General features: G+C 72.0%; 51 protein-coding genes and 3 pseudogenes (1 of these 54 running past the window's edge). 24 read left to right on the forward strand and 30 right to left on the reverse strand.

Annotated elements, in window-relative coordinates:
• Positions 1-188: 188 nt before the first annotated feature.
• Positions 189-3,215 (reverse strand): excinuclease ABC subunit UvrA, encoded by a 3,027-nt coding sequence (gene uvrA, locus AB0N17_RS22755; RefSeq protein WP_366013249.1) that lies wholly within the window; start codon positions 3,213-3,215, stop codon positions 189-191.
• Positions 3,216-3,439: 224 nt separating this feature from the next.
• Between uvrA and AB0N17_RS22760 the strand changes: the two genes are divergently transcribed.
• The 5 genes from AB0N17_RS22760 to AB0N17_RS22780 all read left to right on the forward strand — a co-directional run bounded on the left by AB0N17_RS22760 (position 3,440) and on the right by AB0N17_RS22780 (position 7,715).
• A complete protein-coding gene (locus AB0N17_RS22760; protein WP_366013250.1) occupies positions 3,440-4,126 on the forward strand; it encodes a maleylpyruvate isomerase family mycothiol-dependent enzyme in 687 nt (228 codons plus the stop codon).
• 46 nt (positions 4,127-4,172) lie between these two features.
• Complete coding sequence (locus tag AB0N17_RS22765; RefSeq protein ID WP_366013251.1) at positions 4,173-4,829, forward strand: MBL fold metallo-hydrolase; 657 nt, start codon at positions 4,173-4,175, stop codon at positions 4,827-4,829.
• Between the two features lie 308 nt (positions 4,830-5,137).
• Entirely contained in the window at positions 5,138-6,019 is an 882-nt protein-coding gene (locus tag AB0N17_RS22770; protein WP_366013252.1) for an ABC transporter substrate-binding protein, read from the forward strand.
• Positions 6,016-6,951 (forward strand): amino acid ABC transporter permease, encoded by a 936-nt coding sequence (locus tag AB0N17_RS22775; protein ID WP_366013253.1) that lies wholly within the window; start codon positions 6,016-6,018, stop codon positions 6,949-6,951. Before AB0N17_RS22770 ends, AB0N17_RS22775 begins: the two co-directional genes overlap by 4 nt.
• The gene (locus AB0N17_RS22780; RefSeq protein ID WP_366013254.1) at positions 6,948-7,715 is read left to right on the forward strand and encodes an amino acid ABC transporter ATP-binding protein; all 768 of its coding nucleotides are present in this window, start codon (positions 6,948-6,950) and stop codon (positions 7,713-7,715) included. Before AB0N17_RS22775 ends, AB0N17_RS22780 begins: the two co-directional genes overlap by 4 nt.
• Before the next feature lie 10 nt (positions 7,716-7,725).
• Here the strand turns inward: AB0N17_RS22780 and aroQ are convergent, their stop codons facing one another.
• Entirely contained in the window at positions 7,726-8,199 is a 474-nt protein-coding gene (gene aroQ, locus AB0N17_RS22785) for a type II 3-dehydroquinate dehydratase (protein ID WP_366013255.1), read from the reverse strand.
• A 212-nt stretch (positions 8,200-8,411) separates the two neighbouring features.
• Between aroQ and AB0N17_RS22790 the strand changes: the two genes are divergently transcribed.
• Positions 8,412-9,683, forward strand: coding sequence for an MFS transporter (locus AB0N17_RS22790; protein WP_366013371.1), 1,272 nt, complete (start codon positions 8,412-8,414; stop codon positions 9,681-9,683).
• 29 nt (positions 9,684-9,712) lie between these two features.
• Here AB0N17_RS22790 and AB0N17_RS22795 read toward each other — a convergent pair whose 3' ends face one another.
• The 6 genes from AB0N17_RS22795 to AB0N17_RS22820 form a co-directional block, all read right to left on the reverse strand.
• Entirely contained in the window at positions 9,713-10,813 is a 1,101-nt protein-coding gene (locus AB0N17_RS22795) for an ionic transporter y4hA (protein WP_366013256.1), read from the reverse strand.
• 148 nt (positions 10,814-10,961) lie between these two features.
• Positions 10,962-11,960: a TerC/Alx family metal homeostasis membrane protein gene (locus AB0N17_RS22800; protein WP_366013257.1), complete on the reverse strand. Its 999-nt coding sequence runs from the start codon at positions 11,958-11,960 to the stop codon at positions 10,962-10,964.
• Positions 11,961-12,181: 221 nt separating this feature from the next.
• Positions 12,182-14,188 (reverse strand): TerD family protein, encoded by a 2,007-nt coding sequence (locus AB0N17_RS22805; RefSeq protein ID WP_366013258.1) that lies wholly within the window; start codon positions 14,186-14,188, stop codon positions 12,182-12,184.
• A 56-nt stretch (positions 14,189-14,244) separates the two neighbouring features.
• A complete protein-coding gene (locus AB0N17_RS22810; protein WP_366013259.1) occupies positions 14,245-14,823 on the reverse strand; it encodes a TerD family protein in 579 nt (192 codons plus the stop codon).
• Positions 14,824-14,980: 157 nt separating this feature from the next.
• Entirely contained in the window at positions 14,981-17,122 is a 2,142-nt protein-coding gene (gene uvrB, locus AB0N17_RS22815; protein WP_366013260.1) for an excinuclease ABC subunit UvrB, read from the reverse strand.
• 40 nt (positions 17,123-17,162) lie between these two features.
• Entirely contained in the window at positions 17,163-18,041 is an 879-nt protein-coding gene (locus AB0N17_RS22820; protein WP_366013261.1) for an MHYT domain-containing protein, read from the reverse strand.
• A 281-nt stretch (positions 18,042-18,322) separates the two neighbouring features.
• Between AB0N17_RS22820 and AB0N17_RS22825 the strand changes: the two genes are divergently transcribed.
• Together AB0N17_RS22825 and AB0N17_RS22830 are read left to right on the forward strand one after the other, a co-directional pair.
• A complete protein-coding gene (locus tag AB0N17_RS22825; RefSeq protein WP_366013262.1) occupies positions 18,323-19,195 on the forward strand; it encodes a glycerophosphodiester phosphodiesterase family protein in 873 nt (290 codons plus the stop codon).
• 41 nt (positions 19,196-19,236) lie between these two features.
• Positions 19,237-19,791, forward strand: a complete 555-nt coding sequence (locus AB0N17_RS22830; RefSeq protein ID WP_366013263.1) for a methylated-DNA--[protein]-cysteine S-methyltransferase — start codon at positions 19,237-19,239, stop codon at positions 19,789-19,791.
• Positions 19,792-19,803: 12 nt separating this feature from the next.
• Here AB0N17_RS22830 and AB0N17_RS22835 read toward each other — a convergent pair whose 3' ends face one another.
• Positions 19,804-20,235, reverse strand: a complete 432-nt coding sequence (locus AB0N17_RS22835; protein ID WP_366013264.1) for a VOC family protein — start codon at positions 20,233-20,235, stop codon at positions 19,804-19,806.
• Positions 20,236-20,336: 101 nt separating this feature from the next.
• Here AB0N17_RS22835 and AB0N17_RS22840 point away from each other — a divergent pair, with 101 nt between their 5' ends.
• The gene (locus AB0N17_RS22840) at positions 20,337-21,245 is read left to right on the forward strand and encodes a pseudouridine-5'-phosphate glycosidase (protein ID WP_366013265.1); all 909 of its coding nucleotides are present in this window, start codon (positions 20,337-20,339) and stop codon (positions 21,243-21,245) included.
• The gene (locus AB0N17_RS22845) at positions 21,242-22,306 is read left to right on the forward strand and encodes a PfkB family carbohydrate kinase (protein WP_366013266.1); all 1,065 of its coding nucleotides are present in this window, start codon (positions 21,242-21,244) and stop codon (positions 22,304-22,306) included. Before AB0N17_RS22840 ends, AB0N17_RS22845 begins: the two co-directional genes overlap by 4 nt.
• Before the next feature lie 77 nt (positions 22,307-22,383).
• On the opposite strand, the gene AB0N17_RS22850 is transcribed toward AB0N17_RS22845, so the two are convergent.
• Positions 22,384-23,178 (reverse strand): methyltransferase, encoded by a 795-nt coding sequence (locus AB0N17_RS22850; protein WP_366013267.1) that lies wholly within the window; start codon positions 23,176-23,178, stop codon positions 22,384-22,386.
• Between the two features lie 177 nt (positions 23,179-23,355).
• Here AB0N17_RS22850 and corA point away from each other — a divergent pair, with 177 nt between their 5' ends.
• Positions 23,356-24,483: a magnesium/cobalt transporter CorA gene (gene corA / locus AB0N17_RS22855; protein ID WP_366013269.1), complete on the forward strand. Its 1,128-nt coding sequence runs from the start codon at positions 23,356-23,358 to the stop codon at positions 24,481-24,483.
• A gap of 98 nt (positions 24,484-24,581) precedes the next feature.
• Here corA and AB0N17_RS22860 read toward each other — a convergent pair whose 3' ends face one another.
• Positions 24,582-25,214: a uridine kinase gene (locus AB0N17_RS22860; RefSeq protein WP_366013271.1), complete on the reverse strand. Its 633-nt coding sequence runs from the start codon at positions 25,212-25,214 to the stop codon at positions 24,582-24,584.
• A 404-nt stretch (positions 25,215-25,618) separates the two neighbouring features.
• On the opposite strand from AB0N17_RS22860, the gene AB0N17_RS22865 reads away from it, so the two are divergent.
• From AB0N17_RS22865 to AB0N17_RS22875, 3 genes are all read left to right on the forward strand, one after another.
• Entirely contained in the window at positions 25,619-26,314 is a 696-nt protein-coding gene (locus AB0N17_RS22865; RefSeq protein WP_366013272.1) for a DUF2293 domain-containing protein, read from the forward strand.
• Positions 26,315-26,473: 159 nt separating this feature from the next.
• Complete coding sequence (locus AB0N17_RS22870) at positions 26,474-26,953, forward strand: anthrone oxygenase family protein (RefSeq protein ID WP_366013372.1); 480 nt, start codon at positions 26,474-26,476, stop codon at positions 26,951-26,953.
• A 234-nt stretch (positions 26,954-27,187) separates the two neighbouring features.
• A complete protein-coding gene (locus tag AB0N17_RS22875) occupies positions 27,188-28,675 on the forward strand; it encodes a glutamate synthase subunit beta (protein WP_366013273.1) in 1,488 nt (495 codons plus the stop codon).
• 187 nt (positions 28,676-28,862) lie between these two features.
• Here the strand turns inward: AB0N17_RS22875 and AB0N17_RS22880 are convergent, their stop codons facing one another.
• Positions 28,863-29,378 (reverse strand): carboxymuconolactone decarboxylase family protein, encoded by a 516-nt coding sequence (locus AB0N17_RS22880; RefSeq protein ID WP_366013274.1) that lies wholly within the window; start codon positions 29,376-29,378, stop codon positions 28,863-28,865.
• 46 nt (positions 29,379-29,424) lie between these two features.
• Here AB0N17_RS22880 and AB0N17_RS22885 point away from each other — a divergent pair, with 46 nt between their 5' ends.
• Positions 29,425-30,855: a PLP-dependent aminotransferase family protein gene (locus tag AB0N17_RS22885; RefSeq protein WP_366013275.1), complete on the forward strand. Its 1,431-nt coding sequence runs from the start codon at positions 29,425-29,427 to the stop codon at positions 30,853-30,855.
• Positions 30,856-30,940: 85 nt separating this feature from the next.
• Here AB0N17_RS22885 and AB0N17_RS22890 read toward each other — a convergent pair.
• The 3 genes and pseudogenes from AB0N17_RS22890 to AB0N17_RS22900 form a co-directional block, all read right to left on the reverse strand.
• Positions 30,941-31,639, reverse strand: a pseudogene (locus tag AB0N17_RS22890) (SAM-dependent methyltransferase).
• A gap of 65 nt (positions 31,640-31,704) precedes the next feature.
• Entirely contained in the window at positions 31,705-31,959 is a 255-nt protein-coding gene (locus AB0N17_RS22895) for a DUF397 domain-containing protein (RefSeq protein ID WP_366013276.1), read from the reverse strand.
• Positions 31,960-32,820, reverse strand: a complete 861-nt coding sequence (locus AB0N17_RS22900) for a helix-turn-helix transcriptional regulator (RefSeq protein ID WP_366013277.1) — start codon at positions 32,818-32,820, stop codon at positions 31,960-31,962.
• 199 nt (positions 32,821-33,019) lie between these two features.
• Here AB0N17_RS22900 and AB0N17_RS22905 point away from each other — a divergent pair.
• The 3 genes and pseudogenes from AB0N17_RS22905 to AB0N17_RS22915 all read left to right on the forward strand — a co-directional run.
• Positions 33,020-33,574, forward strand: a pseudogene (locus tag AB0N17_RS22905) (ATP-binding protein); the annotation flags it as partial.
• A gap of 560 nt (positions 33,575-34,134) precedes the next feature.
• Positions 34,135-34,539: a hypothetical protein gene (locus AB0N17_RS22910; protein WP_366013373.1), complete on the forward strand. Its 405-nt coding sequence runs from the start codon at positions 34,135-34,137 to the stop codon at positions 34,537-34,539.
• Between the two features lie 186 nt (positions 34,540-34,725).
• Positions 34,726-36,672, forward strand: a complete 1,947-nt coding sequence (locus AB0N17_RS22915; protein WP_366013278.1) for an ABC transporter ATP-binding protein — start codon at positions 34,726-34,728, stop codon at positions 36,670-36,672.
• A gap of 47 nt (positions 36,673-36,719) precedes the next feature.
• Here AB0N17_RS22915 and AB0N17_RS22920 read toward each other — a convergent pair whose 3' ends face one another.
• From AB0N17_RS22920 to AB0N17_RS22935, 4 genes are all read right to left on the reverse strand, one after another.
• Positions 36,720-36,896 carry a hypothetical protein gene (locus AB0N17_RS22920; RefSeq protein ID WP_366013279.1) on the reverse strand — a complete coding sequence of 59 codons (177 nt, stop codon included), beginning with the start codon at positions 36,894-36,896 and terminating at the stop codon, positions 36,720-36,722.
• A 209-nt stretch (positions 36,897-37,105) separates the two neighbouring features.
• A complete protein-coding gene (locus AB0N17_RS22925; RefSeq protein WP_366013280.1) occupies positions 37,106-37,750 on the reverse strand; it encodes a DUF899 domain-containing protein in 645 nt (214 codons plus the stop codon).
• A 143-nt stretch (positions 37,751-37,893) separates the two neighbouring features.
• On the reverse strand, positions 37,894-39,747 hold the full coding sequence (locus AB0N17_RS22930; RefSeq protein ID WP_366013281.1) for an FUSC family protein: 1,854 nt from the start codon (positions 39,745-39,747) through the stop codon (positions 37,894-37,896).
• A 143-nt stretch (positions 39,748-39,890) separates the two neighbouring features.
• The gene (locus AB0N17_RS22935; RefSeq protein ID WP_366013374.1) at positions 39,891-40,655 is read right to left on the reverse strand and encodes a nucleotidyltransferase domain-containing protein; all 765 of its coding nucleotides are present in this window, start codon (positions 40,653-40,655) and stop codon (positions 39,891-39,893) included.
• 246 nt (positions 40,656-40,901) lie between these two features.
• Here AB0N17_RS22935 and AB0N17_RS22940 point away from each other — a divergent pair, with 246 nt between their 5' ends.
• Entirely contained in the window at positions 40,902-41,357 is a 456-nt protein-coding gene (locus AB0N17_RS22940; RefSeq protein WP_366013283.1) for a GNAT family N-acetyltransferase, read from the forward strand.
• A gap of 13 nt (positions 41,358-41,370) precedes the next feature.
• Here the strand turns inward: AB0N17_RS22940 and AB0N17_RS22945 are convergent, their stop codons facing one another.
• Together AB0N17_RS22945 and AB0N17_RS22950 are read right to left on the reverse strand one after the other, a co-directional pair.
• Positions 41,371-42,096, reverse strand: a complete 726-nt coding sequence (locus tag AB0N17_RS22945; RefSeq protein WP_366013284.1) for an aspartate/glutamate racemase family protein — start codon at positions 42,094-42,096, stop codon at positions 41,371-41,373.
• A 5-nt stretch (positions 42,097-42,101) separates the two neighbouring features.
• Entirely contained in the window at positions 42,102-43,553 is a 1,452-nt protein-coding gene (locus tag AB0N17_RS22950; RefSeq protein ID WP_366013285.1) for an NCS1 family nucleobase:cation symporter-1, read from the reverse strand.
• A 192-nt stretch (positions 43,554-43,745) separates the two neighbouring features.
• Here AB0N17_RS22950 and AB0N17_RS22955 point away from each other — a divergent pair, with 192 nt between their 5' ends.
• Positions 43,746-44,408, forward strand: a complete 663-nt coding sequence (locus AB0N17_RS22955) for a GntR family transcriptional regulator (RefSeq protein WP_366013286.1) — start codon at positions 43,746-43,748, stop codon at positions 44,406-44,408.
• A gap of 52 nt (positions 44,409-44,460) precedes the next feature.
• Here the strand turns inward: AB0N17_RS22955 and AB0N17_RS22960 are convergent, their stop codons facing one another.
• The 5 genes from AB0N17_RS22960 to AB0N17_RS22980 form a co-directional block, all read right to left on the reverse strand.
• A complete protein-coding gene (locus AB0N17_RS22960) occupies positions 44,461-45,156 on the reverse strand; it encodes a uracil-DNA glycosylase (protein ID WP_366013287.1) in 696 nt (231 codons plus the stop codon).
• A 222-nt stretch (positions 45,157-45,378) separates the two neighbouring features.
• Complete coding sequence (locus AB0N17_RS22965; RefSeq protein WP_366013288.1) at positions 45,379-46,041, reverse strand: RNA-binding S4 domain-containing protein; 663 nt, start codon at positions 46,039-46,041, stop codon at positions 45,379-45,381.
• Positions 46,042-46,184: 143 nt separating this feature from the next.
• Positions 46,185-46,631 (reverse strand): DoxX family protein, encoded by a 447-nt coding sequence (locus AB0N17_RS22970; RefSeq protein ID WP_366013289.1) that lies wholly within the window; start codon positions 46,629-46,631, stop codon positions 46,185-46,187.
• Between the two features lie 138 nt (positions 46,632-46,769).
• A complete protein-coding gene (locus tag AB0N17_RS22975; protein WP_366013290.1) occupies positions 46,770-47,462 on the reverse strand; it encodes a class I SAM-dependent methyltransferase in 693 nt (230 codons plus the stop codon).
• Positions 47,463-47,556: 94 nt separating this feature from the next.
• Positions 47,557-48,468 carry an acyltransferase domain-containing protein gene (locus AB0N17_RS22980; RefSeq protein WP_366013291.1) on the reverse strand — a complete coding sequence of 304 codons (912 nt, stop codon included), beginning with the start codon at positions 48,466-48,468 and terminating at the stop codon, positions 47,557-47,559.
• An 86-nt stretch (positions 48,469-48,554) separates the two neighbouring features.
• On the opposite strand from AB0N17_RS22980, the gene AB0N17_RS22985 reads away from it, so the two are divergent.
• Complete coding sequence (locus tag AB0N17_RS22985) at positions 48,555-48,878, forward strand: DUF6343 family protein (protein ID WP_366013292.1); 324 nt, start codon at positions 48,555-48,557, stop codon at positions 48,876-48,878.
• Positions 48,879-48,923: 45 nt separating this feature from the next.
• Here AB0N17_RS22985 and AB0N17_RS22990 read toward each other — a convergent pair whose 3' ends face one another.
• Genes AB0N17_RS22990 through AB0N17_RS23000 form a run of 3 tightly spaced genes read right to left on the reverse strand, consistent with a single transcriptional unit; the run spans position 48,924 to position 50,950 of the window.
• Positions 48,924-49,304: a tetratricopeptide repeat protein gene (locus AB0N17_RS22990; RefSeq protein WP_366013293.1), complete on the reverse strand. Its 381-nt coding sequence runs from the start codon at positions 49,302-49,304 to the stop codon at positions 48,924-48,926.
• A gap of 50 nt (positions 49,305-49,354) precedes the next feature.
• Positions 49,355-49,966: a dephospho-CoA kinase gene (gene coaE / locus AB0N17_RS22995; RefSeq protein WP_366013294.1), complete on the reverse strand. Its 612-nt coding sequence runs from the start codon at positions 49,964-49,966 to the stop codon at positions 49,355-49,357.
• Between the two features lie 45 nt (positions 49,967-50,011).
• Positions 50,012-50,950 (reverse strand): PAC2 family protein, encoded by a 939-nt coding sequence (locus AB0N17_RS23000; RefSeq protein ID WP_366013295.1) that lies wholly within the window; start codon positions 50,948-50,950, stop codon positions 50,012-50,014.
• A gap of 272 nt (positions 50,951-51,222) precedes the next feature.
• On the opposite strand from AB0N17_RS23000, the pseudogene AB0N17_RS23005 reads away from it, so the two are divergent.
• Positions 51,223-51,558: pseudogene (locus AB0N17_RS23005) on the forward strand (sheath polysaccharide-degrading enzyme); the annotation flags it as partial.
• Positions 51,559-51,667: 109 nt separating this feature from the next.
• On the opposite strand, the gene rpsA reads toward AB0N17_RS23005, so the two are convergent.
• Positions 51,668-53,161: a 30S ribosomal protein S1 gene (gene rpsA, locus AB0N17_RS23010; protein ID WP_067015219.1), complete on the reverse strand. Its 1,494-nt coding sequence runs from the start codon at positions 53,159-53,161 to the stop codon at positions 51,668-51,670.
• Positions 53,162-53,525: 364 nt separating this feature from the next.
• Between rpsA and AB0N17_RS23015 the strand changes: the two genes are divergently transcribed.
• Positions 53,526-54,353, forward strand: coding sequence for a class I SAM-dependent methyltransferase (locus AB0N17_RS23015; RefSeq protein ID WP_366013375.1), 828 nt, complete (start codon positions 53,526-53,528; stop codon positions 54,351-54,353).
• A gap of 91 nt (positions 54,354-54,444) precedes the next feature.
• Positions 54,445-56,072, forward strand: partial view of an ATP-dependent helicase HrpB gene (hrpB, locus tag AB0N17_RS23020; RefSeq protein WP_366013296.1) — the 5' portion only. Its footprint extends 910 nt past the window's final position; only the first 1,628 of its 2,538 coding nucleotides appear in the window; the start codon lies at positions 54,445-54,447; its stop codon lies beyond the right edge, outside the window.

Here is a 56,072-nt window from a genome sequence, read left to right on the forward strand (position 1 = left end):
AACCCATGTTGAGGACCGACAGGGCCGTCTTCACGTAGTGCTTGTGCGGGGCGCTGGTGTTGAAGAAGGTCCGGATCCGCGGGGAGTTCCCGCGGGGCGCCGCTTTTTTGATGATGTGTCATGCGGTGTCGCACTTACGTGACGCTCGATGCGTCGCACGCTGCGTCATGCGACGCAGCGATGTGGTGTCACGCCTTGCGGGCCCGCGTCGTCTTCTTCGCGGGCGTCGCCTTCTTCGTGGCCGCGGCGGCCTTCTTGGTCGCCGTGTTGTTGGCCTTGACCGTCACCGTCTTCTTCGCGGCCGACTTGGCGGCGGCCGTCTTCCTCGCCGTCGTGCTCCGCGGCGCCTTCACGGGCTCCGCGTCGCTGATCCGGTCGGCGCCGAGGATCTCGCGCAGGAACTTGCCGGTGTGGCTGGCCGGCACCCCGGCCACCTCCTCGGGCGTGCCCTCGGCGACCACGAGGCCGCCGCCGGCGCCGCCCTCCGGGCCCATGTCCACGACCCAGTCGGCGGTCTTGATCACGTCGAGGTTGTGCTCGATGACGATGACCGAGTTGCCCTTGTCGACCAGGCCGCCCAGGACCTTCAGCAGCTTGCTGATGTCCTCGAAGTGGAGACCGGTGGTCGGCTCGTCCAGCACGTAGACCGTGCGTCCGGTGGACCGCTTCTGCAGTTCGCTGGCGAGCTTGACGCGCTGTGCCTCACCACCGGAGAGGGTGGTGGCGGACTGGCCGAGGCGGACGTAGCCGAGGCCGACGTCGTGCAGCGTCTTCAGGTGGCGGGAGATCGCCGGGACCGCCTCGAAGAAGTGCATGGCTTCCTCGATCGGCATGTTCAGGACCTCGGCGATGGACTTGCCCTTGTAGTGGACCTCCAGGGTCTCCCGGTTGTACCGGGCGCCGTGGCAGACCTCGCACGGGACGTAGACGTCCGGGAGGAAGTTCATCTCGATCTTGATCGTGCCGTCGCCCGCGCAGTTCTCGCAGCGGCCGCCCTTGACGTTGAAGGAGAAGCGGCCGGGCAGGTAGCCGCGGACCTTCGCCTCGGTGGTCTCGGCGAACAGCTTGCGGATGTGGTCGAAGACACCGGTGTAGGTCGCCGGGTTGGACCGCGGGGTGCGGCCGATCGGCGACTGGTCGACGTGGACGACCTTGTCGACGAGGTCGTCGCCCTCCACGCGCGTGTGCCGTCCGGGGACGGTCCGGGCACCGTTCAGCTCACGGGCCAGGTGCGTGTAGAGGATGTCGTTGACCAGCGTCGACTTTCCGGAGCCGGAGACGCCCGTGACGGCCGTGAAGACACCCAGCGGGAAGGACACGTCGATGTCCTGCAGGTTGTTCTCGCGGGCGCCGTGCACGGTGAGCTGCCGGGACGGGTCGCGGGGACGGCGCACGTCCGGCAGGGGGATCGCCTTGCGGCCCGCGAGGTACGCGCCGGTCTGCGACTCGGTGTTGGCGAGCAGCTCCTTCAGGGAGCCGCTGTGCACGACCTTGCCGCCGTGCTCGCCGGCACCGGGGCCGATGTCCACGACCCAGTCGGCGACCTTGATGGTGTCCTCGTCGTGCTCCACGACGATGAGCGTGTTGCCCATGTCGCGCAGCCGGACCAGGGTCTCGATCAGCCGGTGGTTGTCCCGCTGGTGCAGGCCGATGGAGGGCTCGTCCAGCACGTACAGCACGCCGACGAGTCCGGAGCCGATCTGGGTGGCCAGGCGGATGCGCTGGGCCTCGCCGCCGGAGAGGGTGCCGGCCGCGCGGTTCAGCGAGAGGTAGTCCAGGCCGACGTCGACCAGGAAGCGCAGCCGCTCGTTGACCTCCTTCAGGACGCGCTCGGCGATCTTCTTGTCGCGGGCGCTCAGCTTCAGCTCGCCCAGGAAGTCGGCGCAGTCGCTGATCGACATCGCGGCGACTTCGGCGATCGACTTCTCCATGATCGTGACCGCGAGGACGATCGGCTTCAGGCGTGTGCCCTCACAGCTCGGGCAGGGCACCTCGCGCATGTAGCCCTCGAAGCGCTCACGGCTGGCGTCGCTCTCGGCCTCGCTGTGCCGGCGCTTCACGAACGGCACCGCGCCCTCGAACGGCGTGGTGTACACGCGCTCGCGGCCGTACCGGTTGCGGTAGCGCACCTCGATCTGGGTCTTGTGCCCGTACAGCAGGGCCTTCCTGGCGCGCTGGGGCAGGCCTGCGAAGGGGATGTCCGTACGAAAGCCCAGCGCATCGGCGAGGGCGCCGATCAGACGGCCGAAGTAGTCCTTGGTGTGCCCGTGCGACCAGGGGTGGATGGCGCCCTCGTCCAGGGACTTGTCCTCGTCCGGGACGATCAGCTCCGGGTCGACCTCCATGCGGGTGCCGATGCCGGTGCACTCGGGGCAGGCGCCGAAGGGCGAGTTGAAGGAGAAGGAGCGCGGCTCCAGCTCCTCGAAGGACAGGTCGTCGTACGGGCAGTACAGGTGCTCCGAGTACATCCGCTCGCGCTCGGGGTCGTCCTCGGGGAGGTCGACGAAGTCGAGCACGACCATGCCGCCGGAGAGGCCGAGGGCGGTCTCCACGGAGTCGGTGAGGCGGCGCTTGGCGGAGTCCTTGACCGTGAGGCGGTCGACGACCACCTCGATGGTGTGCTTCTCCTGCTTCTTCAGCGTCGGCGGCTCGGACAGCTGGATGGTCTGCCCGTCCACGCGCGCGCGGGAGTAGCCCTTGGTCTGCAGGTCGGCGAAGAGGTCGACGAACTCGCCCTTGCGCTCGCGGACCAGCGGCGACAGCACCTGGAAGCGGCTCCCCTCCGGCAGCTCCAGGACCTTGTCCACGATGGCCTGCGGCGACTGGCGCGAGATCGGGCGGCCGCACTCGGGGCAGTGCGGCTTGCCGATGCGCGCGAAGAGCAGACGCAGGTAGTCGTAGACCTCGGTGATGGTGCCGACCGTCGAGCGCGGGTTGCGCGAGGTCGACTTCTGGTCGATGGAGACCGCCGGGGAGAGACCCTCGATGAAGTCGACGTCCGGCTTGTCCATCTGGCCGAGGAACTGCCGGGCGTACGAGGAGAGCGACTCCACGTAGCGGCGCTGGCCCTCCGCGAAGATCGTGTCGAAGGCCAGGGAGGACTTGCCCGACCCGGACAGGCCCGTGAAGACGATGAGCGAGTCACGAGGCAGGTCGAGCGAGACATTCTTCAGGTTGTGCTCGCGCGCGCCACGGACGATGAGACGGTCGGCCACGCCGGTCCGCACCTTTCTTGAGAGAAGTGACAGGGGCGGGGCCCCTGTGCTTCTTCAGACTAGGGGGAGCCACTGACAACGCCGGTCGGATTGCCCGGTTGCATAACAACCCCCGACCATCCAGCATGCCCGACGCCGCCTTCGACGATATAGCACGTGCTTTCGATTTGCGGACGAGGTTCACCACCTTCACCCGAAGGTGTGGCGGGACTAATGTCAGGCCCATGATTGATCACGCTCATGACCTGGCATGTGTACGTGACGCGACCGAGCGACTCCTCAACGCGGTCGCCGCACTGGACAACGCCTCGCTCCCCGAGCCGTCACGGCTTCCCGGGTGGACCCGCGGGCACGTCCTCGCCCACCTCGCCCGCAACGCGGACGCGCTGCGGAACGTCCTCGACGGCCGCCCCATGTACGCGAGCGCCGCTGCGCGCGACGCCGACATCGACAGCGGCGCCCCGCGCGACCTCGACGCGCACCTCGCCGACCTGCGCGAGAGCGCGGCCCGCTTCCAGGCGGCCGGCGAGGCACCGGCGGACTGGAGCCGCACGGTGGAGCTGCGCAACGGGGTGACCGACTCCGCATCCCGGGTGCCGTTCCGGCGCTGGGTGGAGGTGGAGCTGCACCACGTGGACCTCGGGACCGGCTACGAGCTGGAAGATCTCCCGGAGGAGTTCCTGGAGCGGGAGACCGACTTCCTCGCGGCGCGGTTCTCCGGAAGCCCGGACGTCCCCGCGACCCGCCTCACGGACGGCACGCACGCGTGGAGCACCGGACGCGCGGCGGACGCCCCGGAGGTCACGGTCGCCGGCACACCGGCGGAGCTGGTGGGCTGGCTCGCCGGACGCCGCGACGGGACGGCGCTGAAGGTGACGGGCGGGGCACTGCCGAAGCTGCCCCCGCTGTAGCACGACGGCCGCCCGTCTCAGGCCCCCGCGCTATAGGCTGATCACCATGACGTACACCGGAGAGGTCAAGGTCGGCGGACCGGCGGACGTGCACGAGCTGAAAGACCTGATGATCACCAAGATCGCGGTCGGCCCGATGGACAACAACGCCTATCTGCTGCGCTGCCGGGCCACCGACGAGCAGCTCCTGATCGACGCCGCCAACGAGGCGGGGACGCTCCTCGGATCGATCGGTGACGACGGCATCGCGTCCGTCGTCACCACCCACCGGCACGGCGACCACTGGCAGGCACTCGCCGAGGTCGTGTCCGCCACGGGCGCGCGTACCCACGCCGGCCGCGACGACGCCCCCGGCATCCCGGTGCCCACGGACGTCCTCGTCGACGACGGCGACGTCATCCGGGTGGGGCGCGTGGAACTCACCGCGCGCCACCTCGTCGGGCACACCCCGGGGTCGATCGCGCTGGTCTACGACGACCCGCACGGTCATCCGCACGTCTTCACCGGCGACTGCCTCTTCCCCGGCGGCGTCGGCAACACGCACAAGGACCCGAAGGCGTTCGCCAGCCTGATCCGCGACGTGGAGACGAAGATCTTCGGTGCGCTGCCGGACGAGACCTGGGTGTACCCCGGCCACGGCAACGACACGACCCTGGGTGCGGAGCGGCCGCATCTGCCGGAGTGGCACGCGCGCGGGTGGTGAGCGCCGGTGGCGCGCTCTCCCGTACGCGCGCCCCGTGTGAACGTTTCGCCCACACTCGGGTCGTGTGCGCGCTCCCGATGCGCTGCCGCGCGCGGTGAACTGGTGGCAACCCCGCGGAGGCTGACGGCTCCTCGGCGGTGGGGCCGCCGGCCTCCTACCCCGCCCTCGGCCGGCGGCCCGAGCCGAAGTCCCAGGCCGGACTCCCGCGCCGGGAGCCACGTTCACACGGTGGCAACACCCGCTCCCACTATGCGGACAGTTACCGTCATGACCTGGACAAACGTGGGGTTCGCTGCCAATCTCCCGCCATGTACCTCGCCCCTCGCGCCCTGCGCCGAGCGCTGGCCGCCGCCACCGTAGCCCTGCTCGCCACCGCTGTCGGCTGCGCTCCGCAGCCCGACGAGAAAGCGTCGGCCGCCCCGTCCGGCTCCGCGAAGAGCTGTGCCCCGGGCAAGCTGGCCACCAAGACGTCCGGCAAACTGACGATCGCGACGGACGAGCCGGCGTACGAACCCTGGTTCAAGGACGACAGACCCGCCGACGGCAAGGGCTTCGAGTCGGCGGTCGCCTACGCCGTCGCGCAGCGGCTGGGGTACGGCAAGAGCGCGGTCGTGTGGCAGAGCGTGCCGTTCAACAAGGCGTTCGCGCCCGGCGTGAAGACGTTCGACTTCGACATCAACCAGGTGTCGATCAGCACCGAGCGGAAGAAGGCCGTCGACTTCTCCTCCGGCTACTACGACGTGCGCCAGGCCGTCATCGCCCTCAAGGGCACCAAGGCCGCCCGGGCAACGGACATCGCGGACCTCAAAGACCTCAAGCTGGGCGCCCAGGTGGGCACCACGAGCCTCGACTACATCTCCGACGTGGTGAAGCCGAAGCAGGAGGCCGCCGCGTTCTCGAAGAACGACCAGGCCAAATCCGCGCTGAAGAACGGCCAGGTGGACGCCATCGTCGTCGACCTGCCGACCGCGTTCTACATCACCGCGGCCGAGGTGACGGACGCGAAGATCGTCGGCCAGTTCGAGAACCAGGGCGGCACGCCCGAGCAGTTCGGGCTCGTGCTGGACAAGGGCAGCGCGCTGACCTCGTGCGTGAGCGGCGCCGTCGATGCCCTGCGCAAGGACGGCACGCTGGCGAAGCTGGAGAAGCAGTGGCTCTCGGAGGCCGTCGACGCCCCGGTGCTCAAGTGACGGTCACCAAGGGCGAGTCCGCCCGGGAGGGGGCCGACGGCAAGGGTGACATGACCGGTGGCGCCGGTGACGGCGTCCTGAACGACGGCTACGTGCCGTCCGCGCGGCGGCTGGAGCGCGAGCGCCACCAGCGGATGCGTGCCCGCCGGGCCACGGCCGTCGCGGCGCTCTCCACGCTTGTCACGGCCGTCGTGCTCTACCTGGTCGTCGTCGACGCGCCGGGCTGGCCGCGTACCAAGGAGACCTTCTTCAGTGCGCGGTACGCGCGCGAGGCGCTGCCGAAGGTCCTCGACGGGCTGTGGCTGAACGTCCGTCTGCTGCTGGTCTGCGGGGCCGCGGTGCTGGTCCTCGGCATGCTGATCGCGGTCGCCCGCACGCTGCGCGGTCCGGTGTTCTTCCCGCTGCGGGTGCTGGCGGCGGCGTACACCGATTTCTTCCGCGGCCTTCCTCTCATCATCAACCTGATGATCGTGGTCCTGGGCGTGCCGGCGCTGCGGCTGCAGGGCGTGACGGTCGACCCGGTGCTGCTGGGCGGTACGGCGCTGACGCTGACGTACTCGGCGTACGTGGCCGAGGTGTTCCGGGCCGGCATCGAGTCCGTCCACCCCTCGCAGCGCGCGGCGGCACGCTCGCTGGGGCTCACCAACCGGCAGGCGCTGCGCTACGTCGTGCTGCCGCAGGCGGTACGCCGGCAGGTGCCGCCGCTGCTCAACGACCTGGTGTCGCTGCAGAAGGACACCGGCCTGGTGTCGATCGGCGGCGCGGTGGACGCCGTACGGGCGGCCGACATCATCGTGGGCCGCAGTCTCAACTACACGCCGTACATCGTCGCGGGGCTGGTGTTCGTGGCGCTGACCATCCCGATGACCCGTTTCACGGACTGGGTGACGGCCCGGATGGACCGGCAGCGGGACCAGGGAGGTTCCCTATGAGTGACTTGAGCGACGCGGGCGCGCCCGTGCTGCGCATGGAGTCCGTCCGCAAGACCTTCGGCGGGTCCGTCGTGCTGCGGGACGTCGATCTGGCGGTCGCCCCGCACACGGTGACCGCGCTGATCGGTGCCTCCGGCTCGGGCAAGTCCACGCTGCTGCGCTGCGCCAACCTCCTGGAGGAGATCGACGACGGCGCGATCTGGCTGGACGGCGAGGAGATCACCGATCCGCGGGTCGACCAGGACGCGGTCCGGCGCCGGATCGGCGTGGTCTTCCAGGCGTACAACCTCTTCCCGCACATGACCGTGCTGGAGAACATCACCCTCGCCCCGCGCCGCGTGCACGGCGTCTCCCGTGCCGAGGCCGAGGAACGGGCCAGGGGGCTGCTGGAACGCCTCGGCCTCGCCGGCAAGGCGGATGCCTACCCGGACCGGCTCAGCGGCGGTCAGCAGCAGCGTGCGGCGATCGTACGGGCCCTCGCCGTGCGGCCCCGGCTGTTGCTGCTGGACGAGATCACGGCCGCGCTCGACCCCGAACTCGTGGGAGAGGTGCTGGAGGTGGTCCGCGGTCTGAAGGGCGAGGGCATGACCATGGTGCTGGCGACGCACGAGATGGGCTTCGCCCGGGACGTCGCCGACCAGGTCTGCTTTCTGGACGGTGGCGTCGTGCTGGAGCGGGGCAGCCCCGAACAGGTCTTCGGCGACCCGCAGCAGGAGCGCACGCGGCGCTTCCTGCGGCGGATCGTGGAGGCGGGCCGCCTCTGAAACCGCAGGGTCACGCCTCGGTGCGGGTCTCTCCCAGCAGGGCCGCGACCCGCTCCACGCCGAACACGTAACCCTGCACCCCGCAGCCCGCGATCACGCCGTCGGCGCGCAGCGAGACGTAGGAGTGGTGCCGGAACGACTCCCGCTGGTGGATGTTGGAGATGTGCACCTCCAGCACGGGCATGCCGTCGCAGGTGTTGAGTGCGTCCAGAATCGCGACCGACGTGTGGGAGTAGGCGGCGGGGTTGATGACGATCCCGCAGTGGTTCAGCCGCGCCTCGTGGATCCAGTCGACCAACTCGCCCTCGTGGTTGGACTGACGGAAGTCGGCCGTGCCGCCATGGGTCGCCGCCGCCTTGGCGCACAGCGCCTCCACGTCGGCCAGCGTGTCCTTGCCGTAGATCTCGGGCTGCCGCTGACCGAGCAGGTTCAGGTTGGGCCCGTTGAGGATCATGATCGGGGCGTTGGCCAGGGTGCGGGGCACGGTTCCTCCGGTCCGTTCGGGGCGGTGCGTCGGCGACCGCTCTCGGCACCCGGTCTATCACGGTGGCCCGAGCGGGCGGTGAGCCCGTGTGCGCCGGTCGCCTCGGCGCGCACTCCGACCCCGTGATCACCTCCACGCGCCCCCCGTAACCCCTGGTCACTGCGGGTGGTTGACGCGGCATGCACGATGTACGCGCCGTAAGCACACCGTCCATGCCCCGGCTCGCCGTCGCCTCCCTCGCGGGCACCGCGATCGAGTTCTACGACTTCTTCGTCTACGGGACCGCGGCTGCCCTGGTCCTCGGGCCGCTGTTCTTTCCGACGTTCTCGCCGGTCGCGGGGGTCCTGGCGGCGTTCGGCACGTTCGGTGTGGGGTTCGTGGCCCGCCCGATGGGCTCCGCGCTGTTCGGGCATCTCGGGGACCGGCGCGGACGCCGTCCGGTGCTCGTCATGTCGCTGCTGCTCACCGGCGCCTCGACGGTCGCGGTCGGCTGTCTGCCGTCGTACGGCACGATCGGCGTCGCCGCTCCCCTGCTGCTGCTCGTGCTGCGCTTCGTGCAGGGGCTGGGGCTCGGTGGGGAGTGGGGCGGGGCGGTGCTGCTGACCGCGGAGCACGCTCCGGCGGGCCGGCGCGCCCTGTGGTCGAGCTTCCCCCAGGTGGGACCCGCGGTCGGCTTCCTGCTGGCCAACGGGGTGATGCTGGCGCTGTCGGCGGCGCTGTCCGACGCGGAGTTCGCGCGGTGGGGGTGGCGGGTGCCGTTCTGGGCGGCCGGTGCGCTGGCAGTGGCCGGGCTGTGGCTGCGCTCGTCGCTCGCCGAGAGCCCCCGCTTCCTGGAGATCGACGACCACGCGCGCGTACCGCTCGTCGAGGTCGTACGCCGGCACGGGCGACTGGTGCTGCTGACGGCGGGGGCGCTGGCCGTCGGCTACGCGGTGTTCTACGCGGTGACGACCTGGTCGCTGGCGTACGCGACGGAACGGCTCGGGGTGAGCCGCACGGTCATGCTCACCTGTGTCATGGCCGCGGTGGTCGTGAAGGGGGCACTCACGCCGTTCATGGCGCTGCTCGGCGATCGGTACGGGCGTCGGACGATGTGTCTGGTGGGGTGCTCGGCCTGCGCCCTGTGGATGCTGCCGATGGTGGCGCTGCTGGCGAGCGGTGAGCCGTTGCTGATGTTCCTCGGCATCGTGGGCGCGCTGATCGCCTTCATCACGATGTTCGCGGTGGTAGCGGCTTACCTTCCGGAGCTGTACGAGGCACGGGTGCGCTGCACGGGAGCCGCCGTGGGCTACAACCTCGGCGGAGTCCTCGGCGGCGCGCTCACCCCGATCGTGGCCACGGCGCTCGCGGAGCACGGCGGGCGGATCCCCTGGGGCGTGGGCGTCTATCTGACCGGTGTCGCACTGCTGAGCCTCGGGTGCTTCGCACTGCTGCCGGAGACCCTCCCGGCGCCCGTACCGGCGGGGGAACCGGCCGCGGGCTGACCGGATCACGGGACGGCTCGCGGTGCGGGCTACGGGTTGATGGCCAGTTCCAGGTAGGCCGCGAAGATCACCAGGTGGACGCCGCCCTGCAGGGGGGTGGCCCGTCCCGGCACCACGGTCAGGGAACTGACGACCACGGTCAGCAGGAGCAGCAGCATGTGCGTCGAGCCGAGACCGAGGACGAGCGGCCCGGACAGCCAGACGGAGGCGAGCGCCACGGCCGGGATGGTCAGGCCGATGCTGGCCATCGCCGATCCGAGGGCGAGGTTGAGGCTGGTCTGCACCCGGTCCCGGCGGGCGGAGCGCATCGCGGCGATCGTCTCGGGGAGCAGGACGAGCAGGGCGATGATCACACCGACGACAGCCTGGTTCAGGCCGGCCGCCTTCACGCCCGATTCGATCGTGGGCGACACGCTCTTGGCGAGGCCCACCACGCCGATCAGGGCCAGGCCGAGCAGGCCGAGGCTGATCCAGGCGGTGCGCGCGGACGGGGGCCGGGCGTGGTCGTCGGCGGTGATGACCTCGCCCTGCCGGGTGATCGGCAGGAAGTAGTCGCGGTGGCGCACGGTCTGGGTGGCCACGAACAGGCCGTACAGAATCAGTGAGGACAGTGCGGCGAACGTCAACTGGACCGTGGAGAACTGGGGCCCGGGCTTGCTGGTGGTGAAGGTCGGCAGCACCAGGCTGAGCGTGGCCAGGGTCGCCACGGTCGCCAGGGCGGCGCCGGTGCCCTCGGGGTTGAAGACCGCGGTGCCGTGCCGCAGGGAGGCGACGAGCAGGCAGAGCCCGACGACGCCGTTGCAGGTGATCATCACGGCGGCGAAGACGGTGTCCCTGGCCAGGGTGGCGCTCTTGTCGCCGCCGTCCGCCATGAGGGTGACGATCAGGGCCACCTCGATGACCGTGACGGCGATGGCGAGCACCAGGGAGCCGAAGGGCTCTCCGACCCGGTGGGCGATGACCTCGGCGTGGTGCACCGCTGCCAGGACGGAACCGGCGAGGACGACGGTCACCAGGGCGACGACCGCCCCGGGGAGCCCGCGGCCCCAGGTGAAGACCAGCAGGACGACGGCGAGCACCGGCACGATGACGGTCCACAGCGGGGTGAGCGACCGGAGCCGAGTGATCATGCGGCGATCGTCGCAGAGACGTACAGGGTTCGCATTCTGTTCTTTCCGGATGCTTCCGTCCTTTCCGGCTCGGAGGGCCCGGCGCCGGTACGGCCGGGCCCCGCGTGCCCCCGAGGAGTGTTCCCGTGCGCTCCCGGCCTCTGCGCGGTCAGGCGTCGACGCTGTCCTTCGGAGCGCTGCCGCTGCTGTGTTCGGTCCCGACGGCCGCCTGCCTCCTGGACGCCATCAGGCTGGTGACCGTGGTGACGGCGAGGACCGCGCAGATCACGCCGAGCGAGACCGGGATGCTGATCTCGGGCACGTGGACACCGGCCTCGTGCAACGCGTGGAGCACCAGCTTGACGCCGATGAAGCCGAGGATGACCGACAGGCCGTACGACAGGTGGACCAGCTTCTTCAGCAGGCCGCCGATGAGGAAGTACAGCTGACGCAGCCCCATCAGGGCGAAGGCGTTGGCGGTGAAGACGATGTACGGGTCCTGGGTGAGGCCGAAGATCGCCGGGATCGAGTCCAGTGCGAAGAGGACGTCCGTGGTGCCGATGGCGAGCATCACGACCAGCATCGGGGTCATGACCCGCTTGCCGTTCTGCCGTATCCACAGCTTGGTGTCGTGATACCGGTCGGCCACACCGAACCTGCGCTCCACGGCCTTCAGGAGCCTGTTCTCCTCGTACTCCTCGTCCTCTTCGTCCGCGCGGGCCTCCTGGACGAGCTTCCAGGCGGTCCAGATCAGGAAGGCGCCGAAGAGGAAGAACACCCAGGAGAAGCCGGCGATGATCGCTGCTCCCGCGGCGATGAAGACGGCTCGCAGGACCAGGGCTATGAGGACGCCGACGAGCAGAACGCGCTGCTGGTATCGGGCAGGCACCGCGAACTTCGCCATGATCAGGACGAAGACGAAGAGGTTGTCGACGCTCAGCGACTTCTCGGTGATGAAGCCCGCGAAGAACTCGCCGGCCGGCTGTCCGCCGCCGAAGACGAGAAGGCCGAGGCCGAAGAGCCCGGCCAGGGTGATCCAGACGACGGTCCAGATCCCGGCTTCCTTGATCGACACCTCATGCGGCTTGCGGCCGATGAAGAAGTCGACGGCGATCAGGGCGGCGAGCCCCACGACGGTCAGGACCCACAGGCCCATGGAGACATCCATTGTTCCTCCGGCATTCGTCACGGCAAACACATCAGCGTCGTCGCTGCCGGAGGTCTCTTCCACCCGCGAGGGGCCGGCGCCCCGGGACCTGTCCGGTCCGTACTGACGGGTGCGCCGCAGTCAGGGAGTACTCCCCTCCGTACGAAAAACGGTACCCCAATCACCAAGGGAAGGTAAAGAGGCTGGCAAAGAAAATGCCAAACCGCCTGTTCAGGACCTCTTTACCGGTGCTTGGACCGCTCCTTGGCCACCTCGTCGAGCACCTTCTCCACGATCCGGCTGCCGATGGGCACGGCCGGGGGCTCGTACGTCCAGGCATGACCGACCCAGGGGTCGGCGAAGTGGTCGTCGGGCACGGGAGTGAGTCGCATCAGCGAACGCCACAACGGGTCGAGGAGAGGGCCGTACGCTGCGGCGTCCTCGCGGTCCGCCACCATCAGGAGGTGCACGCCGACGGCCGGGCCCTCGTCGGCGAGGTAGCGCAGCCGGGTCACCGCCCGGTCGTCGAAGCCGTGCGGGAAGTCGTTGACGATCAGCAAGTGCTGCGCGGGGTCGACATCGGCCGGCAGCGACTCGGCCGCGCCGCCGCGCACCGCCATCTGCACCAGGTCGACCCGCCGGGTGAGCCGCTCCAGCGTTTCCGTCACCCCGGCCGCACCCGCCGCGGGCGGTGCCGCGAGCACTCCGGCCCGGGTCAGCGGCACCAGCGTCTGGGCACCGGCCCCGGCCGGGTCGATGACCTGTACGGAGAACTCGCCCACCGGATGCGCGGCGAGCAGCCGGGCCGCGAGCACGACCGCCGCCGTCATGGCCGCCTGCCGCAGCTCGGCGGAGTCCGTGAAGGAACCGTCGAGCCCCGCGATCGCACCGCTGTCGATCCACAGGCCGCGCTCCAACGGCAGCCTGACCAGCATCGGGATGCGCAGCGGGCTTTCGGGAAGGTGGAGATCACCGAGGCGCAGGGCCAGTGGCGGCTCCGTGGGCACGCGGTACCCGTGCCAGGCGGGGCTGTCCCAGCGGGCGTACGCGGGCGGCAGCGCGGGCTCGACCACCTCGGACTCGGCGGTGAGCTGGGCGAGGTCGCGGTCGAGGTTGGCACGTGCCTGGTCGATCAGCTGGATCCGGCGGGCGTGTGCCGCCTCGCGCGCTGAGTCCCCCGCCGTGCCGAGCCGGCCGCGAGGGTCGGCGAGGGCCTGGTCGAGTTCTTTCTCGAGACGTGAGTCGGCGAAGTCGACGGCGCTGCGGTACGCGGCCGTGGTGCGGGCCAGGTCCTCGAACATGCCCCAGACCTGGTTGTACAGCCGCTCCTCCATCGACCAGCCCACGGCGTCGCCGGCGACGGGCCCGGCCTGCTGTTCGCCGGTGTCCGGGGACGGGGACGACGGTGGCGGGGTGGTGTGCGTGCGGCGGCCGGGATGTGTGTAGTCGATCGTGCCGCCGGACTCCTGCCGGTCGACGCCCGGTGCCTGGGCGTCGTACGGGCTCTGTGGGGCGTACGGGCTGCGGTTGTCGTACGGGTTCTGGGCGTCGGCGGCTGTCGGCTCCGGGTGCCGGGCGTCGTACGGCGCCGGCGGCTCCTCGTTCACCGGGGTGTACGAGCGGGTCGGCCCCGCCGTCCCGTGCGCCGGGGCGTCCTGGGGTGCGGGTGCCGTGGACGGTGCCTGGTATGCCTGGACCCGGCTCGGGGCCGCGGCCCGGTGAGCGGCGGCGGCGAGGTCGGCGGACTCGCGCAGGCCCCGGTCGGCGAGGAGCGCGCCGAGTCCGCCCGCGTAGCCCTGGCCCATCGCGCGCACCTTCCAGGTGCCCTGTCTGCGGTACAGCTCCAGGGCGACGACGGCCGCCTCGGCGTCCAGGCCGGTGAGGGTGTAGGAGGCGAGTTCGGTGCCGTCCGGGCCTTCGACGGTGGTGTGCGGAGCGGCGACGGCACCGAATCGCAGGGGGCCACCGGTCCCGGCGGGCAGGGCAAGGAACACGTCGACGCGGTGCACGTCCTCGGGCAGGGCGCCCAGGTCGACGGCGAGGCGGTGCCCTGCCGCGGCCTGCCGGGACACCTCGATCCCGGGCAGGGCCGGGGCACCGGGGTGGGCCACCCCTTGAGGTCCGAGCACCGAGCCGCCCTCGTCGCCGAGGGTGATCCCGGCCAGGACCGGCGCTCCGGCCGAGATCCGGATCGCCAGTCGGATCTCGGACAGCGGGTGGTTCTGGCCCCGCACCAGCTCGGCCGTCATCGCCGTCGCCCCCTGCGTCGTGTTGTCGTGCCTGCCCCGCCCGGCGAGTCCGGGGTCTACAGGTGCGGCAGGATCGCCGGCATCAGGTCCTGGAAGGTGCGGCCGTTGGCCGCGGTGCCCAGAGCGGTCATCGTCCAGCCCGAGCCCGCCCGGTGCACCTTGGCCATGATCTGGGCGGTGTAGTCGCCGCCGCCGTCCAGGGTGTAGCGGGCCAGCTCCTGGCCGTTGGTCTCGTCGACGAGGCGGCAGAACGCGTTCTGCACCTCCTGGAAGGTCTGGCCCGTGAAGGAGTTCACGGTGAAGACGATCTGGTCGATGTGGACCGGCACGCGCTGCAGGTCCACGAGGATCGCCTCGTCGTCCCCGCCCTGGCCGACACCGCCGACCAGGTTGTCACCGGTGTGGCGCACGGAACCGTCGTCACTCACCAGGTGGCGGAAGAAGACGACGTCGACCGGCTGCTTCTCGGCGAAGAGGACGGCCGAGGCGTCCAGGTCGATCTCCTTGGTGCGCGAGCCGAACAGGCCGCGCCGCTTCGCCGCCTGCCAGCCGAGCCCCATGCGGACCGCGCTCAGGGTGGCCCCGTCCTTCTTCTCCAGGCTGATGGCCTGACCCTTGCTCAAGTTGACGGACACCGCTGATTCCCCTCTCGAAGGTCCCCTGTTGCCGCGCACCGCGCGGTTGGCAAGAACCCTACGCAGGGGCACTGACAGGGCCGAACCCCGGCCCGCGCTTTGTGTCGGTGTTGCAACACTTGGCGCATATGCCGAGGTCCGGCGGGGTGACGAGGGCTCAGGCGAGGCCGGCTTCCCGCATCTGGCGCAGCTCCTTCTTCATCTCGGACACCTCGTCGCGCAGCCGCGCCGCGATCTCGAACTGCAGCTCCGCCGCGGCGGCGCGCATGCGCTCGGTCATCTCCTCGATCTGCTCGGCGAGCTCGGCCGCCGGGCGGTCGGTGGGCGCCGCCGCCTTGGCCTTGGCCGCCTTGCCGGCCTTCGCGCCCTTGGCCGCCTTGTCGCCCAGCGCCGGGACCGGTGCCTTGGCGCCCTTGCCGTCCTTCGTCCTGCGGTAGCCGGAGCCGAGGAGCTGTTCGGTGTCGACCTCCTCGCGGGCGATCTGCGCGACGATGTCGTTGATCTTCTTGCGCAGCGGCTGCGGGTCGATGCCGTTGGCCTTGTTGTAGGCGATCTGCTTCTCCCGGCGGCGGTTGGTCTCCTCGATGGCCTTCTCCATCGCCGGGGTGATCTTGTCGGCGTACATGTGGACCTGGCCGGACACGTTACGCGCGGCACGGCCGATGGTCTGGATCAGTGAGGTGCCGGAGCGCAGGAAGCCCTCCTTGTCGGCGTCCAGGATGGCCACGAGGGACACCTCGGGCAGGTCGAGGCCCTCACGGAGGAGGTTGATGCCGACCAGGACGTCGTACTCACCGGCGCGCAGTTCGCGCAGCAGCTCGACGCGGCGCAGGGTGTCGACGTCGCTGTGGAGGTAGCGCACCTGGATGCCCAGTTCCAGGAAGTAGTCGGTGAGGTCCTCGGCCATCTTCTTGGTGAGGGTGGTGACGAGGACGCGCTCGTCCTTCTCGGTGCGCTTGCGGATCTCGTGCACCAGGTCGTCGATCTGGCCCTCGGTGGGCTTCACCACGACCTCCGGGTCGACCAGGCCGGTCGGGCGGATGATCTGCTCGACGAAGCCGTCGGAGCGCGACATCTCGTAGGTGCCCGGGGTCGCCGACAGGTAGACGGTCTGGTCGATGCGCTCCTGGAACTCCTCCCACTTCAGGGGGCGGTTGTCCAGCGCGGACGGCAGGCGGAAGCCGTGGTCCACCAGGGTGCGCTTACGGGAGGCGTCGCCCTCGTACATGGCACCGATCTGCGGGACGGTGACATGCGACTCGTCGATGACGAGCAGGAAGTCGTCCGGGAAGTAGTCCAGCAGGGTGTTGGGCGGGGAGCCGGGCAGGCGGCCGTCGAAGTGCATCGAGTAGTTCTCGACGCCGGAGCAGGTGCCGATCTGGCGGAGCATCTCGAGGTCGTACGTGGTGCGCATCCGCAGGCGCTGGGCCTCCAGGAGCTTGCCCTGCTTCTCCAGCTCGGCGAGGCGCTCCCCCAGCTCCTTCTCGATGTCGTTGACGGCCCGCTCCATGCGCTCGGGGCCGGCGACGTAGTGAGAGGCGGGGAAGACGTACAGCTGCTGGTCGTCGCTGATGATCTCGCCGGTGAGCGGGTGCAGCGTGGACAGCGCCTCGATCTCGTCGCCGAACATCTCGATGCGGACGGCCAGCTCCTCGTAGACCGGGAAGATCTCGATGGTGTCGCCGCGGACGCGGAAGGTACCGCGGCTGAAGGCCATGTCGTTGCGCGTGTACTGGATGTCGACGAAGCGGCGGAGCAGCTCGTCCCGGTCGATCTCGTCGCCGACTCTGAGCGGGACCATCCGGTCCACGTACTCCTGCGGCGTGCCGAGGCCGTAGATGCAGGACACCGAGGCGACCACGACGACGTCGCGGCGGGTGAGCAGCGAGTTGGTCGCCGAGTGACGCAGCCGCTCGACCTCCTCGTTGATCGAGGAGTCCTTCTCGATGTAGGTGTCCGACTGCGGGACGTAGGCCTCGGGCTGGTAGTAGTCGTAGTACGAGACGAAGTATTCGACTGCGTTGTTCGGCAACAGCTCGCGGAACTCGTTGGCCAGCTGGGCGGCCAGCGTCTTGTTCGGCGCCATCACGAGGGTGGGGCGCTGGAGCTTCTCGATCATCCACGCGGTGGTTGCGGACTTGCCGGTACCGGTTGCGCCGAGCAGGACGACGTCCTTCTCACCGGCCTCGATGCGCTTGGCCAGGTCGGCGATGGCCGTCGGCTGGTCGCCGCTGGGCTGGTAGGGGCTGACGACCTCGAAAGGCGCCACCGTGCGTTCGATGTGGGAAACGGGCCGCATGCCATCAACCGTACGACCCCCCACTGACAACGGGTCCGGATCAGCGGTTCTGCGGGGTGCTGGCAGCGTGGTGCTCGGGTCGGCGGGCCGGCCGGTGCTCCGGGCGGCGGGCGGGCCGGCGCTCCGTGCGGGGGGCGACGGCGGCGGCCGGGACTCCCGGTTTGTGTTCGACGGGCCGCAAGCCGGGCCGGCCCGTGACCATCAGCGGGTCGAAGATCACCACGACGCCGGCGATGAGCAGGAAGGCGAGCGGGCCGATCAGCATGGGCGCGAGCAGGGACGGCTCCGGTGCGCCTCCGCCTCCGTGGGCGGCACCGTCCAGGTGGACGCTGAGGGCGGCCATGCCGGTGTAGTGCATCCCGCTGACCGCGAGCCCCATGACGAGGCTCGCCCCCACGCTCCACAGGAAGCCCCGGACGCGTCCGGCGGCCCACAGGGCGGCGGTGGCGGCCACGACGGCTATGAGGACGGAGGCGCCGACGGTGAGGGTGTTGTACGTGAACCGTCCGTGGAAGCGCATGCCCGCCATGCCGAGGTAGTGCATCGAGGCGACGCCCAGACCGGTGATCGTGCCGCCGGTGAACAAGGAGGTGCCGGTGGCACCCCGGTAACCGACGATGAAGACCCCCACGCCGACCATGACGATGGCGAGGGCGAGGCTGGCGTAGGTGATCGGCTTGTCGTAGTGGATCGGCGCCTCCTTGATGGAGAAGCCCATCATGGCGACGAAGTGCATCGTCCAGATTCCGGAGCCGATCGCCGCCGAGCCGAGGGCCAGCCAGGCCGGGCGCCGGGAGTGGGTGACCAGCAGGGAACGGGTGGTGCAGCGCAGGCCGAGGGCAGCGCCGAGGCAGGCCATCAGATAGGCCACCAGTGGGGTGACGGCCCCGTAGCTGAATCCGTCGACCGTGCCTTGCATCCGCGGCTGCCCTTCCGCCCACTTGCGTCCCGGAATACCTGAAACTGTGCCCCCGTCCCAAGACCGCGGCGGCGGTCAGGGTTGTCGCAGAGAGTATGACCCCCACCGGAATGGTCGAACGATTTTCCGGCAAAGAAACACGTCCTTGCCCCACTTGTGCGGCACCCGTGAGCAGCCTTTGGCGTCCTCCTTCCATGTATGGCCATCGTGCGCCCGGGGTGTCGCCGACCCTCTGCTGTCAGTCTGGTGCTGTCCGTATTCGCTCGACGCGAGGAGTCTGCATGCACGCGCGCGTAGTCGCCGCCATGGCCGCCGCGGTCCTGGGGACGGCGGCGATCCTGCTGAGCCCCACCTCCGACGCCCGGGCGGGCGAGGTCGGCGAGGTCACCGTGGTCGCCCACCGAGGCGCCTCGGCGTACGCCCCCGAGAACACGCTGGCCTCGATCGACAAGGCGGCCCGGATGGGCTTCACCTGGGTCGAGAACGACGTCCAGCGCACCAAGGACGGCACGCTGGTCGTCATCCACGACGACAGCCTGCAGCGCACCACGAACGTGAAGGACGTCTTCCCCGACCGGGCGCCCTGGAAGGTGAAGGACTTCACCGCCGCCGAGATCGCGCGGCTCGACGCGGGCAGCTGGTTTTCCCCCGCCTACGCGGGCACGCGCGTGCCGACGCTGCAGCAGTACATGCGCCGGATCGAGCACAACCACGAGAAGCTGCTGCTGGAGATCAAGAACCCGGAGCTGTATCCGGGCCTCGAGCAACAGACCCTGAAGCTGCTGGCCAACGAGGGCTGGCTGGACCACGCGCATGCGGGCCGGCTCGTCGTGCAGAGTTTCAGCGCCGACAGCGTGCGCACGGTCCACGAGCTGAAGCCAGCGGTCACCACCGCCTTCCTCGGCATGCCCAGCGCGGCCCAGCTGCAGCGGTACTCGGCCTTCGTCGACCTGATCAATCCCTCGTACGGCTCGCTGTCGCAGAGCTATGTGGCGGCGGTGCACGCCTTCGACGGGCCGCACGGCAAACCGCTCGGCGTGTTCGCGTGGACGGTGAACGACGCGGCCACCGCCCGCAAGGTCGCCGGGCTGGGCGTGGACGGGGTGATCACCAACAAGCCCGACGTGGTGCGGGAGGCGCTGGACTCCGACTGAACCCGGCGGGCGTTGTCAGTGGCGGGTCGTACGGTGGGCGCATGGACAGCCATGGGCAGGATGAGCAGCGGGTGGTGTGGGCCGTCGTCGCCAGCGACATCGGCCCGCTGATGCTGGCGGCGACCCGTGAGGGCCTGGTCAACGTCGTCTTCCACGCCACCGACGCGGTGCGCGACCGGGCGCTGGAGCGGCTGGCGGCCCGGCTGGGCGGCGAGCCCGTGGAGGACCCGGACGCACCGCTGCTGACCGAGGCGGCAGATCAGCTGCGGGCGTACTTCGCGGGGGAGAGACACGACTTCGATCTGCCGCTGGACTGGTCGCTGATCTCCGGGTTCAACCGGCAGGTGCTGCGTGAGCTGGCGTCCGGCGTGCCGTACGGCGCGGTGGTCGGATACGGCGATCTCGCCGGGCGGGTCGGGCAGCCCGGCGGCGCCCAGGCGGTGGGTGCCGCGATGGGCGCCAATCCGCTGCCGGTGGTCGTGCCGTGTCACCGAGTGGTGGAGAGCGACGGCGGCATCGGCGGCTTCGGGGGCGGGCTGGAGACCAAGCGGAAGCTGCTCGCTCTGGAGGGCGTGCTGCCCGAGCCGCTGTTCTGACTCTGCTCGGCGCTACGCGTCGTAGTGCCGGGCCTCGAAGACGTTGCCGTCGGGATCCCGGAAGTAGAAGCTGCGGATGGCGTTGCCCCGGGCACCGTACGAGTCGTGGCCGATGTCGCTCGTCGGGACACCGTGCTCGGTCAGCCGGGCGCGCAGGGCGTCGAAGGAGCCGGCCGGCAGGGCCAGGCAGACGTGGTTCACGGGATGGCCCGCGCTGTCGGCGGAGCCGGGCAGCATTTTCATGCGCTCCGCGAACGTGCGCGGGGCGAGGTCCAGGATCGTCTCCTCGTTGACGCGGACGGAGGGGAAGGAGACCTCGCCCTCACCGAACTCGTCGACCCTCAGGGGCTCCAGCCCGACGATCTCCTCGTAGAAGCCGGCCGCTGCGACCGGATCGGTGACCCACAGGACGACGTGGTCGAGACGCGTGCTGTTGTTCGTCATGCGCCCCAGGCTGGTGGTGTCCCCCACAGGCCGCAAGCGTTTATCCGCGTGTGCGGCCCGCCAGAGATGTCAGGAAGGACCGACGGACAGGAGGCGGGCACGTGGTGCTGTTGGTGTCGGAAGAGGTCCGGGAAGCGATCGACGCGCGGCGGCCGGTGGTGGCCCTGGAGTCCACGATCATCGCGCACGGTCTGCCCCGCCCACGCAATCTGCAGGTGGCGCTCGAGCTGGAGGAGGTGGTGCGCCGGGAGGGTGCCGTGCCGGCGACCGTCGCGGTGCTCGACGGGCGTCCCCGGGTCGGCCTCGACAAGGAGCAGCTGGAGCGGGTGGCCAACGAGGACGGCATCCGCAAGCTGGGCCACCGTGACCTGCCCCTGGCCGTGGCCGCGGGCGCCAGCGGGGCGACCACGGTGTCGGCGACGGCTCAGCTGGCCGCGCTGGCCGGTGTCCGGGTGTTCGCCACGGGCGGGCTGGGCGGTGTGCACCGGGAGTGGACGGTGACGCAGGACGAGTCGGCCGACCTGGGGCTGCTGGCGCGCACGCGGATCACGGTGGTGTGCGCGGGCGTGAAGTCGATCCTGGACGTGCCGGCGACGCTGCAGCGACTGGAGACGCTGGGCGTCGCCGTCGCCGGATACGGCACGGACCGGTTCCCCGGCTTCTATCTGTCGGACTCCGGGCATCCGGTCGACTGGACGCTGCGCAGCCCGGAGCAGGTCGCGGACGTCATGCGGGCCCAGGACGCCCTGGCCACGCCGGAGACCGCGCTGATCGTCGCCAACCCCGTCCCGGAGGCGGAGCAGCTCGATCCCGAGCTGCACGCACGCGTGCTCGCCGAAGCCCTCAGCGCCTGCGCGGAGCAGGGCGTCACCGGGCAGGCGGTGACCCCGTTCCTGCTGGACTACCTGGTCCGGCACACGGACGGCGCCTCCCTGAGCGCCAATCTGGCGGCGGTGCGGGGGAATGTGCGGCTGGCGGCGAAGATCGCCACGGCGTGGTCCCGGGGATGACCGGCCCCGGCGTGGCCGAGGGGGCGCATGCGGGGCGGCGGGCGGGGGCGCTGCTGGTCGTCGGGGACGTGGTCACGGATGTGGTGGCCCGGCACCGGGGGCCGCTCGCGGCAGGCACCGACACGGCCGCCGTGATCAGGACGCTGCCGGGCGGCGCCGGCGCCAACGTGGCCTGCTGGGCCGCCCACGCGGGCTGTGCGGACGTACGGCTGCTCGGGCGGGTGGGCGCGGACGCGGCCGCATGGCACGAGCGGGAGCTGGACGCGGCCGGGGTGCGGTCCCGGCTGGTGGTCGACCCGGAGACGGCGACGGGCACGGTGATCTGTCTCGTCGACACGGGTGCGGCGGCCGAGCGCACGTTCCTCACCGACAGCGGGGCGTCCCTGCGGCTCGGGCCCGCCGACTGGTCCGACGCGCTGCTCGACGGGGTCGCCCGGCTGCATCTGTCGGGCTATCTGCTGTTCGCGGAGTCGAGCCGGGCGCTGGCCCGGGTGGCGCTCGCGGCGGCACGCGCGCGTGGTGTGCCGGTGAGTCTGGATCCGGCGTCGGCGGGGTTCCTGGCGCAGCTCGGGGTGGACCGCTTCCTGGCGTTCGCGGAGGGGCTGGACGTGCTGCTGCCGAGTCGCGACGAGGCGTGTCTGCTGACGGGGCTGGTGGAACCGGCGGACGCGGCGGCCAAGTTGAGCCGTCACGTGCCGCTGGTCGTGGCCAAGGCGGGGGCGGACGGCGCGCTGGTGGCCCGTTCCGGCGCCGTGCTCGCCCGGGTCCCGGCGGCGCCGGCGGCGCCCCGGGACACCACGGGCGCCGGCGACGCCTTCACCGGCGCGTTCCTCGCCGCCCTGCTCGCGGGCGCGGACCCGGTGGAGGCGGCGGCGCAGGGCTGCCGGGTGGGTGCGGAGGCGGTAGGACGGGTGGGCGGACGACCGCCACATCGGGGGCGGGAGGAACGAGGGGAAGCCGGCCATCGCGTCGGGAGCGACGAGCCGACCGCCGCGTCAGGGCGGGGTGGGGCTGCCACCGCTTCCGGAGCCGGAGAGTCGGCCGCCTTGCCGGCGCCGTGAGGACGGGTTCCCTTCGGTTCGCCAGCACCCGGACGACGGCCACCCGGCACCACCGGCCCCGGCTCTCCGTTCCCCGGCTATGCCTTGCGCCCCCATGCCGAGATCATCGGCGCCGTGGTCAGGTCCATGGTGCCCGCCTCGACGTTGGCCAGGTGCTGGTCGATCTCCTCGTCGGTGGCCAGGCCGGCGGTGACGAGGCGGTCCCGGATCTGGCGGACCGTCGCCGCCTCCAGGGCGGTGCAGGCGGGTGAGGTGACAGGGAAGTACGCGTCGGCCTCGACCTCCCGCAGCCCGGCCTCGCGCAGCAGACGCGGCAGCTTGCGGCCGTACGACAGGTCGGCGCCCCGGTCGGCGAGCAGTGAGCGGAAGCCCTGGCGCAGCCGGTTGGCGAGCCGCTGCTCGGGGCCGTACTCGTCGGGGCAGATCAGGGGTTGCAGGGCGGGGTCGGCGTCCTCGATCAGCAGCATCCCCCCGGGGCGCAGGGCCTGGACCATGGACCGCAACGCCCTGTCCCGGTCCGGGACGTGGACGAGCACGAGCCGGGCGTGGACCAGGTCGAAACCGTCCCCCGGCGGCTCCTCGGCGCCCACGTCGTGGACGCGGACCTCGACCGGCGGACGGGCCACCGCGCCGAGCAGCGAGGCGTCGATGTCGGTGGCGAGGACCTTGCCGGACGGACCCACCCGCTCGGCGAGCCAGGACACGACGGAGGTGCCACCGGCCCCGACTTCCCAGCAGCGCCAGCCGGGTGCGATGCCGAGCTTCTCGACGTGCCGGAAGGTCGTGGGATCGAAGAGGGTGGCGAAGGCGTCGAAGCGCCGGCCGGCCTCGTTCTGCCGGTTGTCCAGGAGGTAACCGTCGGATCGCGTCATACCGGAATCATCCCAGTGCCCCGCATCGTGGGGATCGACCGGCGCCTTGTCCACAGGCGGGAACCAAGCGGAAGTGGCTGTTCCCACAGGCTTACCCGTGCCTTGCTCTCGGCTGGCAGACTTGCGGAGCAAGGCGCGAAAGCGTTGAGCACGGAGATCCACGCGAGGGGGATCCAGATGTCCATGGCAGGGAATCTGCGGAAGGTCACGGGGTTGGGCAGGGTCGGTGGCCTGCGCAAGGTGGCGCGGCTGACCCGGCGGCGGCCGCGCGTCGACCTGAGTCACCCTGCCAGGTCACCTCTGGGTTCGTCGGTGGTGAACTGCGTCACCTATCAGGACGGCGTGCGCGTACCGGAGTGCACGGATCTGGTGGACGCCGTGCGGATGGTACGCAAGAAAGGCGAGGGTTTCGTCTGGCTGGGGCTGCACGAGCCGACGGACACGGAGTTCGCGGGCATAGCGGAGCTGTTCGACCTGCACCCGCTGGCGGTGGAGGACGCGGTCGAGGCCCATCAGCGCCCGAAGCTGGAGCACTACGGGGACACGCTCTTCGCGGTCTTCAAGACCGTCTGCTACGTGGAGCACGAACGGCTCACCGCGACCAGCGAGGTGGTGAACACCGGCGAGATCATGGTGTTCGTCGGCGAGGACTTCGTGATCACCGTCCGGCACGGCCGGCACGGCTCGCTCGGGCCGCTGCGCGAGGAGTTGGAGGCGGACCCGCAGCAGCTCGCCAAGGGGCCGGCGGCGGTGCTGCACGCGATCGCCGACCATGTCGTGGACGACTACCTGAACGTCACGGACGCGGTGCAGGCCGACATAGACCAGGTCGAGACGGAGGTGTTCTCGGAGGGAAGCGCACAGCTCGACCCCGGCCGCATCTACCAGATGAAGCGTGAGCTGCTGGAGCTGAAGCGGGCGGTGGTGCCGCTGGGCCGACCGGTGGAGGACCTGGCCACACGGCCCATACGGGTCGTCGCCCCGGAGATACAGGCGTATTTCCGGGATGTGTTCGACCATCTGATCCGGGCCAAGGAACAGATCGCCGCGTTCGACGAACTGCTCAACTCCATCCTGCAGGCCCATCTGGCGCAGGTGACCGTCGCACAGAACGAGGACATGCGGAAGATCACGGCCTGGGCCGCGGTGATCGCCGTGCCGACGATGGTGTGCGGGGTGTACGGCATGAACTTCGACCACATGCCGGAACTCCACTGGCAGTTCGGGTATCCGCTCGTCATGGCTGTGATGGGCGCGGCCTGTCTGGCGCTGTACCGCGGCTTCAGGCGCAACGGCTGGCTCTGAGCGACGGACACACCGGCGCCGGCGGGGTTCGGTCGGCGGTTCGGCGAACTCCGCTCCAGTGAAGCCGAGTTGCCGGCGCTCCGGATCGCCTGTCCCGGTCAGCCGGTCCAGGCGGGATGGCGCGGATCGTCGGCGCGCACCAAGACGTCCGCCGTCCCGGCGGGGTCGGTCTCGGACTCGTAGCGCTCGAAGGCGGGGAGCGTCCAGTGGTCCGCCTCGGGGGTACGACGGCGCAGGGCACCCGCGGAGAGGAGGACGTGCACGGTCAGGTCGAAGGGGAACCAGTGGCGCAGCAGGAGGGGGCCATGGAACAACAGGACGGCGCCCGGCGGGAGTTGGACGTAGGGGCTGCGGGTGGCCCGGTCGGTGGCCGGATCCCACAGGTCGGGCAGGACGCGCCCGCCGCCACCGGGATCGAGCGGGCCGAAGACCTCGCGCCACAGGGCGCCCGTGTCGAACCATCCGCTGTAGTACGACTCCGCGTCCCGCCGCCCGTGCTCCAGGCGCAGCGAGGCGGGCCGCAGGAAGCCCTCGGCGCCGACCACCAGCGAGGGCCGGCCGCGTACTCGCAGCGCCTCCCCGACGCGCTCGGCGAGGTCGCCGGGGCGGGCGGCCGGTGCTCCGTCGAAGCCGACGCGCACCCAGGCGCCCGCGTCGGCCGTCTCCAGCCCCGTCAGCCGGTCGGCGAGCAGTTCGGCGAGCCGGTCCCAGGTGATCGCTTCGAGTCGCACAGACCCCATCATGCCTGGTGGGCGGTGAGGGCGTCCGGCAGAGCAGGTCGTCGGCTGCGGGAGCGCGCCGACGGACCCGTCGACCGGGTGGTCCTCACGCCCGCCGGGCACCTGGAGCGCGGCGGGGCACGGACGGGCCGGTACCGGGTCGGTGAGGAGCGGACGCCCGGCGGTCACGATGGCGGTGGTGGCGGCGCCGGCGGGCCGTGGCTGTCGTACAGAGGTCCCGCCGTGGCGGTGATGGGCGAGATCCGGGTCCCGGCACGGCACCGTGCGCGCGTATCGGTGTTCAACAGGCGAGGAGAAGGAGGCGGCGACCCGTCAGCGGATCAGAAGGGGGCCGGAACGGGAGCAGGAGCAGGCCGACAGGGGAGCGGTGGGCGGGGAAGGGGAAAGTACCGCGTATGGCGCTTCCCTCGACTCCCCACTCCCCCGGCCGACTTGTCGTCATCCAGTCCCTCAAGCGCAAGCGATGCAGCGCCTGCCGGCGCGGGCCGCTGTCGCTGCTCGTGCTGGAGGACGGGGCGCCGCGCTGCCTGGACTGTGCCGATCTCGGGCACCTGGTGTTCCTGCCGCGCGGTGACACGGCCCTGACCCGCAGGTCGCGGGAGGAGAGCACGCTGTCGGTGGTGGTGGTGCGGTTCAACCGGCGCAAGAGCCGCTACGAACGGCAGGGCGTGCTCGTGGAGGAGGCCGCGCTGGCCCGGGCCGAGGCCCGCTGTCTGGCGGACGCGGAGGCGCGGCGCCGGCGGCGGGCACGGGATGCGCGGGGCAGGACCGCTGAGGACGAGCGGTTCGCGGCGGCGTTCGCGGGCGAGATCCTCCGCCTGTTTCCGGGCTGCCCGGCCGAGCGGGCCCGGGCCATCGCGGTCCACGCGTCGGTGCGGGGCAGCGGGCGGGTCGGGCGCAGCGCGGCCGGGCGGGCGCTGACGGAGGGGGCGGTGATCTCGGCGGTGGTGGCGGCCGTGCGGCATGTGGACACGCCGTACGACCAGCTGCTGATGGCCGGGGTGGCGCGCTACGAGGCCCGGCGTCGGATCGCGCCGGCCGTGGAGGGCGTGCTGCTGGGCTGGCAGGGGGCCGCGGAGGACGCGGGGTGAGAGGGGCGGGAAGGGGGAACGCGAACACGGCCGGGCGGGACGCGTGCGGGGACGGCGGGGACGGTGTCGCGGTGCGGCCGGGGGAATCCCGAGGAGCATGGGAGTGATGACGGTGGTCCCGGGCTGCGGCTCCGGGTCCGGTGAGAGGGGGGCGTGACGGTGATCGACGGTCCGTACTTCGTGCTGGTCGTGCTCGGGGTCCTCGGTGCCGGGCTGGTGGCCGGGGTCTTCTGCGGGTTCTCGACCTTCGTGATGCGGGGGCTCGCCGCGCTGCCGCCCGCGCAGGGCGTCGCGGCGATGAACGCGATCAACGTCGCCGCGGTGCGGCCCGCCTTCATGGCGGTGTTCACCGGTTCGGCGGTGCTGAGCGCGATGATCGCGGTGGTGACGTTCGTGGTGTGGCCGGACGTGGGGAAGGTGCAGCTGCTGCTGGGCAGCGCGCTGTACCTGTTCGGCGCGTTCGGGCTGACGATGGTCGCGAATGTGCCCCGTAACGAACGGCTGGCGGGCCTGACCCCGGGCACGGCGGAGGCGGCCGTGTACTGGTCGGCGTACGTGCGTGAGTGGACGTTCTGGAACCACGTGCGCACCGCCGCCTCCGCCGCGGCCGCCCTCGTCTACGTCCTCGCGCTCGCCTGAGCACCTGAGCATCTGAGCGCCTGAGCACCCCCTGGGACCAGGCGAGGAGCCGTCCCGGAGGGCGCTGGGAGAGACCTGCCAGTAAGCGCTGTCCGCCGCACTGCGCGGCTGTCGGCGGAGACGTATCGTGGCCGGAAGAGTGCCGAGATGTGCGGTGCGGACAGGTGCCGCCCGATGACGCACGGCCCGTCGTACGCCCGGTACCCCCGGCGCCCGTACGCGAGGGAGTCGACCATGGCCGATCCCAAGGGGTTCATGACCACACCGCGCCAGGAGTGGCCGCGGCGCCCCGTCGAGGAGCGGGTGCGGGACTGGGACGAGGTGTACGTCCCGGGCGCTCTGCTGCCCATCATCAGCAAGCAGGCCGATCGCTGCATGGACTGCGGCGTGCCGTTCTGCCACCAGGCCTGCCCGCTGGGCAACCTCATCCCCGAGTGGAACGACCTGGTGTCGCGGGAGGACTGGCGGGCCGCGAGCGACCGGCTGCACGCCACCAACAACTTTCCCGAGTTCACGGGGCGGTTGTGTCCGGCACCGTGCGAGGCGGGGTGCGTGCTGGCGATCAACCAGCCGGCGGTGACCATCAAGAACGTCGAGTGTGCGATCGCCGACCGGGCCTGGGAGGAGGGCTTCACCCCGCCGCGGCCTCCGGAGCGGCTGTCGGGGAAGACGGTGGCCGTCATCGGGTCCGGGCCGACCGGGCTCGCCGCGGCCCAGCAGCTGACCCGGGCCGGGCACACGGTCGCCGTGTACGAGAGGGACGACCGGATCGGCGGCCTGATGCGGTACGGCATTCCCGCGTTCAAAATGGAGAAGCGGCATCTGGAGCGGCGGATCGAGCAGATGCGGGCCGAGGGGACGAAGTTCCGCACGTCGACGGTGGTGGGGCGTGATGTCGGGGCGGTGGAGTTGCGGGGGCGGTACGACGCCGTCGTCCTCGCCACCGGTGCGACGGCCTGGCGGGAACTTCCGGTGCCGGGACGGGAGTTGGACGGGATACACCAGGCGATGGAGTATCTGCCGCTGTCCAACCGGGTGTGCGAGGGGGATCTGGCGGTCTCGCCGATGTCGGCGGCCGGCAAGCACGTGGTGATCGTGGGCGGCGGGGACACCGGGGCGGACTGTCTGGGGACGGCGGTGCGTGAGGGGGCCGCGTCCGTGACCCAGCTGGACATCTACGCCCAGCCGGACACCGAGCGCGACGAGGACACCGAGCCGTGGCCGACGTACCCCAAGGTCTACCGGCTGTCGGCCGCGCACGAGGAGGCGCGGGACCTGCGCACGGCACCGGCCGCGGACGCGGACGCACGGCTGTTCGCGGCGTCCACGCTGCACTTCGCCGGGGACGGGGGCGGGCACGTGCGGTCGCTTCACCTGGTGGAGGTCGACGATCGGCGGGAGCCGTTGCCGGGGACCGGACGGACGCTGCCCGCCGACTTCGTGCTGCTCGCCCTCGGCTTCTCCGGGCCCGATCAGGGGGACGGGCTGATGGAACAGCTGGGGCTGGCGCTGAATCCGCGGGGCACGATCGCCCGGGACGACGGGTTCGCGACGAACGTCCCCGGGGTGTTCGCCGCCGGGGACGCGGCGCGCGGTCAGTCGCTCATCGTCTGGGCGATCGCGGAGGGGCGGGCGGTGGCGGCGGCGGTCGACCGTTATCTGACGGGGAGTTCACGACTGCCGGCGCCGGTCTCTCCGCGGGATCGGCCGATGAGGGTGTGAGAGTGGTCTCGTGTCCGAGGCGGTTCCGGGCGGTTGGGCACCGCCCGGTCACGCCGGTTGGGCACCGCCCGGTCACGCCGTCGTGATCAGCCAGCGTCGAGGTCAGTGACCGTCGTGATCGGCCACGGTCGAGGGCAGTCACCGTCGTGATCGGCCACCGTTGGAGGTCAGTCGCCCTGAAGGTCACTCAGCGGCGTTCGTCCGTGCCCGCCACCTTTCCCGTCGACAGGGCCACGCGGTTCCAGGTGTTGATGGTGAGGATCAGGGCGAGGACCTGGGCCAGTTCCTCGTCCTCGAAGTGGGCGGCGGCCTCGGCGTAGACCGCGTCGGGGACGCCCGCGTCGGCGACCAGGGTCACCGCTTCCGTCAGGGCGAGGGCCGCCTGCTCCTTCGGGGTGAAGAAGTGCCGGGCCTCGCGCCAGACGGCCACCATGTGCAGCCGGTCCTCGCTCTCGCCGGCCTTGCGGGCGTCGTTGGTGTGCATGTGCAGGCAGTAGGCGCAGTGGTTGAGGTGCGAGGCGCGGATCTGGATCAACTCGACCAGCGCCGGGTCGAGGCCCGCGCGGGCGGCGGCGTCGAAGCCGACGAGGGCGCGGAAGACCCTGGGGGCCGCCTTCGCGAAGTCCAGGCGACTGCGGGCGGCGTCGGCCACGGCGATCCGAGGGGTGGTGTCGGCTGCCGTGGTGGTCGTGTTCGTCGTCATGGCTCCACGTTATGGCCTGAAAAGACCCGCTGTAGGGTGCACTTTCATGACAGAATCGTGGGTCAATTCCGCGGAGCGCATCGGCGCCGATCTGCATCTGGAGCTGTCCGGACCGGGCGGACGGCGGGCGGCGCTCACCCGAGCGCTGCGGGAGGCCGTGCGCGGCGGACGCCTGGCAGCCGGCACCCGCCTGCCGCCCTACCGCTCACTCGCCGCCGACCTGGGCGTGGCCCGCAACACCGTGGCCGACGCGTATGCCGAGCTGGTCGCGGAGGGCTGGCTGACCGCCCGGCAGGGTTCGGGGACCCGGGTCGCGGAGCGCGCGGAGCCGCTGCGCCGCGCCGCGCGGACGCCCGTGAAGGCGCCCGCACGCGCGCGCGGGCCGCGACACGACCTGCGGCAGGGCACGCCGGACGCGTCGGCGTTCCCGCGGGCGGCCTGGGCGGCCTCCTACCGTCGGGCGCTGCAGGCGGCGCCGAACGAGGCGTTCGGGCCGGGGGACCCCGCCGGGCGCCGGGAACTCAGGGAGGCGCTGACGGACTACCTGGCACGCGCGCGTGGCGTACGGACCGAGCCGGACCGGATCGTCGTCTGCTCGGGCTTCGCGCACGCGCTGCGGCTGCTGTTCGGCCAGGGGGCGGGCGGGGTGCTGCGCGGGCCGCTGGGCGTCGAGGCGTACGGGCTGGACTTCCACCGGGGGCTGCTCGCGACGGCCGGTGTACGCACCGTGCCGCTGCCGCTGGACGAGCACGGCGCGCGGGTGGACCTCCTCGAGCGGGAGCGGGCGGTGCGGGCCGTACTGCTCACGCCCGCGCACCAGTTCCCGACCGGCGGCCCGCTGCATCCCGAGCGCCGGTCGGCCGTGGTCGACTGGGCACGCGCGCGCGGGACGGTGGTGCTGGAGGACGACTACGACGGCGAGTTCCGCTACGACCGCAAGCCCGTCGGCGCGCTCCAGGGCCTCGACCCTGAGCGGGTGATCCACATCGGGTCGGTCAGCAAGAGCCTGTCACCGGCGCTGCGGCTGGGCTGGATGGTGCTGCCGGAGCGGTACGTCGGGCCCGTGCTCGCGGCGAAGGGCGAGCGGGAGGCGTGGGCGAGCGTGCTGGACCAGCTCGCGCTCGCGGACTTCGTGGTCTCGGGGTCGTACGACCGTCAGGTGCGGCGGATGCGGCAGCGGTACCGGCGCCGGCGCGACCGGCTCGTCACCGCGCTCGCCGCGCACGCGCCGCACATCGAGGTGACGGGCATCGCGGCGGGGCTGCACGCGGTGCTGCGGCTGCCGCCCGGAAGCGAGCGGTCCACGGTGAAGGCCGCCGCGTGGCAGGGCATCGCCCTCGACGGCCTCGCCGCGTTCCGGCACCCCGCGGCGGCCGCCACGGCGGGCGACGGTCTGGTGGTGGGGTACGCGGCCGCCGCCGAGCACGCCTACGGCGCGGCGGTGGAGGCGCTCTGCGGGGTGCTGCCGCCGGGGTGAAGGGCGCCGCCGCCGGGGTGAAGGGCGCCGCCCCCGAAAGGCCGTCAGCGCGGCAAGGCGGTCGTCGTACTCGTACGACGGCGGGTTACCGCTTGCGCGCCACCGCGCCGTACCCGGGGATGACGCCGTCGTCCTGGCCCGGTACCGGTTCGCCCGGTTCGGGGTGCCACTTGTGGACGATCTCGACGCCGGGCTCCACCAGGTCCAGGCCGGCGAAGAAGCGGGCGAACTCCTCGCGGGAGCGCAGGGCGAGGGTGACGCCGGCCGCCTTGAGCTTCTCGGTCGCCGCCGCCGATTCCTCGGGGGTGAAGTCGGCCGTGGCGTGGGTCATCATCAGGTGGCTGCCGGAGGGCAGTTCGGCGAGCAGGCGGGCGACGAGGTCGTGCGCGCCGTCCTCGTCGGGGACGAAGTGCAGCAGGGCGACGAGGGAGAGGGCGACCGGGCGGCCGAGGTCCAGGACGTTCCGGGCGCCGGCGAGGATCGCGTCCGGGTCGCGGACGTCGGCCTGCAGGTACTCGGTGGCGCCCTCCGGCGTGCTGCGCAGCAGGGCCGCGGCGTGGGCCAGCACGACCGGGTCGTTGTCGCAGTAGACGACCCGGGCGTCGGGGGCTATCTGCTGGGCGACCTGGTGCAGGTTCGGCTCCGTCGGCATACCGGTGCCGACGTCCAGGAACTGCCGTACGCCCTGCCGGGCGAGCCAGCGTGTGGCCCGGTGCATGAACGCGCGGTTGACCCGGGCCATCACCGGCACCCGGGGGTCGAGGGCCAGCATCTACCGGCCCATCGCCTCGTCGGATCAAGTCGGTACCACGATAGAAAAGTTGACTAAGAAACAACACACGGTCCGGATCAGGACAGCAGGAAGTCGGCCACCCCCGCCTTGGCGCCCTCGATGAACGCGGTCATCTCGTCCGTGGTGTAGATCAGCGCCGGGCCGTCCGGGTCGGTCGACTGGCGTACGGCGATCCGGCCGTCGGCGAGCTTCATCGCCTCCAGGCAGTTTCCGCCGTTGCCGCCGCTCCAGGGCTTGTGCCAGCCCTCGTCGCCCAACTCCCGCGCGGGCATGCCGTTGTAGACGCGTCCGCGCGGCTTGTTGCGGTCCATTCACAGCTCCTTGCGGAGATCCCGCAGGATCTCCTTCGTGCGTTGTGCCGTCGCGGCCTGCGCCGCCATGCGGTCCATGACCTCGAGGTGGGTCGCCACCTCGGTGCGCGCGTCCAGGTAGACGGCGCCGGTCAGGTACTCGCTGTAGACCATGTCCGGCAGTTCTGACATGGCGAATCGGAACAGCACGAAGGGCCCGTACGTCCCCGGGTGCGGCCCGCTCGCGAACGGGGCGACCTGGAGCGTCACATGGGACAGCTTCGTGGCCTGGAGCAACTTGTCGATCTGCGCGCGCATCACCTCCGGCCCGCCGACCGGGCGGCGCAGGGCGGTCTCGTCCATCACCGCCCAGAAGCGGGGGGCGTCGGAGCGGGTGAGCAGTTCCTGGCGTTGCATGCGCAGGGCGACGTGCCGCTCGATGTCCTCCGGGCTCGTCTGGCCGACGGCACCGGACCTGAGCACCGCGCGCGCGTAGTCCTCGGTCTGCAGCAGGCCCGGGACGAAGTGGGGCTCGTAGGAACGGATGAGGCTCGCCGCGCCCTCCAGGCTCACGTACATCGAGAACCAGTTCGGCAGGATGTCGTGGAACCGCTGCCACCAGCCGGGCCTGTTGGCCTCCTCGGCCAGCCGGACGAAGACCTCGGCCTCCTCGTCGGTGACGCCGTAGGCCTTCAGCAGCAGTTGCATGTACGGGATTTTGAGGGCGACCTCGGCCATCTCCATGCGACGGACGGTGGCGGGCGCGACGCGCAGGACACGGGCGGCGTCCTCACGCTTCAGCCCGGCGCGTTCCCGCAGGTCCAGCAGGCGCCGGCCGAGGACCACCTGGCCCACCGTCGGCGCGGACCGCGGCTCGCTCACGCTCCCACCTCCAAAAGAATCCTGACAGCCCTGCGGCGCCGTTCGAAGATTCATTCGAAGAGCGACCGCATCTCCGAGGACTTCAATTGGCGCCGCGCCTGGTGCTGTTGCGAGCAGTGTGCCATGGCCCTTCACCGCGTCACACCGCACTCTGCAATTTCCAGAGTGACGCTTGCCAAGTGTTCACGGCGGGGAGATAGTGGCAAGCGTGATTCCGTCCGTGCCCTTAGGAACAGACGCCGCAGACCGTCCCGGTCTCGGTGCCGCACCGGAAGCGGCCCCTTCGTGGGGTGCTGCCGGGCGCCGGTTCCGGTTCGAGCTGGCCGCACATCCGGGTTCCGTCGCTCGGGCGAGACGCCTGGCGCATGCCCGGCTGAGCGGCTGGTCGGTGTGCGCAGACACCTGCGACAGCGCGGCGCTGGTCATATCCGAGCTGGTCACCAACGCGATCGTGCACACGGCGAGCAGTCGGGTCGTGTGCGAGCTGCACGACCACGACGACACAGTGCGCATCGCCGTGCGTGACGAGGGCTGTGCCCCCGGTGAACCTCATCCGTCCCCGCAGCGGCCCGACGAGGAACACGGGAGGGGATTGTTCCTCGTCGACGCGCTGTGCCGGGCGTGGGGGGCGCAGGAGCACGGCCCCGGGCTGCTGGTCTGGGCCGAGCTGGCCCGTCAGACCGACGCGGCCCACGACACCGCCGAGCCCCGCAACGACCTGGGCTGGGGCGCCCGCCCCAAGCCGGGCCGCCCCGACGACCCGGACGGGGGCGACGGGACGGAAGCCCATCGCCGCGGGGGGGCTGAGCAGTATGGGGCCGGGAGCCGGCACGGCGTGGGCGAGCCGCGCCAAGCCGGAGAGCGGCACCACGTCAGCCAGCAGCGCCAAGCCGCGGATCAGCACCGCATCAGCGAGCCGCGCCAGGCCGGAGATCAGCACCGCATCAGCGAGCCACGCCAGGCCGGAGATCAGCACCACGTCGGCGAGCAGCGCCAAGCCGGGGACCGGCACCGCATCAGCGAGCCACGCCAAGCCGGAGATCAGCACCGCATCAGCGAGCAGCGCCGCGCCGGAGAGCGGCCGTGACCGGCGGCACCGGCTCCGGCCGGCCGGGCGGCGACGGCTACGACCGCCGGGACGGCAGCACCGCCGGACCACAGGACCCGAACCACCTCGACCAACGGGACGGCAACACCACCGGACCACAGGACCCGAACCACCTCGACCAACGGGACGGCAACACCACCGGACCACAGGACCCGAACCACCTCGACCAACGGGACGGCAGCCGCGCCGGGCATGAGGACCCGAGAGTGGTGATCGGTCTCGACACCCTGGTGCGGTTGCAGCGTCGGCGGCCCGTCCGGGGCGCGGTCCGTCCGCTGCCGGTGCCGGACGGCATGACCGCCCCGCTCGGCTGTGACGCCGTGGCCGTGCCCGACCGCCTCGGCCCCCTCGTCGTGCCGCGGCTGCCCCGGCTGGGATGTGTGTACGCCGACGGCGCCCAGTGGTGGTGGATCGTCCCGTCGGACTCCGACTACGCCCTGCCCTGGCCCTCCCCCGCCCACTACGCCCCCGGAGCCCTGGTCACCGGCACCGCCCGGCTCATCCACCGCCCGGAGGGGACGGTCCCGTACACCCCGCCGATCCCGTTGTACCTGGCCCTGTGCCGGGTGACCGGGACGGCACCGGACTGGTCCCGGGCCCAGTCGGCGTAACCACGGCACGCGCCCGCCCTCTCGCCCGGCACCGCCCCCGGCAGCGGGCGTTACCCGGTACCGGGGCCGCCGCCGTCCTCCCCCGCCCGCGCCCCTTCCGCGCCCCCTGCAAAGCCGCTCGCGCCCTGCCCAGGCGTGCCCCCGGCCCGCGATAGTGGCCGTTCCGTCGTGGTGCGGGAGGTCGCGGTGAGGAAGAGGCAGGGGGCGGCCGAGCCCACGGTGTCCGGGTCGGAGCGGCTGCTGTTCGGGGGGCCGCTGCGCTACGACACGGGCTGGAACGAGCACGCGGACGCCTTCATGGAGCTGAGTTTCCGGGCGATGGTCGTCCGGCTGCCCGGCATGCTGGCCTCCAGCCTCCGGCTGGCCCGGCAGGCCGACGCCGGGGCCGCGCGGACCGTGCTGGCCGCCGAGGTGGGCCGGGGCATGGCCCAGGCGGTCGGCCTGCTGGCCGTGAACAGCGCGCTCGGCAGGCTCCTCACCGGCCCCGACATCGGGGAGCGGCTGCGCTCGGCCGCCCCCGCCCTGTGCGCGATGGCCGCCGTGTCGCTCCTGGCCGCACTGCTGCGGGCCGCCTCCACGTACGCCACCGGCCGGCTGGAACCCAAGGTGGAGCGCGTGGCCACCGAGCTGTACCTGGAGCGCGCGGCGAACGTGGAGCTGGCCGCGATCGAGGACCACGCCTTCCACAAGTTGCTGGACACCGCCCAGTACGGCGCCGAGGCGGCCCGCCGCATGATCTCCTACGGCGCCCGGGTGATCAACGCGGTGATCTCCCTGGTCGCGGCGGCGGGCGTGCTGGCCGTCCTGCATCCGGTGCTGCTGCCGCTGCTGATCACCATGACCCTGCCCAGCGCCTGGGGTGCGCTGACCAACGCCCGGCGCCGCTACGCGTCGTTCCACACCTGGGTCCAGCACGCCCGCGCCGGCCGGCTGATCAGCGGACTGCTCACCGAGCCCGCCGCCGCCCCGGAGATCCGGGTGCACGGGGTCGGCCCGTTCCTGCTGCGTCACTTCCGGTCCATGTCGGAGACCGCGGAGGCGGAGCAGGCCCGGCTGTCCCGGCTGGCCGCCCGTACCGGTCTGATCGCGGGGGCATGGACGGGCCTCGCCACCCTGGCGACGTACGCCACGCTGGGCGCGCTCCTGCTGGCCGGTGCGATGGCCCTGTCGGTGGCGGGTACGGCGGTGATCGCGATCCGTACCGGCGCGTCCAGCCTGGACACGCTGGTGCTGGAAATCAATCAGCTGCACGAGGAAGCCCTGTTCGTGGGGGACCTGCAACGGCTGTACGTGGAGGCGGCCGATCGGGCGATCCCGGCGGGCGGCGCGGCCCTGCCGGAGGACCCGCGGGAGATCCGGTTCGAGCACGTCACCTTCGGCTATCCGGGTGACACGGCGCGCCCCGCGCTGGACGACGTCACCCTCACGCTCCCGCTGGGCCGGATCATCGCGCTCGTGGGCGAGAACGGCTCGGGGAAGACGACCCTGGTCAAGCTGCTCGCGGGGCTGTACACACCGGACCGGGGCCGGATCCTGTGGGACGGTGTCGACGCGGCGCGGGCGGACCGGCGGCTGCTCGCCGAGCGCATCGCGATGGTGGCGCAGGACTTCAAGCGCTGGCCTTTCACGGCCCGGGTGAACGTGGCCATCGGCCGCTCCTCCGTGCCGATGGCCGAGGAGCGGCTGGCCGCGTCCATCGCCGAGGCCGGGGCCGAGGAGGTGGCCGCGGATCTGCCGCGCGGCCTGGACACTCTGCTGGCCCGCGACTTCAGCGGTGGGCACGAGCTGTCCGGCGGCCAGTGGCAGCGGCTCGGCATCGCCCGGGCCGCGTACCGGCGCGGGCGCATCCTGATCGTGGACGAGCCGACGGCGGCACTGGACGCGCGGGCCGAGCTGGCCGTGTTCGAGAAGATCAGGGCGCTGGCGGACAGCGGGCAGACGGTCGTCCTGATCACCCACCGGCTGGCCTCGGTACGCCATGCCGACCTGGTGCACGTGCTGGAGCACGGACGGCTGGTGGAGTCCGGTACCCCGGAGGAGCTGCTGGCCAGCGGCGGTGTCTACGCCGAGCTGTACGGCCTCCAGGCGGAGCAGTTCAGCGCGCCGAAGGTGCCGGCGCCGAAGCCGGCCTGAGCCGGCTCATCCGCGCCTCCGGAACGGCGCGCACCCCCTCGGGAGGCTCACTCGAGGGTCTCGCCCCCGCGCACGATCACCAGGAACGTGTCCGTCGCGAGGTCCATGACGACCTCCGCGGGCAGGCCTTCCAGACGCCGTGCGTGCGCGAACTCCTCGGCGGGCCAGGAGCCCCGCGGACCACCGGCGGGAAAGCGCTCGAGCACCGTTCGCCCGTTCACCATCTCGCACCTCCAGAAACGTCGTACCTAGGGGAGTTAACGCCCTGGAGGGGGGAATCGCCTCGCTCAGTCACCCGACTGAGACATTGTCGACACCGAGTCGGCGCGGACCGTGAGAATCCGTTCACGTTGTGACACGAACCGCACGGTCCGTGTCAGTACTCGTACTCGTCGTCAGTTCTCGTACTCGTCGTCAGTTCTCGTACTCGTCGTCAGTTCTCGTACTCGTCGTGCAGGCGGAGCCGCTCGCTGCCGACGGGGCTGCGGCCGAGGGCGGTCAGGTCGAGCAGACCGGCGAGGGAGCCGAGTCCGTCGAGCGCGTCGTCGTACACCGCGTAGGTGTGGAAGACCCGGTCGCGGTCGCGCAGGAAGCAGCTGACGCCCGGGCGCTCGACCTGTTCGCCGTCCAGGACGACCGTGGCCTCGAAGTCGCGGTTGAAGTCGCAGTGGGACGAGGAGTACCAGGGCACCGCCCAGCCCATCCGCGCCTTGAACGGCAGGATGCGGGTGAAGGGCGCCCGGGAGACCGCCGCGAAGGAGGTGTTGCGGGCGCGCAGATGGGCGAGGTGGCCGACCTGGTCCAGGAAGGCCGCGCAGCACGGGCAGCCGGCCTCCCACTCGGGGGCGAACATGAAGTGGTGGACGACGAGTTGGGCCCGGCCCTCGAAGAGGTCGAGCAGGGTGGCCTTGCCGTCGCCGCCCTCGAAGACGTACTCCGGGTCGACTTCGACCATCGGCAGCCGCCGCCGCTCGGCGCCGAGTGCCTCGCGCGCCCGTCTGACCGCCTCCTCCTTGCGCAGCAACTCCTCGCGCGCCGCGCGCCACTGCTCACGCGAGACGATCTCGGGAAGCGACATGGGCCCTCCTGTCCGACGGTCGGTCCGGGGTGGTGACTGCCGGGAGGAGCGGAACTCATCGCTACGCCGGGAAGTTTTTTCAGTGCGCCATCAGTCAGTACGTCATCAGTCAGTACGTCATCAGTCAGCGCGTCATCATTACGTCACCGGCAGCTCGACCGGGCCCCCGCGGGCAGCGGCACCTCGGCCTCCTGGAGCCGCAACTCGGCCAGCGCGTCCCGTAGTTGCCCGGCGTGCCCGGGCGTGAGGCGCCCCGTGTCGTCGAGGTGTACGGCGCACGCCGTGGTCGTGTCGACAAGTCGCTCCAGAGCCTGCGCGACGGCGTCCGTGCCCTCGGTGTGCCGGGCCAGGGCGGGCAGTTCCGCGGCGGCGACCGCGATGGCGGTGCGGGCCTCGGCGAGGGTGCGGTAGGCCTCGCGGCGCAGCGCCCAGCGCTCGGCGCGGTCGCCGGACTCGCCGAGGACGTGGATCAGGTAGGCCTGCGCGGCGCCACCGGCGGCGGTGAGCCGGGCCCGTACCCCGCCACCGCGCCCGCCGGGCATCGGCAGGTGCCCGACGATCAGCACGAGCGCGCAGGCGAGCAGCGTCTCGCCGATCCGGCCGGCGGACGCCTGCGGCTCCCCGCCGGCCATGACCAGGGCGAGGACGAGCACGGTGACGACGGCGGTCAAGGCGGCGAAGTGCCGGGTGGCGACCGGGACGAGCGCCCCGCAGACCGCCACGAGCGCGATCAGCCCCGCCGGACGGGGCAGCAGCGCGGCGAGGGCGGCGAACACCAGGGCGCCCAGCACGGTTCCGGCGGCCCGGCACAGCACGCGGGAGGCCAGCGGGCCGAGGTCGGGTTTGACGAGGAAGACGGCGGTGGCGGGCAGCCAGTACCAGTGCTGGTGCTGGCCGTACCAGCGGGAGTGGTGCAGGGCCTGGGCGATGGCGGCGCTCGCCCCGAAGCAGAGGGCGACCCGCAGCCCGTACTCGCGTCCGCCGCTGCCGAACACGGCCCGCACGGCGTCCTTGGTGCCCCGGCGCCGGGCGAGCAGCCGGCGCTGGGCGCCCTCGGCCCGGTCGAAGGCCTCGGCGGCGTGCAGCAGGGCGTCGTCGAGGGCGCGCAGGGCGGGCGCGGACCGGTGGGGTGCGGGCAGGGGGCCGGTGCCGGTGTCGCCGCGCACGGCCGCGGCGAGCCGGCGCGGCGCCTCGGCGGCCCGCGCCGGGACGGGCTCCGCCGTCCAGAAGAGGGCGGTGGCGGCCTCGGCCAGGGGCAGCGCGGCGGCGAACCGGGCGTGCAGCCGGCGCTCGGCGGCGGAGCTCGCGTGCCGGCGCAGCCGGGGTCCGGCGAGGGCGTCCTGGGCATGGTCGAGGGCGGCGGTGAGGGCGGCCCGCCGGGCGGTGGCGTGCGGACCGCCCACGGCGTCGAGGAGCGCGGCGACGGCGTCGTACACGTCGGCGACCGCCTCTCGCTCCCCGTCGAAGCGGAAGTCCCCGGTGAGCGCGCCGGGCGTGGGCAGCACCAGCCGCAGCAGGATCAGCCAGCCGGCTCCGGCGAGGAAGGCGAGGGCCCGCTGCCAGCCGCTCTCGGCCGCGGGCATCCCGGCACCGACGGCGGCGGTGACCAGCAGCTGCGTGCCCGCCGCGGAGGCGACGGGCCCGACGGCGCTGACACTCCCGGCGAGGAGCCCGAGCGCGGTGAGCACCAGGGTGAGCGGTACGGCTTCGAGTGCTTGCCCGGCGTACGACCCCACGGCCAGCCCCAGCGCCCCGGCCAGTGCGGGCACTCCGAGGCGTGCGACCGAGGCGCGCCGGCTGCCGGGCCGGTCGTTGATGCCGGCGAGCATCGCGGCGATGGCGGCGAGGACGCCGGAGGCGAGCCGGCCGGCCGCGATCCCGGCGAGCAGCAGCGGGCCCGCGGCGAGAGCGCCCCGGGTCACCGCGCTCCAGGGAACGGGACCGCGCTGGGCGTGGAGGGCGTGGGCGAGCCAGGGAGGTGCGGCGGGCCGGGACACGGGGCTCCTGTTCGTGCGAGGGCGGGGTGGGCCTTCGGACGACTGTGGCCGGTGGACCGTGGGTCCACGGTAGGCCGCGTTCCCGGTGCGAACGGGACGATCACGTTTCGGGCAGGTGAAAGCTGCCGGGGGCGGCGGTTTCTTTATGAACGCAATGTCCCGAGGAGCGCCTCCGTCTCGGTGACGGCCCGCACCAGGGCGTCGGGCTCGGCCCGCAACGCTCCCACGATCGCGTCGGCACCCCGCAGCCCGGCCCGCTCCAGCAGCCGCTTCTCGTTCGTCACCCACTCCCCACGGGCCGCCAGCACGCCGTGTCCCGCCTGCACGGCGGCCGTGGCGAGGGCGCCGGCGGTCTCGGTGAGGCGGCCGTGCGGGGCGTGGTGGGCCTTGGCGTAGGAGAGGGTGGCGCGGGCGGTGCCGTGCCAGTGCTCGGCGGCGGCGCGGCGGAGCTTGGCCGGGTAGGCGGCCGGGCGGGGCAGTGCGCCGCGGAGCACCTGGTTGACGGCCAGTTCGGCCACGACCAGGTAGGTGGGGATGCCGGCCAGATGGAAGAGCAGCGGCTCGACCCGGAACCGTCCCTCCTCCGCCTCGGCCAGCTCGTGCTCGACCACGCCGAGGTCGCGGTAGTGCACGTCGACCCGGCGTCCGTCGACCGTGAGCCAGGCACCGCCGTTGAAGACACCGCCGCCCCAGCCGCCGACCTCGGACACCTCCCCCTCCCAGCCGACGGCCCGCAGATCGTCCGGGTCGAAGGGGCCCCGGTAGTAGACCGCCATGTCCCAGTCGCTGTCGGGCCGCTGGGTGCCCTGCGCCCGCGAGCCGCCGAGGGCCACGGCCCGGACCGTGGGGAGGGCGGCGAGGCGGTCGGCGGTGGCGGTGAGGAAGTCGGCGTCGGACAGGGCGGGCACGGGCACTGCTCCCAGGGTCGCTTCGGGGTGGCTCATGAGTGCGGGGCGGAAAGCCCAGGACGGGGACGGGGACGTGGACGGAGTGGGCGGCGGACGGGGACGGGGGCGGGGTGGGCGGCGGACGGTTCGTGCCGCCCCGCGGGGGCATCGGCCGGGCACGTTGCCCGGTGTCTCCCGTCCCGGTATACCGGACGGTCGGCGGAGATCACGGCGACTGCCGTGGGGCCGGAGCGGGGGGAGAAGCCGATGACGGACGAGGTCGTGCTGCGCCGGGCCGTGGCGGCGGACGCGGGGGCCGCCGCCGAGGTGTATCTGCGGTCCTTCGCCGCCGCCCTGCCCACGGTCGTCCGGCCGCGCACCGACGACGACGTGCGGGACTACATCCGGGATGTCGTGGTGCCGTTGCGCGAGACCTGGGTGGCACAGGCGGCCGACGCCGGGATCGTCGGGCTGATGGTCCTGCGGGACGACCTGCTGTCCCAGCTGTACCTCGCCCCCGGCTGGCGGGGGCGAGGCATCGGTGACCGGTTCGTCGCGCTGGCCAAGGAGCGCAGCCCGGGCGGGCTGACCCTGTGGACCTTCCAGGTCAACGAGCCCGCCCATCGCTTCTACGAACGCCACGGTTTCGTCGCCGTCGAGTACACCGACGGCAGCGGCAACGAGGAGCGGGAGCCGGACGTGCGCTACGTCTGGCGGCCCTGACGCGGCAGCGGTGTCACCGGCCCGGCGGCCGCCCCCATGTCCTGCCCTTGGGCAGCGGTCTGCCGTAACTGCCCGCCCGGCTCGTCGTCAGCCCCAGGCCCACCAGGGACTCCGCGAGCTTGACCGCCGCTGCCACCCCGTCGACCACCGGCAGCCCCAGCTTCTCCCCCACCGCCCGCTGCAGGCCGGTCATCCCGGCGCAGCCGAGGACGAGGACCTCGGCGCCGGACTCGCGGGCGTGTTCGGCCGCGGCGAGGAAGGCCGCCTCCGTGCGCGCGGGATCGTCGGCGAGGTCCAGGACACCGAGGCCGGTGCCGACGACGGCGGCGCAGTTGCGGGCCACGCCGGCCGTCTCCAGGCTGTCCTCGATCTGGCCGCGGGAGCGGTCGAGGGTGGTGACGACGCCGTAGCGCCGCCCGAGCAGACAGGCGAGGTGCGCCGCCGCCTCGGTGATGTCCACGACCGGGACGTCCACCAACTCCCTTACGCCCTCCCGGCCGTGCTCCCCGAAACCGGCCATGACGACGGCGTCGTACGCGGGACCGTCGTACGTCCGCAGCGCGTCGAGCACGGCCGCGGCGGAGAGGTAGCTGTCGAGCCAGCCCTCGGCGGACGCCGGACCCCACGCGGGGGTCAGTCCGGTGACGGTGGTGCCCGGGGCCGCGGCGGCCCGGGCACCACGGACGATCTCCTCGGTCATCTCCTGCGTGGTGTTGCAGTTGGTGACGATGATCCGCAACGCCGTCAGACCTCCTCCGCCGCGCGCTCCCGCCGGCCGAGGGCCGCGTACAGGGCGGCGGCCAGTGCCGTGCCGATGAACCAGGAGTACGGCGCCACGTCGCCGAAGGCCTTCACCAGCGCGAGGACGGCGGCGACCGCGGCGGAGGGCAGGAACGCCCACAGCGCCTTGGGGTTGACGCCCTTGCGGTAGTGGTAGCGGGAGCCGGGAGTGGCGTCGAACAGGGCCTCGGTGTCGATCCTGCCGCGCTTGACCCAGTAGTAGTCGATCATGATCACGCCGAACAGTGGGCCCAGGAAGGCGCCGAGGCCGCCGAGGAAGTAGTTGACGACGGTCGGGTTGGAGAAGAGGTTCCAGGGGGTGACGACCAGCGCGGCCACCGTGCTGATCATGCCGCCGATCCTGAAGGTGATCTTCTGCGGCCACACGTTGGCGAGGTCGTACGCCGGGGAGACGAAGTTGGCGACGATGTTGACGCCCATGGTGGCGACCGCGAAGGTGAACGCGGCGACGACCAGCACCCAGGTGTTGCCCACCTTGGCGACCAGTTCCGCCGGGTCGGTGATGGCCTGGCCGAACGCCTTCAGCGAGCCGGCCGTGACGATCACGGAGACGACGACGAAGGCGGTGGAGTTGACGGGCAGGCCCCAGAAGTTGCCGCGCCGGACCGTCCGGTCGTCGGGCGCGAAGCGCGAGAAGTCGCAGAAGTTGAGCATCAGCGTGCCGTAGGTGGCGAGGATCAGGCCGATCGCGCCGAACCACTGCCGCCACTGCTCGGCGGTGGACACCGGGTGCGGGGTGGAGGTGAGCGAGATGCTCCAATGGGCCTTGGCGAGGACCCAGAGCGCCAGCGCGATCATCACCAGCCAGATCGCGGGGCCGCAGAAGTCCTGGAACCTGCGCACCGCCTCCATGCCCCGGCTGATGATCAGCGCCTGGAGCAGCCAGAGCGAGACGAAGGAGATCCAGCCGAGCGCGTCCAGGCCGAGGAAGGAGTGGCGGGTGAGGGAGCCCAGGCCCGGCCAGGCGGCCAGCAGCATCACGTTGACGGCGACGGAGGCCAGATAGGTCTGGATGCCGTACCACATGATGGCGATCACGGCCCGGATCAGCGCCGGGATGTTGGCGCCCCACACGCCGAAGCTGATACGGCTGACGACCGGGAAGGGCACGCCGTGGCGCTGGCCGATGCGGCCCATCCGGTTCATGCCGACGAAGATCAGCACGAAGCCGACGAGCAGCGACGTGAAGACCTGCCAGACGTTCATGCCGAGGACCAGCAGGCCGGCGGCGAAGGTGTAGTTGCCGAGGTTGTGGACGTCGGACATCCACATGGCGAACAGGTCGAAGACCTTCCAGTTCCGCGCTTTCGCGGGGGCGAGGTCCTCGTTGGTGAGGCGGGGGTCGGGGACGAACGCGGGGGCGCCGGTGGCTTCGGCGCGGTCGGCGAGGGACACGGGGCCTCCTGAAAAAGGGACGAAGGGGCCGTACCGCAGGAACTCGGATGGACTGCCGGCGGATGAGCGAGCCGACAGCGAGACGCATTTGGTATACCAAACTGCCGACATGGTCCCGCGTCAAGCGTTCGGACCGATGTCGTTGCCGTCACGGCCCCGTAAAAGCCCCGCGCCTTCGGCGAAGATGGGCCCATGGCGAAGATCGAGCCGCTGGGCGCGGTGCGGGAACGCGTCCTGGCGACGCTGCGGCAGGACATCATCGCCGGGCGCCTCGGACCCGGCGACCGGCTCGTCGAGCGGGAACTGGCCGAGCGGTTCGGTGTCTCGCGAGTGCCGGTGCGGGAGGCCATCCGCGCCCTGGTCGCCGAGGGGTTCGTCCTCTTCGAGTCGGCCCGCCGCACCGTCGTGCGCCGGCTGACCCCGACCGACGTCAAGGAACTCTTCGAGCTGCGCGAGGCGTTGGAGGTGTACGCGGCGGGTCTGGCCGCGTCCCGGGCGACCCCCGAGGCCCTGGCGGAGCTGCGGGACCTCCTCGACCAGGCCGCGCGGGCGACGAAGGAGGGGGACGCCGAGGCGATCACGGACATCAACACCCGTTTCCACGACCGCATCCTCGCCCTGGCCGGCAACAGCCTCCTGATCTCGGTCATGGAGCCGGTCGACGGCCGCCTGCGCTGGCTCACCCGGCAGAACGAGGAGTGGCCCCAACTCCTCACCGAGCACCGCGAGTTGTACGAGGCGATCGCGTCCGGGGACCCGGAACGCGCCCGCGCCCACACACTCGGCCACGTCCGCGCCAACTACCGCTCGACGGTACGGCACCTGTTCGGGACGGACCCGGCCGGGACCGGCTGAGCGGGGCGCCCGCCGGGGTGCCGCGCCGAGACCTGCCGAGGGGTCCGGCTCGCTACGGCAGTCCCGCCGCGTCCGCCGCCGTGCGCAGCACTTCGCGCAGCATCTCGGTGGTGAGCCGGCCGGTGAAGGTGTTGCGCTGGCTGACGTGGAAGCAGCCGAAGAGGTCCAGGCCGTCGAGGGCGACCCGGGTGCCGTGCGCGAAGGCCGGACGGGGCCGGGGCACCGTCCAGCCCGCCTCGCCGAACGCCGGCAGCGCGGCCTGCCAGCCGAAGGCCCCGAGGACGACCGCGGCCTTCAGCGTGGGACGCAGCAGCTTCAGCTCCTGCACCAGCCAGGCACGGCAGGTGTCGCGCTCACCGGGGGTCGGCTTGTTCGCGGGCGGTGCGCAGTGCACGGGCGCGGTGACGCGGACCCCGTACAGCTCCAGACCGTCGTCGGCGCTGACCGAGGTGGCCTGCGAGGCGAGCCCCACGTCGTACAGCGCCTGGTACAGCACGTCTCCGGAGCGGTCGCCGGTGAACATCCGGCCGGTGCGGTTGCCGCCGTGCGCGGCGGGGGCCAGCCCGATGATCGCCAGCCGGGCGTCGGCCGGTCCGAAGCCGGGCACCGGCCGGCCCCAGTACGTCCAGTCGGCGAACGCGGCCCGCTTGGTACGCGCGACCTCCTCGCGCCACTCGACCAGCCGAGGGCAGGCCCGGCAGTCCGCGATCCGCCGATCGAGCCGCGCGAGGGCGCCACTGTCGTCCATACGGCCACGGTATGCCCCTGGACGGTCCCGGCATGCCTGACACATGCCCGCGGACGAGCACCCCCAGGGGTGATCACCGCCCCCGGGCAAGCGCCCCCACGACGCCTTCCGCTCTCCGCACTCCTCCGCACTCCGCACTCGGGCGAACGCCCCCGGCGATCAACTTCCCGAGCGAACGCTTCTTTGTGGATCAACACCTCCGGGCGAGCGCTCCCCTGGTGCTCAACGCCCTCGGGACCCTCGGGATCCTCCGGGCCCGCCAGGCCCACCAGGCCCGCCCGAGCCGCCGAAGCCGCCGAACCCGCTGAAGCCACCGGGTCCGCCCTGGCCGCCGGCCGCACCGCGCAGGCGTTCCATTTCGCGGCGGTCCCGCTTGGTCGGGCGGCCGGCGCCGCGGTCGCGGAGACCGGCCGGAGCGACGGCCTCGCGGGGCGGAGGCGGCGGCGAGTTGTCGATGTAGCACTGGACGGCCACGGCCGCGCCGACCCGCTTGCGGATCAGCCGCTTGACGATGACGATCCGCTCCCGGCCCTCGTTCCGCAGCCGCACCTCGTCGCCGATGCGCAGGGAGTGGGCGGGCTTCACCCGCTCACCGTTCACATGCACATGCCCACCCCGGCAGGCGGCGGCACCCAGGGACCGCGTCTTGATCAGGCGTACGGCCCAGATCCAGCTGTCGATCCGGACCGTCTCGCCGTTCCCCGGCCCCGCGGCCTCGGCGGCGGCCACCGCAGCGGCGATCTTGGGATCGAGCGGCTGGTCGGCGGAGGCACCGGAACCCTCGGCAGCCGAGGCAGGGCTCGGCCCACCGGGGCCGCCGGGTCCACCGGGGCCGCCGGGGCCGGGTCCTCGGTTCACACCCTCGTCCGCATCCTCGGAAGCCATGTCCCGACCCTAACGCTCCGGGGCGGCGGACTTGGACACGATTTCCCGGGCGGGCGGGCGGGTGCGGTCGGGGCCTTGGGTGGAGGTCTTCCGGGGGCGGGGCCCCTCCCCCCCTCCCTCCCGCCCACCCTCCCCCTCCGCTGTCACCGTCGCAGCGCCAGTCGCAGCAGCTCCCCGTTGTGCGCGCGCCGGGTCCAGGCGATCAGGAGCAGCGGGGCCATCAGGATCAGTGGCGTCGCCGCGTTCTGGCCGTCGAACGCGGTGAGCTGGACGATGAACGCCCCCACCATGAGCGCGCTGAGCGCCAGGGCCGCCACCGACTGCAGCACCGGGATCAACAGGGCAACCGCCCCCGCGAGTTCGAGCGCGCCGATGGTGTACATGGCCCCGCTGCCCCAGCCGATCCTGTCGAAGGATTCGACGGCCGAGGGGTGCGCGATGAGCTTGGGCAGGGCGCTCGCGACGCCGTAGAACAACGCGAGCAGCACCTGCACCGAGCGCAGGGCGATCCTGGCCGGCCTCCGGCCGCCGACGGAGCCGGCGGAAGCGGCCGGAGCGGTGGAGGTGACGGGAACGGTGGTCTCGGACATGAGGGACTCCCGGGTGAAGCGGTGCCGGTTGCTTTCACCGAGGTAGACCGGTCATGGTCCGGGAACTCATCGCTCTCGGGCGATCCACTGCGACCCGATGCCCGCTGTGCCTTCGTGCCCGCTGTGCCTTCGCGCCCGCTATGCCTTAGGCACCGCCCGCACCCACACCTCGTCCGGTGTCAGATAGGCGTCCACCTCCAGTCCCGCTTCCGCCAGCGCCGACTCGAACTGGTCCTTGGTCAGGGGCCGGGCCAGGAACGTCTGTGTCCAGGTCGCGTCGGGGAAGAGGTATTCGACGTGGACCGAGTTCACCCCCTCCCCGACCGGCTCCGACGAGGCGATCCGGACGGTGAAGCCGCTCGGGCTCACCCGCTGTCGGGGTACGTCGGTGTGGTAGTCCGCTCCCTCCCGCTGGATGAGCACGCAGCCGCCCTCGGCCACGTGCCGGGCACAGGTGCGCAGCATCCCTCTGCGCACCTCCTCGTCACCGGCGTGGACGAGGAACGACGCGAGCATGACCACGTCGAACTTCTCGCCCAGGTCCAGGTCTTCGATGGGGCCGCATATCGTGCGCGCCCCGCGGAGCCGGGACAGCATGGCGGCGGACTCGTCGACCGCCGTGACCGTGAAGCCGCCTTCCAGCAGGGGGTGTGTCACCCGGCCCACTCCGCTGCCCAGCTCCAGGATGTGTGCCCCGGCGGGTACCGCCGCGGCGATGACCTCCGGTTCGTCCCCCACCGGCAGCCGCTCGTACAGCTGGACCGCGCAGCCGTCCGGGGTGATCGCACCGGGTCCTGTGCCCTCGTGTCCTTCGCGCATTTCGACCGTCATGCCCGAACAACGGACGGTCTCCGCACCGCCGTTCCCGTTCGACACCGGTTCACTCGTTCGAGCTATGCGGTCCGGAACCGGGAACTGTGCACGTTCATTCGGCCCGGAACGGGAACCAGCCGTGTCCGATGTACCAGTGTCCGCCCGCCCGCAGATGGTCGCCCACCGCCCGCTCCACGGATGTCCGCCGGGGCAGCCGTGCGACCGGCAGGCCGGGGTCGCCGAAGACGAACTGGACGGGTTCGGTGTCGGCCGGCTCGGTGTCCTCGCGGGCGGTGCGGAAGCGCTCCTGGAAGCGGACGATGTTGGAGTCCGCCGGCAGGTACCGCTTCAGCTGCGGGTCGAGCAGCCAGGAGTGGCACAGCGCGGCTACCGGCCGCTCCTCGGGGAAGTGCCGGGCGAAGAACGCGCGGGCGTGGGCCAGGGAACGGTCGCAGGCCGCCGGGGTGAGGGGGCCGTGGAAGTCGGGGATGTGCAGGTTCAGGCAGGGGGTACCGGGGGCCGCGTCCAGTCCGGCCGCCGCGATCGCCGGGGCCGAGCGCCGGCCGAGCCGTGCCCGCTCGAACTGCAGCCGGCCCAGCTGGTACAGCTCACCCCGGAAGTGCCGGACGAGCCAGCTCCGCGCCTGCACGCCGGTCGTGCCGTGCCGTCGCCGGTGCACCGCCATCTGACGGCCCAGGTCGGCCAGGGTGCGCCGGGAGACCTCGGCCGGGATGCCGCGTCCCCGGTGCCGGGCGAGGGTGCGCGGGAGCGCGGCGACGAAGACGTACACGGGGAAGGCGCCGGCCAGCTCCGGCGGCACCGCGTCGAAGAGTGCGGCGAGGTCGGGCGGGTGGCCGGACCCCTCCGGGCCGCGGAACAGCTCCTCGACGCATTCCGCCAGGAGCCTCAGCGCGCCGGGGTCTCGCGTCATCCGACGGCGCAGGGCGACCAGTTCGTTGACGTCCTCGTGCGGCACGGCCAGGTCGAGGAGCAGTCCGGGGAGGTCGTCGGCGTCCGGCAACAAGGGGTCCCCCTTCGGCGAGCGGCGGTCGGGTGCCGTTGGTGAACGTCGTCATCGAAGAGTACGTTGCAGGAAGGAGTGGTGATCCGATGCGTACGGGCAGTGAACCGGCGACCGCGCGCAGTGCTCTGCGGGCGCGCTTCTGGCTGAGCGTGTGGGGGCTGGTCTGGGCGGTCTTCGGCACGGTGGCGTTCGCGCTGGCCGGGCGTCCCGGCTGGGCTGCGGCGTGCGGGGTGCTGTGGCTGGTGGTCACCGTCGACATGGCCGTGATCGTCAGGCACATCCGCCAGGGCCCGCACTACCAGCCGGGCCGCGACGTGCCGCCGTACCGTCCGGTGGACGGCGAAGGGCAGTACCGGCGGCCGGCGAGGCACCGGTCCCTCCGGCGGGGCATGCGGCACCGGCATCCGTGACCAGGAGCCCCGTGCCCGGGGTCCGGCGCCCCGGTGCGCGAGCGCTCAGTCGTCGAAGCGTGCCGCCTTCAGGTACTCCGGGTTGGGGTCGAGGGCTGCCGCCAGCCGGAAGTGGCGCTTGGCCTGGGCGGGGCGGCCCTGACGATCGTAGGTGCGGGCCAGGGCGAAGTGCGCGTATGCGTTGTCCGGCTCGCGCTCCAGCACGATGGTGAATTCCAGCTCGGCGGGGCGCAGTTGCGCCGCGGCGAAGAAGGCACGCGCGCGGAGCAGGCGGGCGGCGGTGTTCTCGGGGTGCATGGCGATCACCTCGTCGAGCAGCTTCACCGCACCCCGCGGGTCCCGCGCGTTGAGCAGTTGCTCGGCGGCACGGAAGTCGATGACGTGCGTCTCCGGAGTACGTCCGGTGGATCCGCTGGTCTCGGGCACGGCAGAGTCCTTCCCTCACTCGGTGCGTTCAACGCCCGGGCGGCGGCGCGCTATTCCGGTGAGGCCGCGCGGGCGCGGCGTACGAGGTCGTCCCACACGTCGGCGACGCGCTTCTCCAGGTCGTCCAGCGGTACGTCGTTGTCGATCCGGATGTCCGCGATCTCCCGGCGCTGCTCGCGGGAGGCCTGGGCGGCCATGCGTGCGCGTGCGTCCTGTTCGGTCATCCCGCGCAGCCGGACCAGCCGGTCGAGCTGGGTCTCGGGGCTCGCGTCCACGACGATCACGAGGTCGTAGAGCGGGGCGAGGCCGTTCTCGGTGAGGAGGGGGACGTCGTGGACGACGACGGCGTCACCGGCCGCGGCGCTCTCCAGTTCGCGGGAGCGGACGCCGACCAGGGGATGCACGATCGCGTTGAGGGTGGCGAGCTTGTCGGGGTCGGCGAAGACGATCGAGCCGAGTTTCGGCCGGTCAAGGCTGCCGTCGGCGGCGAGGACGTCCGTGCCGAAGGCCTCGACGACGGCCGCGAGGCCGGGGGTGCCGGGCGCGACGACCTCGCGTGCGATGCGGTCCGCGTCGATCAGCACGGCCCCGTGCTGCACGAGCAGCCGGGACACCTCGCTCTTGCCGGCGCCGATCCCACCGGTCAGGCCCACTTTCAGCATGAGCGGTAGCTTAGGCCCTGCCGCCGACGGCGGGACCGGGGCGGGTCAGCCGTCTCCCTCCCGCTCCGCCAGGAACCGCTCGAACTCGAGCCCGATCTCGTCGGCCGACGGGATCTCCACCGGCTCGGCCAGCATGTTCCCGCGGGTCTCGGCGCCCGCCGCGGCGTCGTACTGGTGCTCCAGGCCCTGGACGAGCGCGGTGAGTTCCTCGTCGCCCTCCTGGATCTGCCGGTCGATCTCGGTCTGTGTGCGGTGTGCGTCGGTGCGCAGGGAGTGCGCGACGCCGGGCAGGACCAGGCCGGTGGCGGCCGTGATCGCCTCCAGGACGGTCAGGGCGGCGTCCGGGTAGGCGGACCGGGCGATGTAGTGCGGGACGTGCGCGGCGACGCCGAGGACCTCGTGCCCGGCTTCCATGAGGCGGTATTCCACCAGCGACTCGGCGCTGCCGGGCACCTGCGCCTCCTCGAAGGGGCTGCGGTGACCGGGGACGAGGTCGGTGCGGTTGCCGTGCGGGGTGAGGCCCACCGGGCGGGTGTGCGGGACGCCCATGGGGATGCCGTGGAAGTTCACGGACAGGCGGACGCCGAGCCGCTCCACGATCTGCCGGATCGCCGCCGCGAACCGCTCCCACTCCACGTCCGGCTCGGGGCCGGACAGCAGCAGGAAGGGGGCGCCCGTGGCGTCCTGGACGAGGCGGACCTCGATGGCCGGGACCTCGTAGTCGGTCCAGCGGTCGCGCTGGAAGGTCAGCAGGGGGCGCCGGGCCCGGTAGTCCACGAGCCGGTCGTGGTCGAAGCGCGCCACGAGCTGGTGGGGCAGTGAGTCGAGCAGCCGGTCGACGATCTGGTCGCCGGTCTCGCCCGCGTCGATGTATCCGTCGAAGTGGTAGAGCATGACAAGGCCGGCCGACTCCTGGGCGAGCGCCATGTCGACCACGGCGAGGCCCTTCGGCTCCCATGCGTACAAACCCTGCGGATCAAGCACTGTGACCGCTCCTCCTCGTGTTCCTCATCGACAACGCGCCCTGGGGTGTGGGCATTCCCGGGACACGCCGCTGATCAGGGATATCGCGCGGGACAGCTTGACGCCCCGTCACCTGGTCCGGACCTTCACGAGGGCGGGGTTCACAAGAGCGTCCATCGTTCATGTATGAGATCACGTGTGAGACCGGCGTCCGTATGACAGGAGGCACCCCGTGCGCACGCTCACGCTGCTCGCCTCCCTGCTCGTCGCGACCACCGCCGGCGGCGGACCGCTCCTCGCCGGCCCCGTCGTCCGCCCGCATCCCGCTCACCGGCTCGGCCGGGGCCGTGCTCACCGCCGGCGGCGGCTGCGGCCTGCATCTCGACGGCGCCTCCTACTGGACGGTCAGCGGGCTGACCGTGACCGGCGGCCAGAAGGGCATCATGATCGACGCGGCGAACGGCGTGACCAGGAACTCCAGGATCTACGACACCGGGAACGACGGCCGCGGCATGGGCGAGGGCATCTACGTGGGCACCGCGAACACGCTGTCCGACAGGAGCGACCGCATCCGGATCCTGGGCAACACCATCGGCCCCGGCGTCGGCGGCGAGAACGTCGACATCAAACGACGGCTATCAGACCCACCCCCAGGCCCGTCCGTGAGAACGCCTGAGGGGCCGTACCCCGAAAGGTACGGCCCCTCAGCCACTATCGGCTAAGCCTCAGCGGCAGCGATCAGCTCTGGCCGCCGGCCAGCTTCTCGCGCAGCGCGGCCAGCGCCTCGTCCGAGGCAAGGGCACCGGAGGTGTCCGCACCCTCGGAGGAGTACGAGCCGCCACCCGAAGCGGCCGGAGCGGCAGCCTCGCCACCCTCGGCGGCAGCGGCAGCGTCGGCCTCGCGGGACTTGATGACCTGCTGCTGGTGCTGCTCGAAGCGGGTCTGCGCCTCGGCGTACTGGCGCTCCCACTCCTCGCGCTGCTTCTCGTAGCCCTCGAGCCAGTCGTTGGTCTCGGGGTCGAAGCCCTCGGGGTAGATGTAGTTGCCCTGGTCGTCGTAGGACGCGGCCATGCCGTACAGGGTCGGGTCGAACTCGACCGAGGCCGGGTCGGCACCGAAGGACTCGTTGGCCTGCTTCAGCGAGAGGCTGATGCGACGACGCTCGAGGTCGATGTCGATGACCTTGACGAAGATCTCGTCGTTGACCTGGACGACCTGCTCCGGGATCTCCACGTGGCGCTCGGCCAGCTCGGAGATGTGGACCAGACCCTCGATGCCCTCGTCCACGCGGACGAACGCACCGAACGGAACCAGCTTCGTGACCTTACCGGGCACGACCTGGCCGATCTGGTGGGTGCGGGCGAACTGCTGCCACGGGTCTTCCTGGGTCGCCTTCAGCGACAGGGAGACGCGCTCGCGGTCCATGTCGACGTCGAGGACCTCGACGGTGACCTCCTGGCCGACCTCGACGACCTCGGACGGGTGGTCGATGTGCTTCCAGGACAGCTCGGAGACGTGGACCAGACCGTCGACGCCACCCAGGTCCACGAAGGCACCGAAGTTGACGATCGAGGAGACGACGCCGGAGCGGACCTGACCCTTCTGGAGGGTCGTGAGGAACGTCTGGCGGACCTCGGACTGGGTCTGCTCCAGCCAGGCACGGCGGGACAGGACCACGTTGTTGCGGTTCTTGTCCAGCTCGATGATCTTGGCCTCGAGCTCCTTGCCCACGTAGGGCTGGAGGTCGCGGACGCGGCGCATCTCGACCAGGGAGGCCGGGAGGAAGCCGCGGAGGCCGATGTCGAGGATGAGACCACCCTTGACGACCTCGATGACGGTACCGGTGACGATGCCGTCCTCTTCCTTGATCTTCTCGATGGTGCCCCAGGCACGCTCGTACTGGGCGCGCTTCTTCGAGAGGATCAGGCGGCCTTCCTTGTCCTCCTTCTGGAGGACCAGGGCCTCGATCTCGTCACCGACGGCGACGACCTCGTTGGGGTCGACGTCGTGCTTGATCGAGAGCTCGCGGCTCGGGATGACACCTTCGGTCTTGTAACCGATGTCGAGCAGGACCTCGTCCCGGTCGACCTTCACGATGACGCCGTCGACGATGTCGCCGTCGTTGAAGTACTTGATCGTCTCGTCGATCGCGGCGAGGAAGGCTTCCTCGTTACCGATGTCGTTGACCGCAACCTGCGGGGTGGTGGCGGTGGTCTCGGTGCTGCTCGTCATGTGGGAAAGGGCTCCGGTACGGACATTGAAGTCGTAGGTACTGCTACGCCGGGAGCCCGTATCGCTCTGATGAAGCCGGACAGCCAAGGAAGCGCCCCACCAGGAAACTGGTGATGGCGCCTCGACAACCGAGGGGACATACAACAGATGCGAGCGCAGCCTGCTACGTCTGAGGTGCGCAGGCCCGCAGCGCAACTTGTAGCATACGGGGGCAGCCGGACAGGGTCAATGCGCGAAGGCGCACACCCGGGACAGATCGCCGCACAACCGGCGGAAGATTCGTCCCAGGAGGCCACGCGGACCATGGGAACCTTCCGCGGCGGACCCCCGGCGGGTTGGACGGAAGAGTACGACGAGGGAGCCGATCATCCAAGAGCCTGGACCGCTCGAACCGGAGGGGTTCGAGCCCGAAGCCACCCGCCGTGACTCCGGTGTCGCGGAGAGCAGCCGGGCCAACCGGGGCTGGTGGGACCGCAACGCGGACGAGTACCAGATCGAGCACGGCACGTTCCTCGGCGACGACCGCTTCGTGTGGGGCCCGGAGGGCCTGGACGAGGTCGAGGCCGAGCTGCTCGGCCGGCCGGAGGAACTGAAGGGCAAGGACGTCCTGGAGATCGGTGCCGGCGCGGCACAGTGCTCGCGCTGGCTGGCCGCCCAGGGTGCCCGTCCGGTGGCCCTGGACCTCTCGCACCGCCAGCTGCAGCACGCGCTGCGCATCGGCGGATCGTTTCCGCTCGTCTGTGCCGACGCCGGCGCGCTGCCCTTCGGGGACGGCTCCTTCGATCTGGCGTGCTCCGCGTACGGGGCGCTGCCGTTCGTCGCGGATCCGCGGCTGGTGCTGGGCGAGGTGCGCCGGGTGCTGCGGCCGGGCGGCCGGTTCGTCTTCTCGGTGACGCACCCGGTCCGCTGGGCGTTCCCGGACGAACCGGGGCCCGAGGGCCTGTCGGTGTCGTCCTCCTACTTCGACCGCACGCCGTACGTGGAGCAGGACGAGCAGGGCCGCGCGGTCTACGTGGAGCACCACAGGACGCTCGGCGACCGGGTCCGAGACATCGTGGCCTCGGGCCTGCGGCTGGTGGACCTCGTGGAGCCGCAGTGGCCCGCCTGGAACACCTCGGAGTGGGGAGGCTGGTCGCCGCTGCGCGGGAACCTGATCCCGGGGACGGCGATCTTCGTCTGCGAGCGGGACTGAGCGGGCGCCGGCCCGGAGACTCCTGACGGGCCGGTCCCGTACGTGCACGCGCGCGTGGGGGCCGTTCCCGCCGTCGTACGACACTGGGGGCGTGATCCGTGACGACGCCCTGGCCGCGCTGCCCGTACGTTCCGCCCTGCCCGCGCTGACCGAGGCCCTGGAGGGTGACGGCGCCGCCGTGCTCGTGGCACCGCCCGGCACCGGCAAGACGACGCTGGTGCCGCTCGTGCTGGCGGGGCTGGTGGGCGGCGGGCCGGCGCGGCGGGTCGTGGTGGCCGAGCCGCGCCGGATCGCGGCCCGGGCGGCGGCCCGGCGGATGGCATGGCTGCTGGGTGAGAAGCCCGGCGAGAGCGTCGGCTTCACGGTGCGCGGGGAGCGGGTCGTGGGGCGGCACACGCGCGTGGAGGTCGTGACGACCGGTGTGCTGCTGCAACGGCTGCAGCGTGACCAGGAGCTGCCGGGCGTGGATCTGGTGGTGCTCGACGAGTGCCATGAGCGGCATCTGGACGCCGACACGGTGGCCGCGTTCCTGTGGGACGTGCGGCAGGCGCTGCGGCCGGAGCTGCGGCTGCTGGCGGCGTCGGCGACCACGGACGCGGAGGGCTGGGCGCGGCTGCTGGGCGGGGCGCGGGTGGTCGAGGCGGCGGGGGTCGCGCATCCGGTGGAGGTGGTGTGGGCGCCGCCGGCGCGTCCGCTGCGGCCGCCGCACGGGATGCGGGTGGATCCGGCTCTGCCGGCGCACGTGGCGTCGGTGGTGCGGCGGGCGCTGGCCGAGCGGGAGGGGGACGTGCTGTGCTTCCTGCCCGGCGTGGGCGAGATCGCGCGTGTGGCCGGGCAGCTGGGCGGCCTGGGGGCCGTGGACGTGCTCCAGGTGCACGGCCGGGCGCCCGCCGCCGTGCAGGACGCGGTGCTGGCGCCCGGGGAGCGGCGCAGGGTCGTGCTGGCGACGTCCGTCGCGGAGTCGTCGCTGACGGTGCCCGGGGTGCGGGTGGTGGTCGACTCGGGGCTCGCGCGGGAGCCGCGGGTGGACCACGCGCGCGGGCTGAGCGGGCTGACGACGGTACGGGCGTCGCGGGCGGCCGGCCGGCAGCGGGCGGGGCGGGCCGGGCGTGAGGCGCCGGGTGTGGTGTACCGGTGCTGGTCCGAGGCCGAGGACGTCCGTCTGCCGGCGTTTCCGGCGCCGGAGATCAAGGTGGCCGACCTGACCGCGTTCGCGTTGCAGGCGGCCTGCTGGGGCGATCCCGACGCCTCGGGGCTGGCGTTGCTGGACCCGCCGCCGGGCGGGGCGATGGCGGCGGCGCGGGAGGTGCTGTCGGCCGTGGGCGCCGTGGACGCCGCCGGCCGGGCGACGCCGGTCGGTGCGCGGCTGGCCCGGCTGGGGGTGCATCCCCGGCTGGGACGGGCGCTGCTGGACACCTCGGGTGAGGGGGCCGAGGTGGTCGCCCTGCTCTCCGAGGAGGTGCCCCGGGAGTACGGCGATGACCTCGCCGGTGCGTTGCGCCGGGCCCGGCGTGGGGGTGACGCCTACGCCGCGCGGTGGGCCGCGGAGGTACGGCGGCTGCGGTCCGCCTCCGCGGAGTCCTCCCGCCCGCCCGCGCGTGCCGGCCGGCCGCCCGCTCGTGCCGGCCGGCCGGCAGGCGCCGGACCGGGCACCGGCGACGACAGGCTCGCCGGGCGGGTCGCCGCGCTCGCCTTTCCCGAGCGTGTCGCCAGGCTCGA

This window comes from Streptomyces sp. NPDC051133 (assembly GCF_040682635.1).
Classification (GTDB): Bacteria; Actinomycetota; Actinomycetes; order Streptomycetales; family Streptomycetaceae; genus Streptomyces.

What these genes read in the sequence shown, in the direction of transcription:
- AB0N17_RS22760 (WP_366013250.1), top strand. Translation starts at nt 3,440, where the DNA reads ATGATTGATCACGCTCATGACCTGGCATGTGTACGTGACGCGACCGAG.
- AB0N17_RS22765 (WP_366013251.1), top strand. Translation starts at nt 4,173, where the DNA reads ATGACGTACACCGGAGAGGTCAAGGTCGGCGGACCGGCGGACGTGCAC.
- AB0N17_RS22770 (WP_366013252.1), top strand. Translation starts at nt 5,138, where the DNA reads ATGTACCTCGCCCCTCGCGCCCTGCGCCGAGCGCTGGCCGCCGCCACC.
- AB0N17_RS22780 (WP_366013254.1), top strand. Translation starts at nt 6,948, where the DNA reads ATGAGTGACTTGAGCGACGCGGGCGCGCCCGTGCTGCGCATGGAGTCC.
- AB0N17_RS22790 (WP_366013371.1), top strand. Translation starts at nt 8,412, where the DNA reads ATGCCCCGGCTCGCCGTCGCCTCCCTCGCGGGCACCGCGATCGAGTTC.
- AB0N17_RS22795 (WP_366013256.1), bottom strand. Translation starts at nt 10,813, where the DNA reads ATGATCACTCGGCTCCGGTCGCTCACCCCGCTGTGGACCGTCATCGTG.
- AB0N17_RS22800 (WP_366013257.1), bottom strand. Translation starts at nt 11,960, where the DNA reads ATGGATGTCTCCATGGGCCTGTGGGTCCTGACCGTCGTGGGGCTCGCC.
- AB0N17_RS22805 (WP_366013258.1), bottom strand. Translation starts at nt 14,188, where the DNA reads ATGACGGCCGAGCTGGTGCGGGGCCAGAACCACCCGCTGTCCGAGATC.
- uvrB (WP_366013260.1), bottom strand. Translation starts at nt 17,122, where the DNA reads ATGCGGCCCGTTTCCCACATCGAACGCACGGTGGCGCCTTTCGAGGTC.
- AB0N17_RS22820 (WP_366013261.1), bottom strand. Translation starts at nt 18,041, where the DNA reads ATGCAAGGCACGGTCGACGGATTCAGCTACGGGGCCGTCACCCCACTG.
- AB0N17_RS22825 (WP_366013262.1), top strand. Translation starts at nt 18,323, where the DNA reads ATGCACGCGCGCGTAGTCGCCGCCATGGCCGCCGCGGTCCTGGGGACG.
- AB0N17_RS22830 (WP_366013263.1), top strand. Translation starts at nt 19,237, where the DNA reads ATGGACAGCCATGGGCAGGATGAGCAGCGGGTGGTGTGGGCCGTCGTC.
- AB0N17_RS22835 (WP_366013264.1), bottom strand. Translation starts at nt 20,235, where the DNA reads ATGACGAACAACAGCACGCGTCTCGACCACGTCGTCCTGTGGGTCACC.
- AB0N17_RS22845 (WP_366013266.1), top strand. Translation starts at nt 21,242, where the DNA reads ATGACCGGCCCCGGCGTGGCCGAGGGGGCGCATGCGGGGCGGCGGGCG.
- AB0N17_RS22850 (WP_366013267.1), bottom strand. Translation starts at nt 23,178, where the DNA reads ATGACGCGATCCGACGGTTACCTCCTGGACAACCGGCAGAACGAGGCC.
- corA (WP_366013269.1), top strand. Translation starts at nt 23,356, where the DNA reads ATGTCCATGGCAGGGAATCTGCGGAAGGTCACGGGGTTGGGCAGGGTC.
- AB0N17_RS22865 (WP_366013272.1), top strand. Translation starts at nt 25,619, where the DNA reads ATGGCGCTTCCCTCGACTCCCCACTCCCCCGGCCGACTTGTCGTCATC.
- AB0N17_RS22875 (WP_366013273.1), top strand. Translation starts at nt 27,188, where the DNA reads ATGGCCGATCCCAAGGGGTTCATGACCACACCGCGCCAGGAGTGGCCG.
- AB0N17_RS22880 (WP_366013274.1), bottom strand. Translation starts at nt 29,378, where the DNA reads ATGACGACGAACACGACCACCACGGCAGCCGACACCACCCCTCGGATC.
- AB0N17_RS22885 (WP_366013275.1), top strand. Translation starts at nt 29,425, where the DNA reads ATGACAGAATCGTGGGTCAATTCCGCGGAGCGCATCGGCGCCGATCTG.
- AB0N17_RS22895 (WP_366013276.1), bottom strand. Translation starts at nt 31,959, where the DNA reads ATGGACCGCAACAAGCCGCGCGGACGCGTCTACAACGGCATGCCCGCG.
- AB0N17_RS22920 (WP_366013279.1), bottom strand. Translation starts at nt 36,896, where the DNA reads ATGGTGAACGGGCGAACGGTGCTCGAGCGCTTTCCCGCCGGTGGTCCG.
- AB0N17_RS22925 (WP_366013280.1), bottom strand. Translation starts at nt 37,750, where the DNA reads ATGTCGCTTCCCGAGATCGTCTCGCGTGAGCAGTGGCGCGCGGCGCGC.
- AB0N17_RS22940 (WP_366013283.1), top strand. Translation starts at nt 40,902, where the DNA reads ATGACGGACGAGGTCGTGCTGCGCCGGGCCGTGGCGGCGGACGCGGGG.
- AB0N17_RS22955 (WP_366013286.1), top strand. Translation starts at nt 43,746, where the DNA reads ATGGCGAAGATCGAGCCGCTGGGCGCGGTGCGGGAACGCGTCCTGGCG.
- AB0N17_RS22960 (WP_366013287.1), bottom strand. Translation starts at nt 45,156, where the DNA reads ATGGACGACAGTGGCGCCCTCGCGCGGCTCGATCGGCGGATCGCGGAC.
- AB0N17_RS22965 (WP_366013288.1), bottom strand. Translation starts at nt 46,041, where the DNA reads ATGGCTTCCGAGGATGCGGACGAGGGTGTGAACCGAGGACCCGGCCCC.
- AB0N17_RS22970 (WP_366013289.1), bottom strand. Translation starts at nt 46,631, where the DNA reads ATGTCCGAGACCACCGTTCCCGTCACCTCCACCGCTCCGGCCGCTTCC.
- AB0N17_RS22975 (WP_366013290.1), bottom strand. Translation starts at nt 47,462, where the DNA reads ATGACGGTCGAAATGCGCGAAGGACACGAGGGCACAGGACCCGGTGCG.
- AB0N17_RS22985 (WP_366013292.1), top strand. Translation starts at nt 48,555, where the DNA reads ATGCGTACGGGCAGTGAACCGGCGACCGCGCGCAGTGCTCTGCGGGCG.
- coaE (WP_366013294.1), bottom strand. Translation starts at nt 49,966, where the DNA reads ATGCTGAAAGTGGGCCTGACCGGTGGGATCGGCGCCGGCAAGAGCGAG.
- rpsA (WP_067015219.1), bottom strand. Translation starts at nt 53,161, where the DNA reads ATGACGAGCAGCACCGAGACCACCGCCACCACCCCGCAGGTTGCGGTC.